At 48.4% G+C, this 56,067-nt stretch carries 55 protein-coding genes, 2 tRNA genes and 1 pseudogene; 39 read left to right on the forward strand and 19 right to left on the reverse strand.

The window, feature by feature from the left end; genetic code table 11:
• The first annotated feature begins 494 nt into the window (after positions 1-494).
• From DXT99_RS27410 to DXT99_RS23715, 11 genes are all read left to right on the forward strand, one after another.
• Entirely contained in the window at positions 495-1,406 is a 912-nt protein-coding gene (locus DXT99_RS27410; protein WP_220273439.1) for a hypothetical protein, read from the forward strand.
• A gap of 135 nt (positions 1,407-1,541) precedes the next feature.
• Positions 1,542-2,108, forward strand: coding sequence for a sensor histidine kinase (locus DXT99_RS27415; RefSeq protein ID WP_262511379.1), 567 nt, complete (start codon positions 1,542-1,544; stop codon positions 2,106-2,108).
• A 4-nt stretch (positions 2,109-2,112) separates the two neighbouring features.
• Positions 2,113-2,859 carry a LytR/AlgR family response regulator transcription factor gene (locus DXT99_RS23675; protein ID WP_115568079.1) on the forward strand — a complete coding sequence of 249 codons (747 nt, stop codon included), beginning with the start codon at positions 2,113-2,115 and terminating at the stop codon, positions 2,857-2,859.
• Positions 2,860-3,723: 864 nt separating this feature from the next.
• Complete coding sequence (locus DXT99_RS23680) at positions 3,724-5,094, forward strand: DUF4270 family protein (RefSeq protein ID WP_115568080.1); 1,371 nt, start codon at positions 3,724-3,726, stop codon at positions 5,092-5,094.
• 26 nt (positions 5,095-5,120) lie between these two features.
• A complete protein-coding gene (locus DXT99_RS23685; RefSeq protein ID WP_246000986.1) occupies positions 5,121-6,131 on the forward strand; it encodes a Kelch repeat-containing protein in 1,011 nt (336 codons plus the stop codon).
• A 291-nt stretch (positions 6,132-6,422) separates the two neighbouring features.
• Positions 6,423-7,511, forward strand: a complete 1,089-nt coding sequence (locus DXT99_RS23690) for a sensor histidine kinase (protein ID WP_115568081.1) — start codon at positions 6,423-6,425, stop codon at positions 7,509-7,511.
• The gene (locus DXT99_RS23695) at positions 7,508-8,269 is read left to right on the forward strand and encodes a LytR/AlgR family response regulator transcription factor (RefSeq protein WP_115568082.1); all 762 of its coding nucleotides are present in this window, start codon (positions 7,508-7,510) and stop codon (positions 8,267-8,269) included. The genes DXT99_RS23690 and DXT99_RS23695 overlap by 4 nt, the downstream gene beginning before the upstream one ends.
• A gap of 437 nt (positions 8,270-8,706) precedes the next feature.
• Entirely contained in the window at positions 8,707-11,472 is a 2,766-nt protein-coding gene (locus tag DXT99_RS23700; RefSeq protein ID WP_246000988.1) for an outer membrane beta-barrel protein, read from the forward strand.
• 32 nt (positions 11,473-11,504) lie between these two features.
• The gene (locus tag DXT99_RS23705) at positions 11,505-11,888 is read left to right on the forward strand and encodes a hypothetical protein (RefSeq protein WP_115568083.1); all 384 of its coding nucleotides are present in this window, start codon (positions 11,505-11,507) and stop codon (positions 11,886-11,888) included.
• A 110-nt stretch (positions 11,889-11,998) separates the two neighbouring features.
• The gene (locus tag DXT99_RS23710) at positions 11,999-12,190 is read left to right on the forward strand and encodes a hypothetical protein (protein ID WP_147294293.1); all 192 of its coding nucleotides are present in this window, start codon (positions 11,999-12,001) and stop codon (positions 12,188-12,190) included.
• A 597-nt stretch (positions 12,191-12,787) separates the two neighbouring features.
• Complete coding sequence (locus tag DXT99_RS23715) at positions 12,788-13,852, forward strand: sensor histidine kinase (protein WP_115568131.1); 1,065 nt, start codon at positions 12,788-12,790, stop codon at positions 13,850-13,852.
• Between the two features lie 770 nt (positions 13,853-14,622).
• On the opposite strand, the gene DXT99_RS23720 is transcribed toward DXT99_RS23715, so the two are convergent.
• Positions 14,623-14,694: transfer RNA gene (locus DXT99_RS23720), tRNA-Glu, on the reverse strand.
• 178 nt (positions 14,695-14,872) lie between these two features.
• Here DXT99_RS23720 and gap point away from each other — a divergent pair.
• The 4 genes from gap to DXT99_RS23740 all read left to right on the forward strand — a co-directional run bounded on the left by gap (position 14,873) and on the right by DXT99_RS23740 (position 18,365).
• Entirely contained in the window at positions 14,873-15,865 is a 993-nt protein-coding gene (gap, locus tag DXT99_RS23725) for a type I glyceraldehyde-3-phosphate dehydrogenase (RefSeq protein ID WP_115568085.1), read from the forward strand.
• A 185-nt stretch (positions 15,866-16,050) separates the two neighbouring features.
• Positions 16,051-16,902, forward strand: coding sequence for a universal stress protein (locus tag DXT99_RS23730; RefSeq protein WP_115568086.1), 852 nt, complete (start codon positions 16,051-16,053; stop codon positions 16,900-16,902).
• 222 nt (positions 16,903-17,124) lie between these two features.
• Complete coding sequence (locus tag DXT99_RS23735) at positions 17,125-18,021, forward strand: diacylglycerol/lipid kinase family protein (RefSeq protein WP_115568087.1); 897 nt, start codon at positions 17,125-17,127, stop codon at positions 18,019-18,021.
• Positions 18,018-18,365, forward strand: coding sequence for a translation initiation factor (locus tag DXT99_RS23740; RefSeq protein ID WP_115568088.1), 348 nt, complete (start codon positions 18,018-18,020; stop codon positions 18,363-18,365). The genes DXT99_RS23735 and DXT99_RS23740 overlap by 4 nt, the downstream gene beginning before the upstream one ends.
• 70 nt (positions 18,366-18,435) lie before the next feature.
• On the opposite strand, the gene kdsB is transcribed toward DXT99_RS23740, so the two are convergent.
• The 3 genes from kdsB to DXT99_RS23755 all read right to left on the reverse strand — a co-directional run bounded on the left by kdsB (position 18,436) and on the right by DXT99_RS23755 (position 21,026).
• Complete coding sequence (gene kdsB / locus DXT99_RS23745; RefSeq protein ID WP_115568089.1) at positions 18,436-19,170, reverse strand: 3-deoxy-manno-octulosonate cytidylyltransferase; 735 nt, start codon at positions 19,168-19,170, stop codon at positions 18,436-18,438.
• Between the two features lie 120 nt (positions 19,171-19,290).
• Complete coding sequence (locus tag DXT99_RS23750) at positions 19,291-19,638, reverse strand: hypothetical protein (protein ID WP_115568090.1); 348 nt, start codon at positions 19,636-19,638, stop codon at positions 19,291-19,293.
• A gap of 32 nt (positions 19,639-19,670) precedes the next feature.
• Positions 19,671-21,026: an NfeD family protein gene (locus tag DXT99_RS23755; protein WP_115568091.1), complete on the reverse strand. Its 1,356-nt coding sequence runs from the start codon at positions 21,024-21,026 to the stop codon at positions 19,671-19,673.
• Between the two features lie 95 nt (positions 21,027-21,121).
• Here DXT99_RS23755 and DXT99_RS23760 point away from each other — a divergent pair, with 95 nt between their 5' ends.
• Entirely contained in the window at positions 21,122-21,898 is a 777-nt protein-coding gene (locus tag DXT99_RS23760) for a DUF4905 domain-containing protein (protein WP_115568092.1), read from the forward strand.
• A gap of 14 nt (positions 21,899-21,912) precedes the next feature.
• On the forward strand, positions 21,913-22,884 hold the full coding sequence (locus DXT99_RS23765) for a DPBB and LysM peptidoglycan-binding domain-containing protein (RefSeq protein WP_115568093.1): 972 nt from the start codon (positions 21,913-21,915) through the stop codon (positions 22,882-22,884).
• A 221-nt stretch (positions 22,885-23,105) separates the two neighbouring features.
• Here DXT99_RS23765 and DXT99_RS23770 read toward each other — a convergent pair whose 3' ends face one another.
• The 7 genes from DXT99_RS23770 to DXT99_RS23800 all read right to left on the reverse strand — a co-directional run bounded on the left by DXT99_RS23770 (position 23,106) and on the right by DXT99_RS23800 (position 29,482).
• Complete coding sequence (locus DXT99_RS23770; RefSeq protein ID WP_115568094.1) at positions 23,106-23,612, reverse strand: DUF4168 domain-containing protein; 507 nt, start codon at positions 23,610-23,612, stop codon at positions 23,106-23,108.
• 412 nt (positions 23,613-24,024) lie between these two features.
• Positions 24,025-25,029, reverse strand: coding sequence for a beta-ketoacyl-ACP synthase III (locus DXT99_RS23775; protein ID WP_115568095.1), 1,005 nt, complete (start codon positions 25,027-25,029; stop codon positions 24,025-24,027).
• Between the two features lie 142 nt (positions 25,030-25,171).
• Positions 25,172-26,113 (reverse strand): phosphate acyltransferase PlsX, encoded by a 942-nt coding sequence (gene plsX, locus DXT99_RS23780; RefSeq protein ID WP_115568096.1) that lies wholly within the window; start codon positions 26,111-26,113, stop codon positions 25,172-25,174.
• Between the two features lie 50 nt (positions 26,114-26,163).
• Positions 26,164-26,361: a 50S ribosomal protein L32 gene (gene rpmF, locus DXT99_RS23785; protein ID WP_115568097.1), complete on the reverse strand. Its 198-nt coding sequence runs from the start codon at positions 26,359-26,361 to the stop codon at positions 26,164-26,166.
• A 50-nt stretch (positions 26,362-26,411) separates the two neighbouring features.
• Positions 26,412-26,957 carry a YceD family protein gene (locus tag DXT99_RS23790; protein WP_115568098.1) on the reverse strand — a complete coding sequence of 182 codons (546 nt, stop codon included), beginning with the start codon at positions 26,955-26,957 and terminating at the stop codon, positions 26,412-26,414.
• Positions 26,958-27,024: 67 nt separating this feature from the next.
• Positions 27,025-28,047 carry a 4-hydroxythreonine-4-phosphate dehydrogenase PdxA gene (gene pdxA, locus DXT99_RS23795; protein WP_115568099.1) on the reverse strand — a complete coding sequence of 341 codons (1,023 nt, stop codon included), beginning with the start codon at positions 28,045-28,047 and terminating at the stop codon, positions 27,025-27,027.
• 7 nt (positions 28,048-28,054) lie between these two features.
• Positions 28,055-29,482: a leucyl aminopeptidase family protein gene (locus tag DXT99_RS23800; RefSeq protein ID WP_115568100.1), complete on the reverse strand. Its 1,428-nt coding sequence runs from the start codon at positions 29,480-29,482 to the stop codon at positions 28,055-28,057.
• Between the two features lie 156 nt (positions 29,483-29,638).
• Between DXT99_RS23800 and rsmA the strand changes: the two genes are divergently transcribed.
• The 5 genes from rsmA to DXT99_RS23825 all read left to right on the forward strand — a co-directional run bounded on the left by rsmA (position 29,639) and on the right by DXT99_RS23825 (position 34,130).
• On the forward strand, positions 29,639-30,418 hold the full coding sequence (gene rsmA / locus DXT99_RS23805) for a 16S rRNA (adenine(1518)-N(6)/adenine(1519)-N(6))-dimethyltransferase RsmA (protein ID WP_115568101.1): 780 nt from the start codon (positions 29,639-29,641) through the stop codon (positions 30,416-30,418).
• Positions 30,419-30,422: 4 nt separating this feature from the next.
• Complete coding sequence (mgtE, locus tag DXT99_RS23810; protein ID WP_115568102.1) at positions 30,423-31,778, forward strand: magnesium transporter; 1,356 nt, start codon at positions 30,423-30,425, stop codon at positions 31,776-31,778.
• Positions 31,779-31,941: 163 nt separating this feature from the next.
• On the forward strand, positions 31,942-32,883 hold the full coding sequence (locus DXT99_RS23815; protein WP_115568103.1) for an NAD(P)-dependent oxidoreductase: 942 nt from the start codon (positions 31,942-31,944) through the stop codon (positions 32,881-32,883).
• 371 nt (positions 32,884-33,254) lie between these two features.
• Complete coding sequence (gene greA / locus DXT99_RS23820) at positions 33,255-33,728, forward strand: transcription elongation factor GreA (protein ID WP_115568104.1); 474 nt, start codon at positions 33,255-33,257, stop codon at positions 33,726-33,728.
• A gap of 3 nt (positions 33,729-33,731) precedes the next feature.
• Positions 33,732-34,130 carry an HIT family protein gene (locus tag DXT99_RS23825; protein ID WP_115568105.1) on the forward strand — a complete coding sequence of 133 codons (399 nt, stop codon included), beginning with the start codon at positions 33,732-33,734 and terminating at the stop codon, positions 34,128-34,130.
• Between the two features lie 233 nt (positions 34,131-34,363).
• Here DXT99_RS23825 and DXT99_RS23830 read toward each other — a convergent pair whose 3' ends face one another.
• From DXT99_RS23830 to ruvC, 4 genes are all read right to left on the reverse strand, one after another.
• Complete coding sequence (locus DXT99_RS23830; RefSeq protein ID WP_115568106.1) at positions 34,364-35,401, reverse strand: MlaD family protein; 1,038 nt, start codon at positions 35,399-35,401, stop codon at positions 34,364-34,366.
• On the reverse strand, positions 35,402-36,181 hold the full coding sequence (locus tag DXT99_RS23835; RefSeq protein WP_115568107.1) for an ABC transporter ATP-binding protein: 780 nt from the start codon (positions 36,179-36,181) through the stop codon (positions 35,402-35,404).
• A 3-nt stretch (positions 36,182-36,184) separates the two neighbouring features.
• Positions 36,185-37,003, reverse strand: coding sequence for an MlaE family ABC transporter permease (locus DXT99_RS23840; protein ID WP_115568108.1), 819 nt, complete (start codon positions 37,001-37,003; stop codon positions 36,185-36,187).
• A 688-nt stretch (positions 37,004-37,691) separates the two neighbouring features.
• Positions 37,692-38,264 carry a crossover junction endodeoxyribonuclease RuvC gene (ruvC, locus tag DXT99_RS23845; RefSeq protein ID WP_115568109.1) on the reverse strand — a complete coding sequence of 191 codons (573 nt, stop codon included), beginning with the start codon at positions 38,262-38,264 and terminating at the stop codon, positions 37,692-37,694.
• Between the two features lie 25 nt (positions 38,265-38,289).
• On the opposite strand from ruvC, the gene DXT99_RS23850 reads away from it, so the two are divergent.
• From DXT99_RS23850 to DXT99_RS23895, 10 genes are all read left to right on the forward strand, one after another.
• Positions 38,290-39,279, forward strand: a complete 990-nt coding sequence (locus DXT99_RS23850; protein ID WP_115568110.1) for a lysylphosphatidylglycerol synthase domain-containing protein — start codon at positions 38,290-38,292, stop codon at positions 39,277-39,279.
• Positions 39,276-40,409 carry a glycosyltransferase gene (locus DXT99_RS23855; protein WP_115568111.1) on the forward strand — a complete coding sequence of 378 codons (1,134 nt, stop codon included), beginning with the start codon at positions 39,276-39,278 and terminating at the stop codon, positions 40,407-40,409. Before DXT99_RS23850 ends, DXT99_RS23855 begins: the two co-directional genes overlap by 4 nt.
• Positions 40,406-40,663 carry a hypothetical protein gene (locus DXT99_RS23860; protein ID WP_115568112.1) on the forward strand — a complete coding sequence of 86 codons (258 nt, stop codon included), beginning with the start codon at positions 40,406-40,408 and terminating at the stop codon, positions 40,661-40,663. Before DXT99_RS23855 ends, DXT99_RS23860 begins: the two co-directional genes overlap by 4 nt.
• A gap of 272 nt (positions 40,664-40,935) precedes the next feature.
• A complete protein-coding gene (locus tag DXT99_RS23865) occupies positions 40,936-42,159 on the forward strand; it encodes a PP2C family protein-serine/threonine phosphatase (protein ID WP_115568113.1) in 1,224 nt (407 codons plus the stop codon).
• Positions 42,160-42,271: 112 nt separating this feature from the next.
• The gene (locus DXT99_RS23870; RefSeq protein WP_115568114.1) at positions 42,272-42,904 is read left to right on the forward strand and encodes a polysaccharide deacetylase family protein; all 633 of its coding nucleotides are present in this window, start codon (positions 42,272-42,274) and stop codon (positions 42,902-42,904) included.
• Entirely contained in the window at positions 42,901-43,992 is a 1,092-nt protein-coding gene (locus tag DXT99_RS23875) for a glycosyltransferase (RefSeq protein WP_115568115.1), read from the forward strand. The genes DXT99_RS23870 and DXT99_RS23875 overlap by 4 nt, the downstream gene beginning before the upstream one ends.
• 284 nt (positions 43,993-44,276) lie before the next feature.
• On the forward strand, positions 44,277-45,044 hold the full coding sequence (locus DXT99_RS23880; protein ID WP_115568116.1) for a TatD family hydrolase: 768 nt from the start codon (positions 44,277-44,279) through the stop codon (positions 45,042-45,044).
• Positions 45,045-45,046: 2 nt separating this feature from the next.
• A complete protein-coding gene (locus DXT99_RS23885) occupies positions 45,047-46,114 on the forward strand; it encodes an asparaginase (RefSeq protein ID WP_115568117.1) in 1,068 nt (355 codons plus the stop codon).
• 169 nt (positions 46,115-46,283) lie between these two features.
• Positions 46,284-46,371: transfer RNA gene (locus DXT99_RS23890), tRNA-Ser, on the forward strand.
• Between the two features lie 107 nt (positions 46,372-46,478).
• On the forward strand, positions 46,479-46,838 hold the full coding sequence (locus DXT99_RS23895) for a hypothetical protein (RefSeq protein WP_147294294.1): 360 nt from the start codon (positions 46,479-46,481) through the stop codon (positions 46,836-46,838).
• A gap of 11 nt (positions 46,839-46,849) precedes the next feature.
• Here the strand turns inward: DXT99_RS23895 and DXT99_RS23900 are convergent, their stop codons facing one another.
• Together DXT99_RS23900 and DXT99_RS26895 are read right to left on the reverse strand one after the other, a co-directional pair.
• Complete coding sequence (locus DXT99_RS23900; RefSeq protein WP_115568119.1) at positions 46,850-47,188, reverse strand: hypothetical protein; 339 nt, start codon at positions 47,186-47,188, stop codon at positions 46,850-46,852.
• A gap of 17 nt (positions 47,189-47,205) precedes the next feature.
• The gene (locus tag DXT99_RS26895; protein WP_147294295.1) at positions 47,206-47,481 is read right to left on the reverse strand and encodes a hypothetical protein; all 276 of its coding nucleotides are present in this window, start codon (positions 47,479-47,481) and stop codon (positions 47,206-47,208) included.
• Between the two features lie 145 nt (positions 47,482-47,626).
• Between DXT99_RS26895 and DXT99_RS28105 the strand changes: the two are divergent.
• From DXT99_RS28105 to DXT99_RS23930, 5 genes and pseudogenes are all read left to right on the forward strand, one after another.
• Positions 47,627-47,959, forward strand: a pseudogene (locus DXT99_RS28105) (transposase); the annotation flags it as partial.
• A gap of 356 nt (positions 47,960-48,315) precedes the next feature.
• Positions 48,316-49,452 (forward strand): nickel-binding protein, encoded by a 1,137-nt coding sequence (locus DXT99_RS23915; RefSeq protein ID WP_115568122.1) that lies wholly within the window; start codon positions 48,316-48,318, stop codon positions 49,450-49,452.
• Between the two features lie 216 nt (positions 49,453-49,668).
• The gene (locus DXT99_RS23920) at positions 49,669-50,043 is read left to right on the forward strand and encodes a cupin domain-containing protein (RefSeq protein ID WP_115568123.1); all 375 of its coding nucleotides are present in this window, start codon (positions 49,669-49,671) and stop codon (positions 50,041-50,043) included.
• 55 nt (positions 50,044-50,098) lie between these two features.
• Entirely contained in the window at positions 50,099-51,508 is a 1,410-nt protein-coding gene (locus DXT99_RS23925) for an FAD-binding oxidoreductase (RefSeq protein WP_115568124.1), read from the forward strand.
• 97 nt (positions 51,509-51,605) lie between these two features.
• A complete protein-coding gene (locus DXT99_RS23930) occupies positions 51,606-51,986 on the forward strand; it encodes a group I truncated hemoglobin (protein WP_181885240.1) in 381 nt (126 codons plus the stop codon).
• Positions 51,987-52,638: 652 nt separating this feature from the next.
• Here the strand turns inward: DXT99_RS23930 and DXT99_RS28040 are convergent.
• Together DXT99_RS28040 and DXT99_RS23940 are read right to left on the reverse strand one after the other, a co-directional pair.
• A complete protein-coding gene (locus DXT99_RS28040) occupies positions 52,639-52,869 on the reverse strand; it encodes a DUF1016 N-terminal domain-containing protein (RefSeq protein WP_115568125.1) in 231 nt (76 codons plus the stop codon).
• 142 nt (positions 52,870-53,011) lie between these two features.
• Positions 53,012-53,926 carry an alpha/beta hydrolase family protein gene (locus DXT99_RS23940; protein WP_220273440.1) on the reverse strand — a complete coding sequence of 305 codons (915 nt, stop codon included), beginning with the start codon at positions 53,924-53,926 and terminating at the stop codon, positions 53,012-53,014.
• A gap of 432 nt (positions 53,927-54,358) precedes the next feature.
• Between DXT99_RS23940 and DXT99_RS27425 the strand changes: the two genes are divergently transcribed.
• A complete protein-coding gene (locus DXT99_RS27425; protein ID WP_115568127.1) occupies positions 54,359-54,706 on the forward strand; it encodes an IS3 family transposase in 348 nt (115 codons plus the stop codon).
• A gap of 72 nt (positions 54,707-54,778) precedes the next feature.
• Complete coding sequence (locus tag DXT99_RS27430) at positions 54,779-55,480, forward strand: zinc ribbon domain-containing protein (RefSeq protein WP_262511380.1); 702 nt, start codon at positions 54,779-54,781, stop codon at positions 55,478-55,480.
• Positions 55,481-56,067: the final 587 nt, after the last annotated feature.

Genomic DNA, 56,067 nt, shown 5'->3' on the forward strand with positions numbered 1-56,067 from the left:
AATAAACTACTTAAGCAGGTGTTTGGTATCGTAAATTCAGGGGAGGTTTACTGTGCAAATAGTTGAATGTAACTGCTAAAAAACAGACGAAAACACTTGCTTTTTGACACAGTTCATAACCTAGCCTTATAGGCCACAAACAAGGAAGGTTCCTCATCTAGGGGAGCCTTACAGGTTTCATAACGCCTTATATGTTAAATATAAGACCTGGATGAACAAAGCTTAAAGCTGTTAGATTTGGAAATTTTTAGCTGTCCAAAAGTGCCCAAAGAAATTGTGTATTCAGTGAAAATGCTTTTTCGCCACGTTTGTTGGCCAGCATGAAAGCTGGCATCTGCTGTCGTTAACCACATTTATCCGTTATATACTATTTTTGCAATGTTTAAATACTGCACAAAACAATATATATACTATTTCAAACACTGCATTCCCTGTTTCATGGTTTTAGTTTGGCTATTATTGCCATAAGTTAGATGAAAATAAAACTTAACATTATGAAAAAGATAATCTTCATACTTCTCAGCTTCATTGTTGCGGTATCTACAGTAAATGCACAAAAAGGCATCGATTTTTCCAGAACGTACGCTGCTGGAGGAAAGCTACTCATGAGTGTGGATAGTGCAGCCAAAAACGTTTATTACAACACTATATTCCCCAACCAACCTCGCACCTCCTTTAATTATTTGCCTGAAGTCAACAATATAAGCATCCAAATTTATTTTAGAAAGAATGATAGTGTACAGCATTATCGCTACACAATTTTGGTGGATGACAAACCACTAGTGGTAAACAAGCCAATCAACAAAGCGCAACTAAAAGATGTTGATATAGATCCACACGAAGCATTCAGCTCTACAACACTTGGTATTTTCCCTATAAAAGGCAAAACTATCACAACACTAATTTACAGCATCGAAAAGCCTCTCGATATTGACAAATCTGTTTTTTACGGGAAGCCCATTCCGAGAGCGAAAATCAAAGGCTTTGCAAAGCGTTTTGCAGTTAAAAAGGGCGTTGACTACAGCTACATTACCGAACCAATAGTAAGAACAGACCTTACTTTCACTGAAAAAGACGACGAACTAACAATTGTATCGGACAAACCAGCTATAGACTATCTCTACTACACCTCCATAAGAGACAAGGAAACAAATAAAATAATTTTCGAATCCACTGCCTGGCAATATGGCGGCTACGTTGAAGAACATGAGTTTTTACCTTATATAAATATCGACAAAAACGTTTTTAAAAAGTCAGGAGATTATGAAATCATCATTCAGCCGTTGATTAAATGGACTGGATGCAGAGATTGCGATATGTTACCAAATGACATAGAAAAGTATATAACCAGACATACGCTCTCTATAACTTTAGATGAAGAAAACTACACCAAAAAAGAATTATGAATATATACGCTCATCGTCGCATTTTCTATTGGATTAGTCTTTCTTAATATTCATTACTTCACAAAAAAAAGAAACAAAAGAAAGCTAGCAGAAGAAGAGCAGCAAAAAAATACGGCAAAACTTCAACTTAACTCTATTCGTTCTCAATTAAACCCTCATTTTCTGTTCAATGCACTCTCTGGCATTCAAAATTTAATGAACAAAAACGAAATAGATAATGCCAATAAATACCTTTCTAAATTTGCCCGATTAACCCGTAACGTACTTGACGAGAAGGAACTGATTAGTTTGTCACAGGAAAAAACTTTACTGGACGATTACCTGCAAATGGAGCAATTGCGGTTCGGCTTTAAGTACGAAATTAATCACTCCGAAGACTTAGATTTAGAAAATATAGAAATACCAAGTATGCTGCTACAACCTTTTGTGGAAAATGCGGTGAAGCACGGCATATCGAAAAAAGCTACTGATGGAAAAATTAACATCACATTTATTAAGAAGGCAAATGATTTGGCATTAACCGTTACCGATAATGGAAACGGATTTGACACTGAAAAAAAGAACAATGGCTTGGGTTTGCTATTAAGTGAAAGCAGAGTAGCACTGTTAAACAGCATTTACAAAGAAAATCGCTTTACGCTGGCTATACAATCAGCCACTAACGGCACTAAAGTAAGCTTAACATTATCCGATTGGCTATAACATAATGAGGGCAATTTTAATAGATGACGAAATTTCCAACTTAGAAAACCTTCGGACTCTGCTGGAAAAGCACTGTCCGAAGGTAACTATAATGGCAACAGCGCAAAGTGTAAGTGCTGCGGTTGATGCTATTGAAAAGTATTTACCTGATTTAGTATTTCTGGATATTCAAATGGGCGAGCAGACAGGTTTTGATGTACTGAAACTCCTTCCAAGGCGTAATTTCGAGGTTATTTTTGTGACCGCTTACGATCAATATGGCATACAAGCTGTAAAGTTTGCCGCCTTAGATTATCTCTTAAAACCTATTGATATTGAAGAATTGATAAATGCGGTAAATAAAGCTGAATATAAACTGGCAACACAAATACAGACTTCTCAGCTCGATTTTCTACTGCAACAATTGAAAAAAACGGATACGCACGTTAGCACAATTGCCATACAAATGCAAAGCGAAACACGGTATGTTACTTTATCAGAAATTATACGTTGCGAAGCAGATAATACTTATACCTATTTCTTTTTGGCCAATAGCGAAAAAATATTGGTTTCTAAATCGCTTAAAGAATATGCAGATTTACTGCGCCCTAACGGATTTTTAAGAACTCATCAAAGTCATTTGGTAAATCCAAAATATGTAAAAAGCTGGTTAAAAGAAGATGGTGGTATCCTACTCCTAACATCTGGAGAAAAAATACCCGTCTCTAAACCCAACAAAGAAACAGTTAAACAAGCATTGCAACGGCAATAAGTAATAAAGGCTATTACGATAAATCAATTACGAGATAAAAACGAACTAAAGCGGCCCCGGCAAAGCTTTTAAGGTTTTGCACTACCTGAAAAAAAGCCAAACCGAAGACCGCTCTATGGTGAGTTTAACGTCTTTGAACGTAAAGGAGTTTTCATTTTACTTGAGGAGTTTGATGTGCTATGGAGGCAATATCATGCTCGGTACGACCTGAAAGGCAAGCCTCGTGTGTTTGAGAAATTCTCAGAACATGCTTCCATGAGCATGAAGGGCAGTGCAGACAAGCTCTTTTTTGTGCTCTTTTACCGATCCCCTCGCATAGGAGAGGTTAATGGCCATCCGCTTGAAGGAGGCGTCGAATACTCGTCTTTCTCTAATAGTCAAATTTAGTGCTTTTAGTAAATCTGCCTATCAAAAGCCTCCAGTCAAGTGTAGCAAGTTCATTTAACATGTGATCTCTTGACTATAACACGATCCGTATTTATCGTTTTGGTATCCATTCAGTCCGTGCTGCCGGAACGCTGTTTACTCCTGTACCTGCACCTGCTGGTACCACACATCACCAGGGACATCCTTTCTGATGAAGGGAGGCTCCTTCAGGCTTTATGTCTCAGTCCCAAAACTCATACAAAGGGAAGCCTTCTTTTTCGAACGTGTATTCCGTTCATTTCACCGCTCATTTTGTCCGCTTCAGTTACTTTTCCATTGATACCCCTCTTGCTATAGCCCACCTTTGCCTCAGGATTTGTGCTACGGTGCTACTCAAACGGGGCTTTTCGCCTGCTCAGGATATACTGTACATCAAAAGCAGAGAAGCTTCCTGCCCTGAAGGCAAGCCGGATCCTTTTGCTATAAATACCATTTTAGATGAAAAGAAAACTCCTGACCGCGTACAACAGGTCTTTTACATTTTGCCTGCTGCTGTCAGCATCAATACTGCTAACCTCCTGCGAAGATGCAAATGAGGTAGGGCTGGGCTTAGTGGAAGATAACCTCTCCGCCTACTTTACTGATACCGTTACCGTGGATGTATCGACGGTGTGGCTTGATTCTGTTGTAACATCCGGAACGGGTGCCCTGCTAGTGGGGCAGTATACCGATGCCCTGGTAGGTGAAACAACAGCCGACGCTTACTTTCAGGTGGGGCTGGGGGAGGCATGGTCTTTGGATGATGCGGCTGTCTTCGACTCCATCAGGCTTATTCTGCCTTACTCGGCCTATAGCTACGGAGATACCGCCCAGACTTTTACTCTGGAGGCTTACAGGCTGCAGGAAAACATCACGGCCCAAAGCCTCCCGCTTCAGGTAGGCTCGGAGGAAGCCAGCTCTTATTTCTACACGAGCAGCGGCTTATATAACACCAGTCACACGAAGGCAGAGGCGGCACCGCTCAGCAGTTATACTTTCAAGGCAAGGCCTACCAGTGGGGACAGCGTACTGGTGCCGCTGCCGGACGAGATGGGGCGGGAATGGCTGCGCTTAAAGCAACAGGCAGACCTGAAGCTGACAAGCGCCACCAATTTCCTGGATTATTTCAGGGGCATGAGGCTAAGTGCCTCCGGGGCAGTGCTTGGGTTTAATGCCACAGGTGCCGTTCTGAGGCTTTACTATTCCGTGCCTTCTGAAGAAAGTATCCTTCACTATTACCATGACTTCCCGGTCACGACCGGAACCACGCAGTACAACCAGCTCAGCACCGACTTCAGCTCATCTTACCTGAACGGTATAGCGCGGGGAGGGGCGGCGGTTGCAAGCACAGCAGCAGAAAACATGGCTTTTGCACAGTCAGGCACTGGCCTGATGATCAGGCTGGACTTTCCGTATCTGACGAACCTGCTGAACACAGTGGAACCGGCCCTCATCAGCTCGGCCGTGCTGGAAGTAAGTCCCATTGCCAACACCACCCAATACCCGTTTCCGCTGCCTGCCACCCTTGCGCTGTATGAGACTTATCAGGGCAACAAACCCATCTATCCGCTTTATAAGAACTACTCGATAGAGGCGGTGCAGGAGGCGTTCTATGCAGAAGGAAACGAATACGGCACCATGGGCAGGTACCAGTTTAATATCACGGAATACCTCATCAACAGGCTCAGCGGAAGCAACTACAGTGAAACGTTGATGCTGGCCGCCCCTGCCAGCGCCTTTACCCAAACAGTTAACCGGCTTGCGGTGGGAGGGCCAGGGCAAATTACACAAAGGGTCAAGCTTAAAATCTACTACACTAAAACCAAATAAAGTTTATCATATTACTTACTACACAAATGAAGAAAATGAATATCACCCTTCGATTTTTGCTTACACTGATCTTTGTGGGCTTCACGCTTGGCACCCTATCTTCCTGTGACAGTGACAGTGATGATGAGGCTGTGCTGGGAGATTGGGAGAAAAGGTCAGACTTTGCCGGCGTGGCGCGAAGCGCCGCTGTCGCCTTCACCATCGACGGCAAGGCCTATATGGGCACCGGCCACAGCGGCTCTGCCCGCCTGCAGGACTTCTGGCAGTACGACCCGGACCAGAATGCCTGGTTTAGGAAAGCGGACTTTCCTGGTGCGGCGCGCAGTGGCGCAGTGGGCTTTGCAGCAAACGGAATGGGCTACATTGGCACGGGCTACGATGGCACAAACAACCTGAAAGACTTCTGGCAGTACGATCCGGCGACAGACACCTGGACGCAGATAGCGGACTTCGCGGGCTCTGCCCGCTATGGTGCCGTGGCCATGTCAATTGACGAGAAAGGTTATGTGGGCGCTGGCTATGACGGCAACTACCTGAAGGACTTCTGGCAGTACGACCCGGCCTCCGGCACGTGGGTGGAAAAAGTGGGCCTCTCTGGTGCCAAGCGCGTAAATGGCTTTGCTTTTGTATTCAACGGGAAGGGCTACATCGGCGGTGGACGCAACAACGGGATTTTTGAGTCGGACCTGCTGGAGTATGACCCTGCTACGGGCAGCTGGCGAAACCTGAAGAACCTGAATGAGACGGCGCGTGAAGGGGAGGCGTATCCTTCTCCAAGAGCCTTTGCCACTGCCTTTGTTGTGAACGATAAGGCTTACCTGGTTTCCGGAACAAACGGCGCGGCGCTTTCTGATGTGTGGGAGTATGACGTGGCCAGCGACCTGTGGGTGCAGAAAGACCCCTTTGAGGGAAGTCCCCGGGAGGCGGCGGTTGGCTTCGCCATCGGGAACTACGGCTACATCGCCACCGGCGCCAGCGGGACCTACCGCTTCGACGACCTGTGGCGGTTTGACCCAACCCTTGACAGCGACTACTAAAGAACTAACCGGTTAAGGAGTTCCCTTTTGCCGGACGAACAGCATAATATTTGTTTACTTACAGCTTGGCCGCTGCATTTTGAGGAGCCTGGCCTTATGTTGCCAGGCTTTTCTTTTTCCTCATCTGAGGGAGAAGTTATCTCTGCTTCAGGTGCCTTTTTGCCTGCCTCGGACTGAAAGAAGCGGTGAAGTGGCCGACAGGATGTATCTTGCTTTTGCTTTTAGCAGGGGTTTATTTAAAATAGTATCAGCGCAGAGAAAGGCAATGCCCTCTTGTGGGTTCAAAGAAGCATGATGTATAAGCAGAAAAGTTATATAAAGGACCTGGTTATCGTAGCGGTTCTGACCTCTTTGTTCTTTGGGGTGTTCAGTGTCTTACCTTCGCTGATTCATTCTCACCTTTCCTTTGTGGCTCCGCCGCCGCCTCCCGGTCGTATGGGGCCGGGGCCAAGGCTAATGGGAGAGCGCCCGCCGGTGGACATTGCCTTCAGCGTGCTCATGGCAACGCTGATGATGCTTGTTCTTTGGGTGATGAACATCCTGCTTTACGACAGGTTCAGAAAGCTACCCTTAAAAGACCGGAAGAAAAGCATCATCCGCTACACTGCCAGCTTCCTGGGCATGTTTCTGCTTATCTCGCTTTACTTCCTGGTGCGGGGAAACTTTACCCCTGGCCCCAGGTACGGGAGAGCGCTTTTCTTTCCGCTCATCGCCGCCCTCACCAACAACATCATTGTGCTTGTTATCCTGGACCTAGTGGTGCTGCAGCGGAACAAGGCGCAGGTGGAGCTGGAGAACACGCAGCTGAAGATGAACAGCATCCAGGCCCAGCACCAGCACCTGAAGCACCAGCTGCAGCCGCACTTCCTGTTTAACTCCCTGAACACGCTCAAGACGCTAATCCGGAAGCAGCCGCAGGAGGCGGAGGATTACCTGCTGCGGCTCTCTGACTTCCTGCGGGCATCACTTTCGAATACCCGGGATACGGTGACACTGGGGGAGGAGCTGCGGCTGTGCGTGGATTACTTCGAGATGCAGAAAGTAAGGTTCAGGAATGCCTTCAGCTACAAAATAGACCTGCCTCCGAAGCTGAAGGAGACAGCCTATGTGCCGGTGTTTTCGCTGCAGCTGCTGGCGGAGAACGCCATCAAGCACAACGGGTTCACAGAAGAGGAACCACTCCGCATTCACTTCACCTATAATAAAAACGGACACCTGGTGGTGCGGAACAATAAAAAGCCAAAGCTGGTAAACGAGCCCTCGTCCGGCATCGGCCTCCGTAACCTGACCGAGCGGTATAAGGTGCTTTCCGGGGAGGGAATCACCATTGTGGACTCTGAGGAATTTTTCACCGTGCAACTGCCAATTTTAGACAAATGAAAGTAGTTATAATCGAGGATGAGCCGCTGACGGCAGAGGACCTGGCAGACACCCTGCTGCAGGTCGACAGCTCCATACAGATAGAGGCCGTGCTGCCCTCTGTGAAAAAGGCGGTGGCTTATTTTAAGGAAGGTGCTTTCCCGGATTTGATTTTCTCAGACATCCAGTTGGGTGACGGCCTGAGTTTTGAGATTTTCAAGGCGGTGCCTATTTCCGCACCAGTGGTGTTCTGCACGGCCTACAACGAGTATGCCCTGGATGCCTTCAACGCCAACGGGATAGACTATGTGCTGAAACCTTTCACGCGGGACTCGATTGAAAACACGCTGCACAAGTACAGGCAGTTGCAGAAAAGCCTCACCAAAACAGAGACGTCGTATGAAGGCCTTTTTGAGCTGCTGGAGCGGAGGCTCGCCCCAAAACGCAGCTCTATACTGGTGTACCAGCGCGACAAGATCATCCCGCTGCCGACGGCGGATATTGCCCTGTGCTACGTGGAAAACCAGCTGACGCGGGCAGTGTGCTTCGACCAGAAGAGTTTTGTGGTGAACCATACGCTGGATGAGCTGGAGAGCATGCTGGGGCCTGATTTCTTTCGAGCCAACAGGCAGCACCTGGTGCATAAGAAGGCGGTAAGGGAGGCCTCGCACTACTTCGGACGTAAACTGCACGTGGCCCTTACGGTCCCCTTTGAGGAGGACGTGATCGTGAGCAAGACCAAAAGCCCGGTGTTTCTCAGCTGGCTTGCAGGGCGATAGCACCCGCTTTTCTTGTAGAGTAATTGCCTTTCCGGGTTATGCAACGACATAAAGCCGGAAAGGCAATTTTGTTTAAGCAAGTGCCTGTCCGCCTCACCCTCGCCTTTGTCCGCCTCACTCTCATTTTCCTTTCCTTCCTTTCCATAATAAACCACCTTTGCTTACCAGAGAGGGAAAATCCTTCACCTTAAACGATAAGCATTGGGTTCTATGAAAGGCTTGAACTGTTATACCCCTGTTAGCGCTGACTTCCGTGCCAACTGCGGTCAGAAGACAGTAACCAACAGGTCACCCTAGGGCTCGTCATTTTCCATGACTTTATCCTTAGCGGGTTTCACATGGACAAAGGCTTCCTTTTTAATCTCACAAACGATATGAATAAGCTAAGAGTAGTTGCAAAATTGTTGTTGTTTTTTGTGCTTTTCCTTAGCCTTAATATGGCACAGGCACAAGGAACAATCAGTATCAACGGCACGGTGCAGAGCGCAAAAGACCACACGGCGCTGCCGGGTGCCAGCGTAACGCTGACCCGCGTCACGTTTGATGACAAAACCGGCACCGTGACCGAAACCAACGGCAATTTCCGGTTTGAGAGGGTAACGCCAGGCTACTACACGGTGGAGGTGAATTACCTGGGTTTTAAGCCGCTGGTGAAGGAGGTTACGGTACAGCAGAACTCCGTCAACCTTGGGACGCTGGAGCTGGAGGAAGCCGCTACCACCATACAGGAGGTGCAGGTAGTAGGGCGTGTGCCGCTGGGGGAGCAGAAGGGAGACACCACCAGCTATAATGCCGGTGCCTTTAAAACTAATCCTGATGCCAGCGCGGAAGACCTGGTGCAGAAGATGCCGGGCATCACCATCAGCAACGGCACCCTGCAGGCGCAGGGGCAGGACGTGAAGCAGGTGCTGGTAGACGGAAAGCGCTTCTTCGGGGACGACCCCAGCGCCGCATTGCGCAGCCTTCCAGCCGATGTCATCGCCAGCATTGAGATATTCGACAAGAAAAGCGACCAGGCCGAGCTCACCGGCGTGAGTGACGGCAACGAGGCCAAGACCATCAACATCGTCACAAAAGCAGACAAACGCAATGGCGTGTTCGGGAAAATGTCGGCGGGCTACGGCACCGACGACCGCTATATGCTGGGCGCCAGCCTGAACTTCTTCAACGGGGACAGGCGCATCACTGTGACAGGGCTTTCCAACAATATCAACATGCTGGACTTTTCGGTAGGGGAAACACCCGGCGGCGGCATGCGCGGCCGTCGCCCGCCATCTGGCGGAGGCACCACCACCGGCCTTATCTCCACCAACACCTTCGGGCTGAACTACAGCGATATGTGGGGAAGCAAAATAGAGGTGACCGGCAACTATAACTTTACAGAGCGGCAGATTCAAAACAACCAGTTCCGGCTGCAAAATTATATACTACCCGCCGACTCCGGGCAGGTGTATACTGAGAACTTAACGAGCGCCACCACAAACGCCAGCCATCTGTTCAACCTGCGCCTCGACTATAACATCAACGAAAACAACCGCCTGCTGCTTACGCCCAGCCTGAGCGTGCAGCACAACACCGCAGACAATGTGCTGAACGGCAACACCATCAACAACAACGGAGCGCTGAACGAGACGCAGAATGCCACCACCATTGATAACGCCAGCTATACCTTTAAAAACAACCTGTACTTCAGCCACAAGTTCGGCAGGCCGGGCCGTACGCTCGCTACCAGCCTGAACACCAGTATAAGCAATACCGAGGCAGAGAACTCTTTGCTCTCTAACTCAATCTTCTACAGAAACGACAGCACATCCGAGTACAGAAACCAATTTACCGCTCTCTCGAGGGAAGCTTATACTTGGTCAGGGGATGTGACCTATACCGAGCCGATGGGGGAGCGGGGGCAACTGCAACTGCAGTACGGCATCGGCAACCAGTGGCGAGACTCCGATAAGCAGACGCTGAACTATGCAGAAGAGACGCAGGCGTATACCTTGCTTGATACGACCCTGAGCAACAGGTTCGAAAGCCAGTACCTGACGCAGCGGTTCACGACCGGCTACCAGTACAGCACAGATAAGCTGCGGCTAAAGGTAGATGCGGCATACCAGGTGGCGGAACTGCAGAATGAGGGGCTCTTCCCGGAGACCTACAGCTTAAACAGGACCTTTGCCAATGTGCTGCCTTACGCCCGGGTAGATTATAAGTTCTCCAACACAAAGAGCTTGAACTTTAACTACACCACCAGCACCAACGCGCCAGCTGTAGAGCAACTGCAGCGTGTGATTGACAATGCCAATCCACTGCAGTTAACGCAGGGTAACCCGCTGCTTACACAGAGCTACCAGCACAGCTTCCGGGGTGGCTTCCGCAACTTCGATATGGTGACGAATCAGGTGTTCTTCGTCGGTTTCTTCGGCAACCTGGTGCAGGACTATATGGCCAGCAGCATTACAAGGGCGACAGGAGAGGCTCTGACACTGGAAGACGGTACCGTGCTGGAGGAGGGGCAGCAGCTTATCCGCCCTGTGAACCTGGACGGCTACGTGAACCTGCGCACCTTTGCGCATTACGGCCAGCCGCTCAACGTGCTGAGTTCTAACCTAGGGCTGCACGGCAGCATTGGCTATACCAGAACGCCCGGTCTGAACAACGGAGAATTGTCCTATGTCTCGTCACCCAACTTCGGCCTTGGCCTGACGCTTAGCAGCAACATCAGCCAGAACGTGGACTTTACGCTTTCCTCCAACTCAACCTATAATGTGGTCAGCAACTCGCTGCAGCCAGTCCTGAACAGTAACTACTTCAATCAGAACACCAGCCTGAAGTACAACTGGATTTTCTGGGAAGGGTTGGTGTACCGCACAGAACTGAACCACCAGTACAACGCTGGATTGTCTGAAAACCTGGACAACAGCTACCTGCTCTGGAACATGAGCATCAGCAAAAAACTCTTTAAGAACCAGCAGGGCGAAATCAGCCTGAGCGTGAACGACCTGCTGGAGCAGAATGTAAGTGTGCAGCGCAACCTGGCGAGCGCTTACGTGGAGGATGTGCAGTCGAGTGTGTTGCAGCGTTACTTCATGCTGACCTTCACTTATAACCTGCGCAACTTCAGCGGCAGCCAGGCACCCACGCAGGAACGAGACTTCCCGGGGCCGCTTCCGGGAGGAACGCCGACACCTTTCCCTCCACAAGGATAGTTTTTATTTCTAATCATTTAACAGTAACCCACATGAAAAGATTGATTTTAACGGCAGCCCTGATGCTGTCAATCTACGGAACCAGTACAGCACAGCAAGGGCCGGGCAACAGGCAAAATATGTCTGAAGAACAGCGTGTAGAGCAGCTCACGACAAACCTGAAACAGAACATAACCTTGTCAGACAGCCAGTGGGCTGAACTCAGTGCTATTTACACGGACTACTACAAGGAGATGAAGGCCATGCGGGAGCAAAGCACCGGCAGGCCCGACCGAAGCAAAATGAACACGCTGACGGAGAACAGGGATGCCAAGATACAGGCACTGGTAGGCGAAGAAAACCTGAAGAAGATTCAGGAAGCCGAGCGCACCATGCAGGGTGCCGGAATGCGTGGCGGTGCCAGGAGCAGGCAGTAGATGGAAGGCGGTATGAGGGGCAGGCATGCTGCTCCTCATACCTTCTATCAAACAGTTACAGGTAAGAAACAATCCACGGTTTTATGTCGAAGCATCAAATTAATAACAGAATGGATCCAACTCAGATTTTAGAAAGAGAACTTGGCAACAGGCAGAAGTTGCTGCGTCTTTTTGAGGCTTCAAAGATGAACAGGAAAGTGCCCGCCGCTTTATTGGCCGAAATTGCTGAAATTAAAATAACGCTCAAGTCTCTGCGGCAGCTACAGGCAAAGGCCATAAAGCGTAAGTATAAAGCTCTTTGAGCATATTGTTCAAATCTGGCGGACCTGCCAGTGAATGTTTGAATAGAGTAATAGAAACAAGAAGTAAAGCACATGGAACATCAACAGAATTTAGTAGTTGCACGAATAGCTTTTGTGCTGCTGACATTGGGGTTAATGCTCCTCAATACGTTAATTCTTACTAGCTAACTAGCTAAAAAAATTAACTCCCAATCCTGAGTGAGGGTCCCAGTAGCTTGGGGAGATAAACTGGTAGTTGTAGTATGGAATAAGCTGCCACACCAGGCGGCCATACCGGTACTGCACCTCTATGTTATGGAAGGTGTTAGGCCCTGGTGTAGAGCGGAACCGAGCCAGTTCTGTATGACCTGCAAGTGGTGTATTATTAAATCTTTCTTAACATGACAAAAAACAGAATAGACTGGCTCCTACGAAACACCGATGAGTTACCCATGGCAGCCGATGGTTAGATATATGCGTTGAACATTCTGCCCATGTAGTGAACTGTAGATGAAATAGCGGCAAGCGGTCGGTAAAATTGCCTGTTCGGCAGAAAAGAGAGGCATTCGTAGTAGACTAAATTGATGTTTGTCTTTATTCGATAACTTAACCATTGTAATGGCAAACACCTTCATTAATCGCCACGGGTACCTCCTGATTCAACTGCTGGTACTGCTTGGCTTGCTGCTGCTCCTGTGCCAGCCCTTAGCCTGGAATATTGAGCTACCCGTTCAATTCTGGGTAAAGCAGAGTTTCGTATTCGCCCTGTGGGTGGGGCTGTTTTACCTGAACATAAAGTTACTGGTGGCTCGACTGCTGCTCCGGAACCGGATGGGTTGGTTTGTACTCGCTATTTTGGGAGCCTCCGTGGTGGTTCTCTTCTTATTTTCAGCCATTGACTATTGGCTCAACCTGCCTGAACTGATGCACAGAACGTTCCCGGATAAAATAGAGGCGCAGTCAAATAATTTTTCATTCCGGCCACACCCTATTTTTTCTTTAACCACCCTTATGTTGTTAGGCATCAGCACCACCATCAGCGTGGTGCAGAAATGGCAAACAGATGAGGCAAGCAGACAGCGCCTGGAGAAGCAAAAAATTACTTCTGAATTGTCTTTTCTGAAGGCACAGATAAACCCGCATTTTTTCTTTAATACCCTGCACAGCATCTACGCCCTCACGATGATCAACATCGAAACTTCACGGGAGGCCCTTCATACTTTGTCACGGATGATGCGGTACGTGTTGTATGAGACACAATCCGGCACCACCCTGCTCAGCAAGGAGATTGAGTTTATGCAGGACTACATTAACCTGATGAAACTGCGGCTGACAGAAAAAGTAACGGTAACGTTTGATAAACCAAACCCTGTACGGGATATACCGGTTGCTCCAATGTTGTTCCTGCCTTATGTGGAGAATGCTTTTAAGCACGGCGTAAGTGCTTTGCTGCCCAGCAACATCCATATTGCCATACACCAGCAGGCGGAGGTAGTAGAGTTGGTTGTACACAACACGGTACACCATGAAAAGCGGGTAGTGCTGGAGGAGAGCAGCGGTATAGGGCTTGCCAACACGAGCAGACGGCTTGACCTGCTGTATCCGGGTCAATACACGTTGGCCGTTACAGAAAAGACTCCGGAAAATGAATACCGGGTACACTTAAAGCTGAATTTATCATGACACTGAAATGCATTGTTTTGAAAAGCAAAAGTAGGTAATGGCTGAGCGATACGCGGGCCATCCACTACCTGAAGTTTGCAGACCAGAACTGGATGCTAAGTGAAATGGCGCCAGTGCTTAAAAAGAGCCAGCTGGTCAGGTTTGCCCACCTTACCTTTAGGATTCTGCCATGGTGGTGCTCCATTTTAAATAAGAAAGTTCAAAGAATTTTATTTCTTATTCTATTTTTATAAAAACTCAACAGCTAAATAAAGTGAAAAAATGGCTACAGTCTGCGCAAGCATTTTTCTTCCTCTTTATGGGTTTACTGTTTAGCTTCAAGGACTGATTCAGCTTTACTTCAAGAGTCAAGTGAGTAGAGCTCATTCCTCATGAGTAAGTTACTCGGCTACGGCCCTATCTTTTCCCAAAAAACGTTGGAATGTTTAGATTGTTGAACCTGCAGCGGTACCTGCCCCTGCAGCCTGTAATGCGTCTTATTTTGCCGTCTCACAAATCAAACTAATGATTTGTTTTAGAGATGAGTAAGTGAGACGTTGTAGATATCATGAAAAGGGTGTTCATTGGCTAACTGATGAATTCACCTAAAGGCAAACAGTAGGGAAGGGCACAAAAGGAATAAGGTTAACAACCCAAGCTTTACCTCCTCCAAAAAAGTAATTATTTGTCTAATCGAGAGGTGGAAAATTTACAGGTGGCGGTTTTAGTGTCCGAATAGTGTCCGAAGCAAATGAAAAAAGGCCTCCAGCGTGAACTGGAGGCCTTTAGTGTAGCCCGTAGGGGAATCGAACCCCTGTTACTAGAATGAAAATCTAGCGTCCTAACCCCTAGACGAACGGGCCTTGTTGCTGTATTGCGGTGCAAAGATACGGGTATTTTCTTACTTGCAAAGCATCTGTTTTTATTTTTTTATTTTAAAACGTAAGCACCTTTAAATCAGTATAAAAAATAAATATTGGTTTTACAATATGGTATATTGTAACTTCGCATCATAAATAAAACTTAAAAGAACTAGTTATCATGTCTAAAATTAAAGTTGCAATTAACGGTTTTGGCCGTATCGGCAGACTTACATTTAGGGCGCTGCTTCAAAAGGAAAATGTAGAGGTGGTTGCCATCAACGACCTTACGAACACGAAGACGCTGGCGCACCTGCTGAAATATGATTCTGTACACGGTAGATTCGATGGAACCGTGGAGTCCTCTGAAACAGGTATTATAGTAAATGGCACAGAAATTCAGGTACTTGCTGAGCGTGAGCCTAAGAACCTGCCCTGGGGCAAGTTTGGTGTTGACGTTGTACTGGAGTCTACCGGCCGTTTCACGGATGATAAAAGCGCTAGTGCCCACCTGGAGGCTGGTGCCCGCAAAGTAGTAATTTCAGCTCCTGCGTCAGGAAACGTAAGAACGATTGTACTTGGTGTAAATGACGACGCGCTGACAGATGAGGACACCCTCATCTCTAACGCCTCTTGTACTACCAACTGCCTTGCGCCAATGGCGAAAGTGCTGGACGATACCTTCGGTATAGAGAAAGGCTATATCACTACGGTGCATGCCTACACTGCTGACCAGAACCTGCAGGATGCACCGCACAAAGATCTGCGCAGAGCACGTGCTGCTGCCCTTTCTATCGTGCCTACCTCTACAGGTGCTGCCAAGGCTGTAGGTCTTGTGTTGCCTCACCTGAAAGGAAAGCTGGATGGTGTAGCCATGCGCGTTCCAATTCCGGATGGCTCACTGACTGACTTAACCTGTGTGCTGAAAAGAGCTGCTACGAAAGAAGAAATCAACGCTGCTATGAAAAAAGCGGCTGAAGGTTCCATGAAAGGTATTCTAGAGTATACAGAGGATCCGATTGTTTCTGTGGATATCGTGGGTAACACCCACTCTTGTATATTCGATGCAGAGATGACCTCGGCTAACGAAACACTTGTAAAAGTAGTGGGATGGTACGATAACGAGGCCGGATACTCTAACCGCGCCGCTGACCTGATCATGCGTATCGGATAAAACACGATTCACATCCAGACACAAAGCCCACCCCGCAAAAGGTGGGCTTTTGTTTTGTTCCGCTGCTAACACAGCTGCTAAACTACTTCGAGGCGCAGGAGTATAAAGTGATAAATGTCATCTGTTATATTAAGAAATAGCTATACTTTTAGTCAGAAACTAAATCACCAAAAGCACTATCTGTTATGAAAAGAATTTTAGTACCCACCGATTTTTCAGAAGAGGCACACCATGCGTACGAAGTGGCCGTATCTATTGCCCGTAAAGCAGGGGCAGGTATCAAGCTGCTACACGTGGTGGAGGGAGTCACTTCTTATTCGCCGAGCTTCAGTGCCACAGGCGATGTCATCACTCCGAATAATATGCAACATGTGTATGTGTTGCAGCTGATGGAGGCCATGAAGGCGCAGATGAACCAGTTTATTGAATCAGTAGATCATGAAGGGGTAGGTATTGTGCAGGAAGTGGATGCAGACAGACCTATCAGTAAAATCAGGAGAACGATTAAGGAAGATGATGTGGATTTGGTGGTGATGGGTTCAAAAGGTTCCAGCGGATTTGAGGAGTTCCTGATAGGGTCTAACACGGAGAAAGTGGTGCGCACAGCAGATTGCCCTGTGTTAACGGTAAAACACCGGCATCCGAACTTTGATGTGCAAGAAATTGTGCTGGCCTCTGACTTTAAGCGGGAGGTGCGCCACGCCATGGAACGGTTCAAGGATTTTCAGGCGCTGTTCGGAGCCCGGCTGCACCTGGTGTACATAAACACACCTGGCGCTTTTGAGTCAAGTGGCAACCTCTATACAAAGCTGGACGACACGGCTAAAAAGTACGGCCTTCAGAACTACAGCGTGAATGTGTACAACGATGTAATAGAAGAAGATGGTATCCTGCACTTTGCGACCGACATACGTGCTGACCTCATCATGATGGCCACGCACGGCAGGACAGGCCTGGCGCACCTGCTTAGCGGTAGCATCGCCGAGGATCTGGTCAATCATACTACTATCCCGGTGCTTACTTTTCCTTTAAAGTAGGCAACAGGGCAGCGCTAGCAAGTTCTCACCGAAAGTCCCAAACCCGCTAAAGCAAAAAGTCTCCCTTAAGCACAAAGAGGGGAGACTTTTTGCTTTAGCAAGGCAAGAACAGTTTTGCTGAAGCAAATATTCGGAATTCATAATTCATCATTGCACGCAGTGCCGCCCTTTTTTATTCTTCTCCGGAAGAGGTATTTTTGTAGCAGCCCCAAAGCCGACAGCATGAGCAAAATTCCGGATATACGTTTTATCATTAACCCTACTTCTGGTACAAAAAGTAAGGTGGATGTGGCCGCGCGCATTAAGCTGCACCTCAACCACCAGAAATACAGCCACGAGATTGTTTATACTGCTTATGCGGGCCATGCCCCTGACCTTGCCAGGGAGGCAGCAGAACAGGGCTGCAGCATTGTTGTAGCGGTGGGCGGAGACGGCACCGTGAACGAAGTGGCACGGGGACTGCTGAATACCGATACAGCCATGGCCATTCTTCCGAAAGGGTCAGGAAACGGATTGGCACGCCACCTGCTGGTGCCGATGGACCTGGAAGGTGCCTTGCGTGTGCTGAATGAGGGCCATATCAGCTCTATTGACAGTGGCAGTATAAATGGCCACCCATTTGTAACCACAGCGGGCATTGGCTTCGACGCCTACATCAGCTCTGTTTTTGCCGGTAATAAGAAGCGGGGCTTACAGAGTTATGTGGAGCTGGTGCTGAAGGAGGTGCGCACGTATAAGCACCTGCCTGTGAAAGCAAGCATCAACGGAAGTGTGCTGGACACGGATTGTTATGTGATGGCTTTTGCCAATGCAGCGCAATATGGTAACAACGCGTACATAGCCCCGGAAGCTGATATACAGGATGGCCTGCTGGACGTGTGCCTTGTGCGCAGGCTGGATCTGATAAAGGCCCTGAACCTGAGCTACAGCATGCTCACAAACCAGCTGGCACACTCTGACAGTGCCGAATATTTTAAAACAAAACACGTACAGGTAGAAACAGAGGAGCCGATGATGTACCATGCGGATGGGGAATATATGGGCAAAACCGCTACATTCGATGTGCACATACAGCCCTTGTCGCTAAAAGTTGTAACGCCACAAATTAGCCAACGATGAAGGATAAAAATAAGAAAGGCCGCCAGGGAATAGTTTACTCTACTAACTCGGATTTTAACTACGACTACGAACAGGAGAATACAGCAGAAACGCTGCCTCCGCAGCAGCAGAACCTGAAGGTCATGCTGGATAAGAAGTTGCGGGGCGGCAAGCAGGTCACGTTGGTGGCCGGCTTTGTAGGAACTGATGAGGACCTGAAGGACCTGGGCAAAATGCTGAAAAGCAAATGCGGCGTAGGCGGCTCTGCCAAAGACGGTGAGATCCTTATCCAGGGCGACTTCCGCGATAAAGCTGTTCAGGTACTACAAGACGCAGGCTACAAAGTAAAAAAAGCAGGAGGCTGAATTAAGAATTATGAATTAATGTAACTCACTAATCTTCAATTCATAATTCTTAATTCAGCATTCATAATTCCTAAAAGTGCTGTTGCACTTTTAGGAGGTCTTCGGGAGTATCAATGCCGATGGTTTCAAAGGCGGTGAGGGCGGTGGTGATCCGGAAACCATGTTCCAGCCAGCGCAGTTGCTCCAGCGATTCAGCAAGTTCCAGGGCGGAAGGCGGTAGCTGCGTGATCTGCTCTAAGATATCAGCGCGGTAGCCATAGATGCCAATGTGCTTGTAGTACGTATGCTGTTGATGCCAGATGTCGTGGGGCACATTGCGGCAGTAGGGGATAGGCTGGCGGCTGAAGTATAGCGCTTCCCTGGCCTGGTTGATGACAACCTTGGGCGCGTTCACATTATGAAGTTCCTCCGGGGAGTCTATTTTTTTTACAAGCGTTGCCAGCTGTGTTTGTGGTTTTTGAAAACAGGAAGCGACAAGGTCTATCTGTTCCGGCTGGATAAAGGGTTCGTCTCCTTGTATGTTGATGATGTACTCGTAAGGGGCATCATGCAGTTGGTACGCTTCAAAGCAGCGGTCGGTGCCGCTCTGGTGATGGGCGGCCGTCATCACTGCCTTTCCGCCAAACCCTTCTACATGCTCCAATATACGTTGGTCATCTGTTGCCACCAGCACTTCTGCTAACCCAGATTTCTGTGCCTGCTCATACACCCGCTGTATCATAGTCTTGCCTTTGATGTCAGTCAGTGGTTTACCCGGAAAACGGGTACTGGCATAGCGTGCCGGAATGATGCCTAATACGTCCATTCTAGTTTCTTTTGTTGATTTCCTACTGCCTCAGCAGCTCTTCAAAGTTAAGGAAACACTTCGTTTTATAAGGATTTCTTATTGAGAAAAAGCCAGGTGAGGGGACATAAAAAGTGTAACTCAAATCTGCCGTATCGACACAACTCTGATGGCATCCATCACCCTGGGTTGAGGCAACATGCCGCACTGGCGGTCGATTTGTTCCTGCAGCCTTACATACTCAAGCTGTACCTGCGTGCTGTCGCTGCTTTTGAAATCGTCATCTATGGCCTCTTCATTGGCAGGCAAATATTTATCGCCGTCTATCACCACCTCAAAGCCACAGCCATCCGCAGCTATTTCACCTGTCCAGAGAAGCGTGGCTTGGGTTGTTTCGGTTTCCAGCCCGGGTTGGGGCTGCTGACATCCTGAAAGTAGCAGGGTGATAGCGGCAACAACACCAGCATAAGAGTTTAATCTGAATTTCATGTAGTAGGTCTTGAGTGGGGGGTGAGGGTAAACTAGCTGACTTTCTTTACCCGAAGCGAGAAGGTACTATGGTCGATCACTTGTACCGCTTCCCCTTTTTCAATGAAACCATCCCGGGCCTGGGCGTCATACAGGGTATCGTCTATCATTACACGCCCTGTGGGAGTCATGTGGGTATGGGCGAAGCCTGTTTTGCCCACCAAATGCACCGCAGAATTAGAAGAACGGTAGCCTTCGTTGCTGTGAAAGCTGTTTTTGAGCACCACCCGGTCCATGGCGGTGCTGCTGACAAGCCTGTTCCAGCTAAGCGCGATGAGCACGCCAGCGCCTATCATACCCAGCACCACAGAAATGAGGCTCTTCATCAGGTCTTCGGAGGGAACAAACGTGAAGTCGAAGTTATAGTTGTTCAGCATCATCAGCACCAGCGAACTTACGGTCAGCAGAATGCCACTGATGCCTGCCACGCCAAACCCTGGTATAACAAATACCTCCAGCATGATCAGGATAAGGCCTACCACGAACAACAGAATTTCCCAGTTTTCAGCTAAGCCGGTTAAGTAGTAGGGTACAAGGTAGAAGGTTCCCGCTATGATAGCGGCTATAAGAGGAAAGCCGATGCCGGGCGTCTGTAGCTCAAAATACAATCCGCCCACAATAACCAACAGCAGGATACCACTGACGAATGGGTTCAGGAAAAAAGAGATAATGGCATCAGCAGTACCGGGTTCATAATAGGTGACTTCTGCATCCTGCAGGTTCAACAGCGCCAGCACGCCTTCCACATCATTGGCCACACCATCGCAGAAACCAAACTTCACAGCCTCTGTTGTACTTAATGTGAGCACCTGCCCTGCAGAGAGGGTGCTGTCTACGCTGGCATCCACCATGGCTTCTGCCAGGCGTGGGTTGCGCCCATTGGCATCGGCTGTAGCGCGCATAATAGAACGCATATAGCTTTGGTATTTGCCCGGAGCAGCCTCTCCGTCGGCGCCTACCACGGTGGCAGCCCCAATGCTTGACCCTGGCGACATGTAAATACTGTCGCAGGCAATAGAAATCAGGGCACCCGCTGAAGCGGCATTGTTATCGATGAAAACATATACAGGTTTGGGATAATGTAGGATGCGTTCTCTGATTTCATCGGCATCCTGCAGTGCGCCGCCAAAAGTGTCCAGCACCAGCAGCACATGGTCAGCGCCTGCTTCTGTTGCTTCATTAAAAGCCACTTCGGTGTAGCGGTTGGTGCGCGGGTCTATCTCCGCCTTCACTTCCATCACAAAAACCTTCGGTTTGGTGGTTTGAGCAAAAGTAAATAGTGGAAGCAGCAAAAGGCAGAGTAGCAGATACATGCTTGTAAAATGCTTTTGCTTTGGATAGGTTTTCATAAATTAGGGCTGTTGATGTCTGATACTGGATATAAGATACTAAAAATTAACGGCATATTCTTCCACTACAGTTTAAATACGATTTTGACGCCGCAGTGTGGCGCATCCGCCTCGATACTGCTGCAAATAGGCTGGCACTGGAGGTGCGGGATGCCGACCTGTTGCTGGCCTCCTTCTATACCTTAGATGTTTCCGCTTATACCTTAATGCCGCTGCCTTTGCCTCAGGCCCAGAGCTGGTGGCAGGGGCTGGAGGACGCGCAGGGAGGCTTTCTGTTCCTGCATGGCTACGGCGACCGTAAACTGGGCCAGCACAAGGGTATCAGGGCTATTGCGGCGGCATCCGGTAAAGTAGCATGGGAGGTGCCGGAACTGGCTTTCTATGGATTTGTGCCGGACGGGGTATTCGCTTATCCTGCGGCTACGCCGGAGGCACCTTTCGATGTGCTTCAGCTGGACACCGGGCAACCAGTCAGAACAGGAGTTCCCCAGCAGCAGGCGGCAGATGAGGTGGTGCACTTCGGCCATACCCGCTTCCGGAATGCTGTTTTCCCGGTGCTTTACCTGGCAGGGGAGGCCTATTTCGATGAGGTGAAAAATTTTCTGTCGACCCAACTCCATACAGCGGTTGTGTCAGGGTTGGAATATGCGGAAACGGATACGGCGCTGGTGGTAAGCTACTATGAACGCGCAGTTGATAACACGCTGAAGAATTATGTTGCCGTGTTTGATTTAGATGGAAGCTTATTACTAAAAGAGCAGCTCGCTGACGGATTAAGTGGAATTGGTTCAGATACTTTTTTTATCTTTATGCACGATTTATACTTCATCCGGAATAAAACCAGTTTAGAAGTATATCGACTTTTAGCATAGTAATTTTTTTAGCCATGGTACGATCCTTTTTCATCACCCTCTTAGTAGCACCCGTGCTTTCTTTTTCTGCCAATGCCCTCGATGTGTCGGCTGTTCGCGACTCTATAGGAGTGGAGCGTAAAAATGGAAAGCTCTTTGTGCAGCACAAAGTAGAGCCGAAAGAAACCCTGTATGCCCTTTCCAGAAAGTACAGTGTGCCGGTTTCGCAGATAGTAGAGTCAAACCCAACGGTGGAGACGGCTATCCGGATCGGTGAAGTCGTTTTAATTCCACGTAAATCTTTCCCTTCTAATGCTGTGGCTTCGGCTGCCAAAGCGACGGCGGCTGCCCCTTCAGCGAGCAGCCGTACCTATACCGTAAGTGAGGCTGGTAATAAGCTACACACGGTAGAGCCGCGACAGACACTTTACTCTATTTCTAAAATGCATGGGGTGGCTGTGGAAGATATCAGGCGCTGGAACAATCTCCCTGATAACAGTATCAGCATTGGAGCAAAGTTGATTGTAGCGAAAGGCACTGCGCAGCCAACAAAGCAGCCGGTTTATATGCCTGAATCAGATGATGAGATGACGTCGGAACCAGCTGAGTCTGCCGCTGCTACACCTGCCACAACTGCAGCCGTAACAACAGCTTCTACAACACCTGAGCCTGCCCCAGTGACAACTACAGCCGTTGCAGAGGAGGAGGAAGAAGCTGAAGAGAGTGCCTCCGGAGTAAAGAAGATAATGGAAAGCGGTATGGCTGAGATGATTGACCCAAAGGCCGACACGAATAAGTACCTTGCCCTGCACAAGACGGCCCCTGTAGGCACGATTATGCAGGTGAAGAATGCTATGAACGGGCAGGTGGTGTATGTGCGCGTAATAGGAAAACTGCCAGACACAGGAGCCAATGACAAAGTGATTGTACGCATCTCTAAGAAGGCATACCAGAAGCTTGGCGCAATTGACTCAAAGTTCAGGGTGGATGTTTCTTACATGCCGTAGGCTCAGGTTTAAGAACAGGCAGATTGCAAAGAAAAGGGGCGGCACATTTATGTGTACCGCCCCTTTTCTTTGCAATTACAGGTAACTGCAGGTGCAAATTTAAAATGCTGCTGCCTTTGACGCAAAAGCAAAAGACCACCAAAACATTCGTTTTGGTGGTCTTTGTATATCAAAAGTGCTTGTCCAATGTCTTTTACTTACTCTGGGGCAAATAAAACATTTTACTGCATCTGTTCTGCTAACTCATTTACTTTAGCCTGAACAGCCGGATTCTGCTGGTATGCAAGCATGATTCGCTCAAACTTGTCTACTGTCAATCCTTCTTCTTCGATAGCTTGTTGCACTTCTTCCTGTACTTTAGGCTGCATTTCAACAATTTGCTGCGCCGCAGTATTAAAAGCAGCCATTTCTTCCGGCGTTGCCTCTATCTCTTCCAGTTTTTGTTGCTGATGAGCCTGAATCATTTCATTGAACTTATCAATACTCAAGTTTTCTTTCTCGATAACAGCCATCATTTCTTCCTGACTTTTCTGCTGAACTGTCATGGCCTTTGCACTCGCCTGAACAAAAGTTTTCAGTTCCTCGTCAGAGAAATCCTCTATTTGCTGTTGCTGATTTTGGGGTTGAGGAGTTGCTGTTCCCTGAGCGGATGCCGCAGATCCAAAACACATAGATGCCATTACAAATGCAGTTGCAATAGTCCCTTTCACTTTCTTCGTCAATTCCATAAGATTTAAGGATTGGGTTAAAAATAAATTTTAGCAGGAGATAAACATTACTCCCTACTCATTAAAATAGGTTAAAAACAAAATTTACGAAGCTTGAGTAAGTTTTGTTTATTTAACATGTCAGGCTCTAAGTGCCCAACTATGGTGCCAAAGTCTAATTATTGATGCATTTCTTCCTTTAAATCAGAACTGATATAAGGTTTTACTTATATGATAGGAATATCATAGGTTTTCAGACATGTAAAAAATATATTTAATTTTTCTTCCCGATACATGTGTCACCCTCTGTCATTTATTGGCAGGAAGTATGACAGCAAATTACTGAACCTATGAAGCTGTATTAGGAAGAACAACAATAAAAAAGGCGACTTCCTCTGAAGCCGCCTTTTTTAAATTTTTCACGAAGCTGTTTTTAATCCTGCTTTGTATCGTAGGCCCATTTTAGGAAGATGGAACCCCAGGTAAAGCCGCCACCGAAGGCTGCTAATATAATATTATCACCTTTCTTCATCTGGCTCTCATACTCCCACAGGCAAAGCGGAATAGTGCCGCTGGTGGTGTTGCCGTATTTATGGATGTTTAGCATCACTTTATCGTTGCTTAACCCCATACGGTTTGCAGTTGCCTCTATAATGCGCTTGTTAGCCTGGTGCGGTACCAGCCAGGCTACATCGTCGCCTGTCAGGTTATTGCGCTCCATCACTTCTGCAGCTACATCTGCCATGCCTTTTACAGCAAATTTAAATACCTGCTGTCCCTCCTGATAAGCGTAGTGCTCACGTGCCTCTAGTGTCTCCTTTGTGGCTGGTCTGCGGCTGCCGCCTGCCTTCATGTGCAGGTATGGGGCGCCTGTGCCATCTGACTTCAGCACCTGGTCCTGCACACCAAGGCCTTCTGTGTTCGGCTCCAGCATAACGCAGCCTCCTCCGTCACCGAAGATGATGCACGTTGATCTGTCGGTATAGTCCACGATGGAAGACATTTTATCAGCCCCCACAATGACTACCTTTTTATACTGGCCGGATTCCACAAACTTGGAACCTGTGGCAAGGGCAAAAAGAAAGCCCGAGCAAGCTGCCTGCAGATCGTAGCCAAAGGCATTTACTGCGCCCACTTCTGCGGTAATGATGTTGGCTGTTGCCGGGAACACCATATCCGGGGTAGTGGTGGCGCAGATGAGCATGTCAACTTCCTCTGGCCTGGTATTCGTTTTCCTGAGCAACTCTTTTACTGCTGGCACGGCGATTTTAGAGGTACCCATATTCTCACCTTTCAGAATCCGTCTTTCTTTGATGCCGGTGCGGGAGGTAATCCATTCATCGTTCGTCTCAACCAATGTCTCCAGCTCTTTGTTTGTGAGCACGTATTCAGGTACATAGCCACTCACGCCTGTTATGGCAGCAGTAATTTTACTCATTATTTTATTTTCCTTTGGTGATGATGATTTCGGGAGGCAATTTAACTAAAAAAAATTGGCATAAACTGTCAGTCTCTCAAAAAGAACTACTGAAACAGATTATGCCAGCTTTATGATGTTAATCACGCGTTGCGGAGTGATTCTAACTGCTAAAGTTTTTCTTAAAACGCTCTGAGAGTTTTGATGCAGCCATCTTCTGAGCCTGCAGCACCATGTTGCACACAGCCCTTGGGCTTGATACGCCGTGGCCTATCACCGCATTGCCGTTGATGCCCAGAATTGGACTGCCGCCCGCCGCTTCGTAGTTAAACTTCTCGAAGAAAGGGTCGGTCATGCCTTTTTCGTGCAGAATTTCGTAAAGCGACTCTGCCATTTTCAGGATGATGTTGCCTGTATAGCCGTCGCACACAATTACATCCGCCTTATCATTAAAAAGGTCACGCCCTTCAATGTTACCGATAAAGTTGATGTCTTTGTTCACCTTCAGGCGCTGGTGCGCAGCCTGCGTGTTTACGGTGCCTTTGCCTTCCTCTTCGCCCAGGTTCATAAGACCAACCTTGGGGTTCTGGATATCCAGCACGTATTTGGCGTAGATAGAGCCAAGCTCCCCAAACTGCTCCAGCACTTCCGGCTTACAGTCCGCGTTGGCTCCTACATCCAGCATCACGCCAAAGCCACCGCTCAGTTTAGGCACAAAGCTCGCAATAGATGGCCTCAACACACCCTCAGTCGCTTTAACGCTGAACATAGCCCCCACCAGCATAGCTCCGGTATTACCGGCACTGCAGAAAGCATCAGCCTTCTGGGCCTTTAACAGGCCATACCCTATAGCTATACTGGACTCAGGCTTCTGTGTAAGTGCTTTGGTCGGGTGTTCACCCATTTCAATTACCTGGGGAGCATGCATCACAGAGATGTTGCTGCCTGTGTAACCGTTTTCTTTGAGCAGTGAATGAATGATGTCTTCCTTCCCAATGAGTAGGATAACTTCATCATTCTTAAGCTCATGGGCAGCCATTACTGCACCCTTCACAATAGCCTCAGGTGCAAAATCGCCGCCCATGGCGTCTAAAGCGATTCTCATTTACGGGGGTGTTTTGGATTATACAGAACTAAAACTGAAGCAGTTTAAACTTACTGCGCGTTCGCTGTATAATTTTTGATTGCCAGTTTGCCTTTGTGGTACAGGTCGCCTTCTACCACGTATGCGTGGTGGTACAGGTGAGGAGTATCAGTAGTTGGGCAAAGAGCAATGGCTTTCTCAGAGAGCTTGTAATGAGTTCTTCTCTTATCTCTTCTGGTCTTCGAAATCTTACGTTTAGGATGTGCCATTTTTTCTTAATATTAATTTACTTGTGTTTATTTTATACTTCTGAAAATTACTAATTCAAGTTCCGGAGGGCGTCCCAACGCGGATCTACATCCTCGTCGTCGTCATCGTCCTCATCATCGCTTTCTGCCGCGTTGCGGGAGGAGTAAATCAGGATATCCTGATCATCGTCGTCCTCATCCGTTTCCTCCACAAAGCGGGGGTGCAGCTTCTTCATCGGCACGGCCAGCCCAATGTAATCATACAGGTGCTGTGCTATGTTGATGGCCTGCGTGTTAGGTGTTATCTGCCACAAATCATCATCAAGTTCGACGTTTTCATCGCCGTATTTGATGCGGAACTTGCTCTGCACATCAATCGGATAATCAAATTCATCCAGACTTCTGTCGCAGGTAAGGCGCACATGTCCTTTAATATCCATATGGAAAGTCAGCATAGACTCTGTCTTATCCAACTCTACATGGGCTATTAAGTTGCCGCCAAGAATGATGTCTTTCCCGAAAAGATCGAAAAAGGAATCATCCAGCTCAAACTCATACAAGTGTTGCTTGTTGCTGAGTTTGGCGATGCCGATTTCATAGTCTCTTAGCTTCTTCACACTCGACTGTTTATTGCAAGACGCAAAATTAGAACATTATTCTGACAAATAAAATATTCTGTCCCATTTATACTGTTGGCATTGCTGCCTCCTGGCGCTTCCTAACGATGTCGTAGGCCAGAAACAGTGCTTCACGGAATGAGGTTTCACTGGCCTTATGCTTTGCCGCAATATCATAAGCAGTACCATGATCCGGAGAGGTGCGCACAATAGGAAGGCCTGCTGTATAATTCACCCCGCTCTCAAAGGCCAGTGTCTTAAACGGAATAAGCCCCTGGTCGTGGTACATGGACAGCACGGCATCTACCTGCTGGTACTGGCGCATCCCAAAGAAGCCATCGGCAGGATAGGGGCCGAACACCAGGTGCCCGCGATCCTTCATGTGCAGCACCGCCGGGCGTATGATTTCTACTTCCTCACGCCCCAACAAGCCCTGCTCACCCGCATGTGGGTTGAGTCCCAGCAAGGCTATACGCGGCTTCTGAATACCAAAGTCCTTCTGCAGTGAATCAAGCAGGATGGTCATCTTACGGATAAGCAGCTCTTCCGTTAACTTCGAGGACACTTCCTTTACAGGTATATGGCCGGTAACAGTAGCCACCCGCAGGCCTTCGCTTACAAGCAGCATCAGGCTCTCCGGAGCATCGAAGTATGAAGTCAGGAACTCAGTATGCCCCGGGAAGCGGAAGTCTTCTGACTGTATGTTGTCTTTATTAATAGGAGCAGTTACAAGTCCGTCCAGCAACCCGGCTTTCAGGTCCTTGCAGGCTGCCAGCAGCGAGTCTAGAGAGGCCTTACCAGATGCTGGTGTCGGGTTGCCGGAGTTTACCTCCAGTTCATCTTCCCAGCAGGAAATAACGTTTACCTTGCGTGGCACCAGCGCCTGCGCCGAGTCCACTACCTGAAACTGGAAGTGCTCCTCCCGCAGGGCTTGCTTTACCTGTTTCAACAGGTCAGCAGAAGCGTAAATAACCGGGGTGCAAAAATTGAGTATGCGCTGATCAGCAAGTGTTTTTACAACCACCTCCGGCCCGATGCCGTTGGTGTCGCCGATGCTGATGCCGAGTTTTACTTTAAATTTATTATCCATCTTAAGATTACAGTGCGCTAAGGAAATTGTAAACAAGCCGGACACCTGATCCGGTGGCCAGTTTGCCGCGGTAGGAGTCTTCGCTGTGCAGGTAGGCAGTGCCGGCAATATCGAAATGCACCCACGGATAGCTGGTAAATGCCTCCAGGAACTTGCCAGCCGTGATGTGGCCTGCGTCCGCACCGCCCAGGTTCTTCAGGTCTGCAATATCAGATTCCAGTTGCTTTTTATACTCGTCCCACAGCGGGAACTCTACCGTGCGCTCGTGTACGTTGTCACCTGCTTTCTTCAGAGCGGCCATTACCTCGTCGCCTGCCGTGCCCATTACTACTAATCCTTCTTTGCCTACGGCACGCATGGCAGAACCTGTGAGGGTAGCAAAGTCAATCACCAGCTCCGGGTCATATTTCTTGGCGAAGCTCAGCGCATCGGCCAGAATCAGGCGGCCTTCTGCGTCTGTATTCAGCACTTCCACCGTCATGCCGTTGTGCATCGTGATCACATCGCCCGGTGCCACGGCGTTGCCGCCAGGGCGGTTGTCGGTGGCCGGTATCAGGCAAACCAGGTGGATAGGCAGCTTGTTTTTGGCCACAGCGTAAAGGATGCCTGTTACGGCGGCAGCGCCGGCCATGTCAGACTTCATGTAATCCATGGAGTTAGGCGTTGGCTTCAGGCTTAAGCCGCCCGTATCATATACCACGCCTTTGCCTACCAGCACGTAAGGCTTTGTGTTTTTCGCGTTCTCCGGCTTGTATTCCAGTATATTAAAAGTAGCAGGCTCCTCGCTTCCCTGGTTCACGGCGATTAGCCCACCCATCTTCAGCGACTGTATCTTAATAAGGTCCAGCACCTGCGTTTCAAATCCTGCCTCCTGACCTAAAGCCTCCAGCTGTTCGCTTAACTGGGTGGCCGTCTGGTGGCTGTGTGGCTCATTTACCAGGTCGCGCACCTTATACACTGCCTCCAGCACGTTTGCCAGTTCCTGCACCGCCTGCTCATTTAGTTTTTCGTCTGCCACCGTGATGGTTTGCAGGGAGCTGGGCTTGGCATCTTTTGTTTTGTGCTTCTGAAACTGGTAATTGCTCAGGTACAGGCCCTCTGCCAGGTACAGACTGGCTTCAGATGCTGTTTTATCAAGCAGCGTGATCTGCTTTGCTTTATCGGTCTTCAGTTGCTTTAGCAAACTGTGGCCTGCCTGGCGAAGTGCTTCTTTTTTAGCGGCTTCTGTTTTACCCTCAGGTGCCACTACTACATAAACGCGGTGCGAGTAACGGTTCAGCGAAATTAGTTTTGCTTCCTGCTGCACCTGCTCCTGTACGTACTGCTGCTCTTCCGGCTGCAGCTCGGACAAAGTTGCTACCTGGTCGGCTGCTGCAATTAGAGCCAGATCGGTATTATTACTTAAGCTTGTGTCGTATTTAAGTTGTGTTGGCATCTGTCGTTTGTATCTTTGAGGCTGCAATATAGTAAGTATAATACGTAATGCGAAAAGCTGCTGCCGTTGTGGCAATAGTAGCTGACGCACAAAAAAGTATAACGCGTTTTAGCTGAAAAGTATATTTTTGAGCTGAAACTCCTAAAAAAGCACCACGTGAGCAAAGTAAGTCCGAAGAAGCACCTGGGCCAGCATTTCCTGGTAGACCAGAACATTGCAACAAAGATTGTGGAGCAGCTCACACTGCACCACGGTGTGAAAGATGTGCTGGAAATAGGGCCGGGCATGGGCGTGCTCACGCAGTATCTCCTGCAGCACCCGGAGTACCGCACCACGGTGCTGGACATCGACCGCGAGTCTATTGCCTACCTGCAGGTGCATTTTCCTGTTTTGGGAGACCGCATTATCTCTGCTGACTTTCTGAAAACGGACCTGAGCAGCCTGTTCCCGGGCAAGTTCGCCATCATTGGGAATTTCCCTTATAACATCTCGAGCCAGATTTTTTTTAAAGTGCTGGAGCACCATAATGTAGTGCCGGAGGTGGTTTGCATGCTTCAGAAGGAGGTGGCGGAGCGGCTGGCCTCGCCTCCGGGGTCTAAGGCTTACGGTATCTTAAGTGTGCTGCTGCAGGCCTATTATACGATTGACTACAAATTCACCGTGAGCGAGCACGTGTTCCATCCACCGCCAAAAGTGAAATCGGCTGTTATCAGCCTGGTGCGAAATAAGGTGGAAAAACTGGATTGCAACGAGCAGCTGTTTAAGCAGGTGGTGAAGCTGGGCTTCGGAACGCGCCGCAAAACGTTGCGCAACTCACTTCGTAGTTTCAACCTGCCGGCAGAAGTTACCACACAGCCTGTTTTTGACAAGCGGGCGGAGCAACTGTCGGTGCAGGATTTTGTGGCGCTAACCCAACTAATAGAGGAGAATATTTAAGAGCATGCAGCAGGTAGAGATAACACGGGAGTACATTGAGGAAGTGGAGGAAGCCATCGAACGGAAGGACAGTGCATTTGTCCTGAGTACAATGGCCGAGATGCACCCGGCCGATATCACGACGGTGCTCTATGAACTGGATACGAACGAGTCGAAGTACGTGATGGACCTGCTGCCTCCGGAAGTGGGAGCGGAAATCCTCAGTGATCTCGATTATGACATCCGGACGGACTTCCTGGGCTACTTTACCAGCGAAGAGATTGCCCGCTATATCAACCTGATGGATTCCGACGATGCCGTGGATATCCTGAACGAGCAGTCGGTACAGACGCGCGAGGAGGTGATTGCCCTGCTAGACAATGAGGAGAAGGCCGAGCACATCCTGGACCTGCTGCACTACGAAGAAGACTGCGCCGGTGGTTTGATGGGAAAGGAGCTTATTAAGGTAAACCTGAACTGGCGCGTGCGGCATTGTATAGAGGAGATTCGCCGGCAGGCTGAAAACGTGGAGCGCATCTATACGGTGTATGTCACAGACAAACGGGACATTCTGGTGGGGCGCGTAAGCGTGAAGAAACTGCTGCTCTCCCGCGACGACACGCCTGTGAAAGACATCTATAACCCCGATGTGATTTCAATAGAGTCGTTTCGTGATGAAAACGAAGTGGTAAACGTGATGCAACGTTATGACCTGGAGGCCATCCCCGTAGTGAATATACAGGGCCGGCTATTAGGCCGTATCACCATTGACGACGTGGTAGACGTGATGCAGGAGCAGGCAGAACTGAGCCGGCAGCTGATGACGGGTATTACGGAGAATGTGGAGGAGGACGACAGTGTATTCCGTATTTCCCGCTCGCGTTTGCCGTGGCTGGTAATAGGAATGGTGGGCGGTTTGTTGGCAGCGCAGTTCATGGGTGTGTTTGAGGCTGATATTGCCATGCTGCCTGCCCTGGCCCTTTTTGTGCCGCTTATTACGGCAACGGGCGGTAACGTGGGCATACAGTCTTCGTCCATCATCATACAGACCCTTTCGTCTAATGTGGTGATATTTGAAAATTTTGCGCAGCGTATTCTAAAGCTAGTGCTGGTGGCGCTACTGAATGCCTTAATCATTTCTGCACTGGTTTTTGCCTTTTCGTACCTGTTCCGGCACGAGCTGAAGCTATCCATTGTCGTGTCTGTGGCATTGTTCTCTGTTGTGATACTGGCCTCATTGATGGGCACCATTACGCCTATGATCCTGGATAAATTCGGCATCAACCCCGCTGTGGCGGCAGGTCCCTTTATCACCACCGCCAACGACCTGTTGGGGCTGGCTATTTACTTTGGGATAGCACATCTGCTGTATGAAATGTAGAATGCTCTTTATTCTGGTGTAAAGTTTAACCTGGGCGCAGAGAACTGAAATCTGTTCAAGCGGCCATAACCTTGAACTGCTGATTGTCACATGAGGCAAATTGATTATTAATATCTTCCCAACTACAACATAAATTACCCAAAACTACAAATCCCTGTACTGTATGGCGTCACCTTCTACGCATATCCTGATTATCGACGAGATGCACCCCAGTATCTTTCCGCTGCTGGAAGGCATCGGAGCCGAGGCTGATTACAGGCCGGACATAAAGGCTGCTGACGTGCGGGAGGCTCTTGCCACCTTTGACGGGTTAATCGTGCGGAGCAAGATGCGCATTACAGCGGATACTTTGGAATTGGCTAATCAGCTGAAGTTTGTTGCAAGGGCAGGGGCGGGCGTCGACAATATTGATGCGCAGGCGCTGCAGGAGCGGGGTATTGCGCTGCTTGGGGCGAACGAGGGAAACCGGCAGGCGGTAGGAGAGTTCACCCTTGGGCTACTACTGTCGCTGCTGCGCAATATCACCCGCAGCGACAAGCAGGTGCGGGAGAAAGTGTGGCTGCGGGAAGAAAACCGGGGGGAGGAGCTTAGCGGTAAAACGGTAGGCATTATCGGGTATGGCAACATGGGGCAGAGCTTCGCCAAGGTGTTGAGCGGTTTTGGCTGCCGTATACTGGCCTATGATCGCTTTGCGCCCGAAAAAGTTTGTGCACCTGCAGTTTATGCCTCCTTAGAGGAAATACAAGCTGAAGCTGATGTCGTGAGCCTGCACATTCCTTACATACCGGAGAACCTCAGTTTAGCGAATGATGCGTTCTTCCGTGGCTTCCGCAAGCCTGTCTGGTTTCTGAATACCTCCCGTGGCGATGTAGTGGATCAGGAGGCACTGGTGCAGCACCTTACATCCGGGAAAGTAAAAGGGGCTGCCCTCGATGTGCTGGAAAACGAAAAGCTGCTAAACCTCACCCCAGCCCAGCAGGAAAACTTCAATTACCTTGTGTCTGCCGAAAACGTTATACTCACACCGCACATTGCGGGCTGGACGCATGAATCTTATATAAAAATTAACGAGGTGCTGGTTGAAAAAATCCGGCAGGTATTGTAGAGCAGGTGTTGTAGTTTTGTTAAATGGCTAAATTGTTAGATGGTTGTAAGTTTTTCACTCTTCTTTAAAGAAGGTTTAACAATCTAACAAAACAGCCATTTTACAACTAAATTAACAATCAACAATTAAAAGTCCTCTTGCTACTTGTGTTCCTAATTTTGTATATTTGCTAAACAGGAAGCCCCTGGGAGTTGCCCATGGCTTTATTGTCGGATAAATTGAAAGCGTATGCCATACGTTGGCGGCTGCATATAACGCATATGCCTGCTGCCTCGCTGATGAATTAAATAAACTATATATTTGGCAAAAAGAACGGTTATGCAGGCCATAACCGTTCTTTTTGCTTTTGTGTTTTAAACGTAAGAACGAATATGAGCAAGATTTCCTATTACACAGCAGAAGGTTTGCAGAAACTGAAAGACGAACTAGCTGAGCTCAAAACAAAAGGCCGTGCCTCGGTGGCACGCCAGTTAGCTGAAGCGCGCGACAAGGGTGACTTGAGCGAGAACGCTGAATACGATGCAGCGAAAGATGCACAAGGCCACCTGGAACTGAAGATTTCCAAGATGGAGGAAATTGTGGGGAACGCCCGCCTTATCGATGAGTCGAACCTTGACATGAGCAAGGCGCTGATCCTGTCGAAGGTAAAACTCAAAAACCTGAAGAACAATATGGTAGTAGACTATACTTTGGTGGCGGAGGAAGAGGCTAACCTGGCAGCAGGCAAAATTTCTGTTAAGTCACCGATTGGCAAAGGCCTGTTAGGTAAGTCAGTGGGTGATGTAGCCGAGATTACAGTGCCAGCAGGTAAAATTGAGTTTGAGATTTTAGAAATAAGCCGGTAAACCATGGAGACTTCGATATTTACAAAGATTGTGAACGGCGAGATTCCTGCTTACAAAATAGCAGAAGATGATCGCTACCTCGCCTTTTTAGATGTGTTCCCGACCACAAAAGGCCACACGCTGGTAATACCGAAGCAACAGATTGACTACCTCTTTGACCTGGACGACGAACTGTACCTGGGCCTGATGGCCTTTGCTAAAAAAGTAGCAGCTGCTGTTGAAGAAGCAGTTCCCTGCAAACGGATAGGCGTGGCGGTGGTAGGCCTGGAAGTGCCGCACGCGCATGTGCACCTGATTCCGATGAATAGTATGCAGGACATGAACTTTGCCAATAAGCAGAAGTTCAGCAAAGAGGAGTTTGAGGAGACAGCGGAGAAAATAAAAGCTGCCTATAAAGGGTAATAAATGACTAAAGTAGAAGGTCAAAAGGTATTTGGCATCTACTAACAAAAAAGAGAAGGGCTTAGAACAGGATTTAAACTCCAGTTTAAGCCCTTCTCTTTTTACTGTATATTTCCCTACTGTGAACCCACTCCTGCCCCTCCCAAGAGGGGAATTCTACCTGAGTAAAAATCCCCTCTTGGGAGGGGCAGGGGTGGGTTTTACACCACAGTGGAAGTCATCGCCATCTATCTTTACTGCTCCTGCGGCTGCTGGATTTGTTGCTGCTCTAACTGCTGCTGTTCCTGCAACTCCTCCTGTTGTCTCGCTTCATCTCTTGCTCTTCTTCTGAAGAAACCTCTGAACAGGATGTTGCTTTGGAGGGCCTCCATGTTCTCGTCGAATTTCTCTGTGCTAGTCTCGAGGTTCTGCATCGTGCTCTTCAGGTTGCGGGCAAAATCCTCATCGCTCAGCAGTACACCCACCGCGTTGCTCTCATTGTTCAGCCTGTTGCTGGTTTCCCGGAGGTTCTCTGCCAAAGCTGCTGCGGAGGTGGTCGCTTCTTCCAGTTGGGCCATAGACCTTCTTATCTGAGCGTAAACAGCTGTGTCTGTCAACACCTCATCTGCCAGGCCACCAGGCGTGTTCAGCTTAGAGGTAAACTGGGTTAGCTCCCGCGATGCGCCCGCCGCGTTACGGGAAGTCTGCTGCAGGTTGTTTACCATGGCTTCAAAATCCTCTGCCATGGTAGAGTCTGTTAATAGCTTACCAATGGTGCCTTCACCCTGTACTATCCTGGAAGTTAACTGCTTTAGATCACCCGTTATTTCTACCAGGTTCTCGTTGTTTCGCTGTAGCGTCTCCATCAGGTCATCTGTGTTCAGCGGGTTTACGGCTGCAATTCTGTCCCCATCTTCTACGGGAGGCGCTTCCTGGGTGCCGCCTTCCAGCACGACGTTTTTATTTCCGATAAAGCTCTCAGAGCTGATTCTGGCTATGGCGTTTTTGCGGATGTATTGCTGTGTGTTTTCTTCCACGCTGATGGTCACCAGCACCTGCGATTCGCCAAACAACTGAATGCTTCTGACGGTGCCTATCTTCACTCCTGAAAACCAGACGTTGTTCCCGGTTCTCAGGCCACCTACGTCATCGAAAACGGCATTCAGTGATATTGTGCTGATAAAGCGCTTTTGCTGGCCAGCCAGTGTAAAAATTGCGGCCACCAGGATCACGATACCCAGAAACACGAAAATGCCTACTATTACGCCTCGTTTATTGTCTGCAGTGCTCATTTATTCTGAAAAGTTGTAATTGTAAAATGCTTGAACTCGCTCGTCGTCCGTAGCGAAAACTTCTTCAAAAGTGCCTTCCCGCTTAAACTCTCCATCCAGCAGCATCACCAGGCGGTCACCTACTGCCCGGGCGCAGGTAAGGTCATGCGTAATAATAATAGAGGAGGTGTTAAACCGCCGCTGCACTTCATTTATAAGGTTGTTAATCTCAATACACGTAATGGGGTCCAGACCTGCCGTCGGCTCATCATACAGCATAATGTCAGGGCGCAGGATGAGGGTGCGTGCGATACCGATGCGCTTGCGCTGCCCGCCGGAAAGCTCTGAGGGCATCTGGTTAATGGCATTCCTTAGTCCCACCGCTTCCAGTACTACATCTATAAGTTTATCCCGTTCGGCCTGCGTCATGTCTTTGGCATGCCGTACCAGGGGGAATTCCAGGTTCTCCTTCACTGTCATACTGTCGTAAAGGGCACTGTTCTGAAAAGAGAAGCCGATTTTAAGCCGCAGCTTGTCCATTTCTTTGGGAGTAATGCAGCAGACGTCCTCCCCCAGGACGTTCACTTCCCCGGCATCTGCCGTTAATAAACCTGAAATAATCTTAATAAGTACGGATTTGCCTGTTCCTGAACGGCCCAGCACAACCAGGTTCTCGCCTTTGTAAAGGTCCATGTCTACTCCCCTCAAGATTACATTATCATCAAACGCTTTTTTTAGCCCCCTGATAAAGATAACCTTCTGGCTTCTGTCGATATTCGGATTTAGTTCTTTCTCTGTCATGGTTTACATTCCCCGAATAGCGTTTATTACCTGCATTACTAAAAGCTCTTCGATAAAGAGCAGGAACATGGCCGTCACCACAGAGGTGTTCGCTGCCTTTCCTACGCCTTCTGTCCCTTTAGAAGAATAAAACCCTTTGTAGCAGCCAACCATACCTATCGTATACCCGAACAACACTGATTTTACAGATGCAGCAATAATATCCAGGAAAGTGATGGCGTCAAATACCTGATTGAAGAAAGTGACTATCGTTGTCTGCTCAACCTGGTGCACATTCAGGTAACCACCCAGCAAGGAGACCAGCGTGGTATACATGGTGAGCGCCGGAATCATGAAAGTGGTGGCCAGCACCCGGCTAACTACCAAAAACTTAAAGGGATTAGTAGCCGACACCTCCATGGCATCTATCTGTTCGGTCACGCGCATGGAGCCCAATTCCGCTCCAATGCTGGATCCCACCCTGCCGGCAGCGATAATGGCCGTTACCAACGGCCCGATGGCCCTTATGATCGCAACCGAAATGAGCGCCGGCAACAGAGACGTGGCTCCGAAATCCTGTAGCGACGGCCTTGACTGGTTGGTGAATACAATACCGATGATGAAACCAGTGATTGAGATCAGCGGCAGCGAACGGACTCCTACCTCATAACACTGCTTAATGATTTCCTTGAATTCATAAGGAGGGAAAAAAACCTCCTTGAAAAATCGGACATTGAAAGCAAAAACCCGGTGGATTTCCAGGAAAATGCGGTCTACTCTTCTGGAAATTAAGTGGCTGCGCGTTCGGGTGCTATTTTCTGTCTTATTATTGCTTTGATCCATTTAGCTGTCTTGTGAAAACCGGTTTTATCAGATTTTACTGAAACCAGTCAATAGGTATACTCTTCCAAAAGACTTACCTCCACATACGACGCGAGCGAAGGGCAGGGTTTGAAAGATACCGGCTGATTATGAAATAGCGTAAAAGTAATAGAAATTTATCTATGGCTGAAATGATAGCGGGAAAAGCCGACAATGTAATTCAAAAGTTTTGTTTCTACCAAACCTAACGTATGCATTGCCTTGATGTTACCTGCATGGTGCGGTATAAACCAGTTTTTCAAGAAAGGGCGCTAGCTTATTGTTTATAGCTGATGAACCGTAAAGTTTGGGTGTTGGTTGGCTACAGCAAATTATAGCTGTCACACAGACCAATGGCCAATAGATGTACCCTCGGTTTGCCAGATTTGGAAGCATGGAAGGGTAGGAGCTGTATTGAACAGGTGATTTCAAATGTGACGGTACGCCAGAGTCCCAGCGGGACGACCTGTTGATAGAAAAAATGAGTCTCACTGTTCTTTAGCTCCAGCGGAGCGGCCTGTTGGGGATATGTTTACAGGCCGCTCCGCTGGAGCTAAGGGTGGTTTCTGGCCATCGGGCTATTAACAGGTCGTCCCGCCGGGACTTAAAACAAACTATAAACTGGTGTTGCGTAACCTCAGTTTATAATATAAAAGTTGTTTTTTGTGAACTATTTGCCAGCCAGCCGCTCCGGGTTATCTGTCAGGAAGGCCTTCCAGGACTTGCCACCCTGCTTGGCGTTGTTCCCTTTCTGGTAGTGGTGGCATAAAGCCACACCCAGGGCATCGGTTGCGTCGAGGAGCTTTGGGGCATCCTGTATCTTGAGGATCTGCATCAGCATACTGGCCACCTGCTCTTTTGAGGCGTTACCGTTGCCCGTAATAGACTGCTTTATTTTTTTTGGGGCGTACTCCACATATGGGATGTCGCGGGAGAGGGCAGCGGCAATGGCAACGCCCTGTGCCCGACCCAACTTCAGCATACTTTGTACGTTTGTGCCATAGAAAGGCGACTCAATAGCCAGCTCGTCGGGGAGGTACTCGTCGATGAGCTGTATCATGCGGTCAAAAATTTTCTTTAACTTGATGGCGTGATTACTATAGCTCTTCAGGTGGATAACACCGTACTGTACCACCTGCACCTTGGAACCTGTCACCTCAATAAGGGCATAGCCCATTACTTGTGTGCCGGGGTCAATGCCAAGAATAAACTTGTTAGGGGGTAGTGCGGAAGAGTAAGCCATAGGTCTGCAAAATTAAAACATTATCTTGAACATCAATCGCAATAAAAAATTCCTTTTGCTCATAGGTAAGGCGCTGGTCGTGCTGCTGACGTTCTACCTGCTCTATTATACCGTCTTCACTGCTCCGGACGCCTTCCTGACATGGGGCAGCATCCTGCGGAATGCATGGCAGAGCCCGCTTCGCTTTATAGTAGTGCTTTCGGCTGTTCTGATACCATTAAACTGGGGGTTTGAGGCCAGAAAGTGGCAGCTGCTGGGGCAGAAAATCGAGCGGATGTCTTTCCTGCGGGCTTACCGCGCTGTGATGGTGGGGCTCACCCTGGGCTTCATTACTCCGAATCGCCTCGGCGACTATGCCGGGCGTGTGCTGGAGCTAAAGAGCCAGGAGCGCTTAGGAGCAATCGGCGCCATCTTTATAGGCAGGTTTTGCCAGTTAGTAGCTACGATTCTGGCGGGTTCGCTAGGTCTGGTGTACTTCATCTTTCACTTTTACTGGATGAAGTATCCCGCTGTTTCCTTGAGTGTTATGTTCCTGTTGATGGGGCTGAATGTAGCTGTGATGCTCCTGTTGTACAATGCAAGTGCCATGGTGGCTGTAGTGGCATCTATCAGGCCATTGCAGAAGTTTGTGAGATATATTGAGGTGATGTCAGACTACAGTACGCCGGAAATGACGCGGGTGCTGCTGCTTTCGCTGGGCCGCTATTTCGTGTTCCTGCTACAGTTTGTTCTCCTGCTGGTGCTGTTCGGGGTGCACCTGAGCCCGCTGGAATATATCAGCGGCGTGTCCGGCACCTTCTTCCTCAAATCTGTGGTGCCCTCCGTTAGCCTGCTTTCTGACCTGGGGGTGCGGGAGCTGTCAGCCATGTACCTGTTTGGGTTATTGGGGCAGGTGCGCCTGCAGGTGCTTAGTGCCAGCCTTAGCCTCTGGCTGCTGAACATAGCGGTGCCAAGTGCGGTAGGGCTGGTGTTCGTGCTGCGCCTCCGGTTAACGAAGAAGGGAGTGGCGGCATGATTTGGTTGCTCGCTGTTGCCTTGCTGTCTTACGCCTGGATTATCCTGCGCCGCTGGGATGCCTGGCAGGACTTGCCGGTCTCTGATGCTCCTGTCGGCTATATCCCGGATGTCAGGCTCTCTGTTATCATACCTGTCCGAAACGAGGCGAAGAACATCCTGCTGCTGTTGCAGGACCTGGAGGCCCAGCAGTATCCGAAAGAGCTGCTGGAGGTGCTGGTTGTGGACGACCATTCAGAGGATAATACAGTTGAACTTATAAATGAATACAAAGCAGGTTCCACAATGAGTATCAGGCTGCTGCAGCTTAAGGATTACCCTGCCATGCAACTGAAGAAAGCCGGGGTGCAGAAAGGGGTGGAGCTGGCACAGGGAGAGCTGCTGGTGCTGACCGACGGCGACTGCCGGGTGGGCCCGGAGTGGCTGCGGCAGTATGCTTACGTGTACCGGATGCAGCAACCTTACTTCATCAGCGGACCTGTAAGCTTCCACCAAACCCATTCAGTATTCGAGAAGATGCAGCTGGTGGAGTTCTCCAGCCTTATCGGGATAGGCGGGGCCTCTATTGGCGTGGGAGAGCCCAACATGTGCAACGGGGCCAACCTGGCCTACCGCAAGGATATATTCGATAGTGTGGCGGGCTTTGCCGGCAACGAAGGCATCGCCAGCGGCGACGATGAATTCCTGCTGCATAAGGTGCATGAGCAGTATCCGGGTAGAGTAGCCTTTCTGAAGAATCATAAAGCAATAGTATATACATCAGCATGCAAAACACTGATTTCCTTTGTATATCAGCGGGTGAGGTGGGCCAGTAAATGGAAGTCGTATCAAAGCCTGCCGGTGCAGTTGATTGCCGTAGTCGTGTTTCTGGTCAACTTCCTGCTGTTCCTGACTATCCCCCTCGTTATAACCGGCAGCCTCTCCTTATGGGTTTTTATAGGGGCATACGTTGCCAAATTTGCAGTTGATTTCTTATTTTTAAAACGCGTACTCGGCTTCTTAGGAAAACGAAGGTACCTGTGGTACATGCTGCCGCTGCAGCTGGTGTACGTGCCCTACGTGGTATTTACCGGTACCTGTGGCTTGCTGGGCCGCTACCGCTGGAAAGGAAGAATAATCCATAACTCATGAGTGATAACGAATTCGACGTACTGGACGAACTGTATTTTGTAGTGTCTTTCCCTGATCTCAGAAGCACCCTCTCCCTTACTGACGAGGAGCTTTGCGCGGCGCTGGAGTCGCTCATCAGGCAGGGCTATGTCAAGATACTTTACCCTGATCAGGATACAGAGCATGAATATAATGCGGCAAGCTTCGGGCAGCATTGCCAGGATTACTATTTTCTGGCGACCAAGGCAGGTCTGGTTATGCACAACTCTATTTAAAGCTCAATTCCTGGCACAGGCAAGGCTGATGAACCCAGTACTTCTTGTACAAGTTCTGGCCATGGAGGAGCATTTTCAAGGCCTCAGGCGCTCAGTTGCAGTTAAAATTGGATCTGTTTGAACGAAGCAGGAAGGTTTTTACCCGTTTGATGCCGGGGCTAATCTTTTTTTAGTAGTTTTACCGGGTATATACATCAGTAGAATGGTTGTGGCTTAGAGCAATTTAAGCTGTGGCCTCCGCGATACGTATGATTCAAAAATCACGAGTTCAAATGCCTGATATCACTACACCGAATACACAGCAGGAACTGAATCTGAAGAAATTGGAGCTTTCGGCTCTTCTTGAAATCACGCAGGCTATTAACGATAACCTGCCGGAGCCGGCGCTGTACAAGATCTATCGGTTTACGCTGCTGGCACAGCTACAGATCAGCCGCCTGGTGCTCTTTGTACACGATGAGAGCTGGGAGTGTAAGGTGTGCTTCGGTACCGAGCAGGATTTCACCAAACAGCAGCTTCCGGATGCCATCCAGAATATCAGAGAGATAACAAAGACGGCTAAGCTGCATGTAGATAAGAAGTGGCGCACCTTTGACATCGTGATTCCGATTGTGCACAACGGCAAAGTGCTGGCCTTTGTGATGATAGGGAAAATTCAGCCTTACTACCATAATCTGGGTGCCCTTGGCTTTGTGCAGACGGTGAGTAACATTATGCTGGTGGCCATCGAGAACCACAAGATGGCGCGGCAACGGCTGGCGCAGGAGTCTATCCGGAGGGAGATTGAGATTGCCCGGGAGGTACAGACGATGCTGTTCCCGAAGTCGCTGCCGAACGATACCGACGTAGCCATACATGCCAGTTATATACCCCATTCTTCTATCGGGGGCGATTACTACGATTATATTGAAATAGATCAGGACCAGTTCCTGTTTTGCGTGGCCGATGTGTCGGGGAAAGGGGTGCCTGCCTCCCTGCTGATGTCGAACTTCCAGGCTGGTCTGCGGACCATACTCCGGCAGACCTCGGATTTGAATACGGTGGTGGCAGAGCTCAACAACCTGATTTACCGCAACGCGATTGCCGAAAAGTTCATCACCACTTTTCTAGCGCTTTACAACCGGCAGACCCGCGAGCTTACCTATGTGAATGCCGGCCACAACTCACCCATTCTGCTGTACGAGAACAACTCACACCTGCTCCTGAACGAGGGCTGTACGATGCTGGGTGTATTCGATGTGCTGCCGTTTATGTCAGTAGCCAAGGTAACGGTGCCTAAAAATGCGGTACTGCTCTGCTATACTGACGGCCTGACGGAGGTTTTTGATGAGGACGAGGCGGAATTTGGTATTGAGGGCACTATTGAATTTCTGAAGCGGAACCGCTTCTTGAGCTCTAAAATGATGCACCTGCAACTGCTCCGCGAAATAAACCTCTACAACGAAGAGGTCAGCTTCAACGACGACATCACGCTGCTCTCCTGCCGGTTTAAGTAAATGACATTGTTAAATTGCTGGATTGTTTAATTGTTGGTTCAGCATGTTTGGGCAGAAATTACCTCTTGTCTATGAATAACAATTAAACAATCAAACCATCAACAATTAAAACTTGATCCGCCTTTACAAAACGCCTTTTCTGCTGAAGAAACTGATGCCCCGCTACACCTGGCATCGGGCAGGGCAGGAGAAAAGGCTTTTCCTGACGTTTGATGATGGGCCAATTCCAGAGGTAACGCCCTGGGTGCTGGAGCAATTGGCAAAATACGGGGCAAAGGCCACGTTCTTTTGCGTGGGCGAAAACCTGGTAAAGTACCCGGAGATAGCGCAGCAGGCGCTGGCGCAGGGGCACCTGCTGGCCAACCATACCCAGCACCACCTGAAAGGCTGGAGAACACCCTGCAAGGCATACCTGCAGGACACAGCGCAGTGCCAGGAGGTGTTGGAACAGCTGCAGCCTGGGCAGCGCACAAAATACTTCCGGCCTCCTTACGGGCGCATCTCCAAAACGCAGGCAGCAGCCCTCCGGTATGAGTATGAGATTGTTTTGTGGGATATGCTTACCAACGACTATGACGCCACCCTCTCCCCGGAAAAATGCCTGAAGATGGCGATTAAGTATACCCAAAGCGGCAGCATCATCGTATTTCACGACAGCCTGAAAGCAAAACGTAATATGATGTATGCCCTGCCGCGCTTCCTGGAGCACTTCTCCCGGCTAGGTTATACCTTCGACACTTTATGATTGTATCTGTAGCCTACTTTATACTTTATTTTTTACTTTTCCTGGGGCTGCTGATCCTGCTGGTTTTCAACAGGAAACGCTATGCCCTGCAGCAGTCGCACCAGCCACGCATCAGCATCCTGATTGCCGCCCGAAATGAAGAACATACCATTCTGCGCTGCCTGCAGGCTATAGCCGCGCTCGATTACCCTGACGGGAAAATAGAAGTGCTCATCGGAGACGATGCCTCCTCAGATGGTACGCGTGCCGTGGTAGAGGCATTTATACAGGGCAAGCCCGGCTACCGCTGCATCTCCATCAGGCAAAACACCGGAACCACCAAAGGAAAAGCGAATGTGCTGGCACAACTGGCAAAGCACGCCACCTCCGACTTTTTCTTTTATACTGATGCCGACATTGCCGTGCCGCCGCAATGGGTGCGGGGAATGCTGTCGGAGATGAAGGAGGATGTTGGTGTGGTGACGGGCATTACCTCTATTGCGGGAGATAGCTTCTGGGCCAGGTTGCAGGCCATGGACTGGCTGTATGCATTGGGGCTGATGCAGGTGGTTTCGGATCTGAAGCTGCCTGTATCCACAATGGGTAACAACATGCTGTTGCGCCGGCAGGCCTACGAGGGAGTGGGAGGGTTCGAAGGAATTGGCTTTTCTATTACCGAGGACATTGCCATTTTCAATGCCATTATAAAGAAAGGCTGGACCTTCCGGAACATTTACGATAAAAGTGTTTTAGCTCTTTCGACACCTGCTGTTCGCTTTACAGATTACCTGCACCAACGCAAGCGCTGGATGCGGGGCTCTATGCACCTGCCACTCTATATGGCCATCATCTTTATTCTGCATTCCGCTTATTATCCGGTGTTGCTGCCGTTTTTTGCTTATACTTCGGTGGGGGTGGCATTGGCTATCTTCGTGTTTAAGCTGTCACTGCAAAGCCTGTATGTGCACATCTGCCTGCAGCGGCTGGGCCAGTCGGCGCCCTGGTGGTTTTACATTGCCTTTGAAATTTATCTCGTTGTCACGTCCGTTATCCTCATTTTTTACTTTTTTCTGCCGCTTTCCATCTCCTGGAAAGGGAGGAAGTATTAAGAGTTAGAGAGTTTAGGAGTTAGAGAGTTAAAGAGGTAGCGGTATTAAACTCTAAAGGCTCTATTTAAACAACGAGCAGCTCTATTTCTATTGGAGAAATCAAATATTTTTCTTGATTCCTGAAGAACGAGTTTCAATATACTTTGAGGGAAAAGGAATCAAAACATAGCATTTTTCAGGTAGGTACATTAAATTGAAACTTTGTTCAACCGGCTACTTGCGCGCCTCATTCGTAGGTATGACATTTGCCCTTGAAGATTGCAGTATTTAAAATGACTCGCCCAATGAATTTAATTGACTCGCACGCACACATCTACTCAGAGAAGTTTGACGAAGACAGAGCAGATGCTATGGCGAGGGCACAGGAGGAGGGGGTAAGCCGAATCTATATGCCCAATATCGACCATACCTCCATTGATACCATGTTGGAGGCAGAGGCGAAGTACCCGCAACTTTGCATTCCGATGATGGGGTTGCATCCTACCTCTGTTGACAATGACTTTGAGCGGGAACTGTACCTGGTAGAGGAGTGGCTGGAGAAACGAAAGTTTGCGGCGGTGGGTGAATGCGGTATAGACCTGTACTGGGACAAAACTTTTCTGTCGCAGCAACAGGAGGCGCTGAAAGTGCAGGTGGCGCTGGCAAAAAAACACCAATTGCCGATCGTGCTGCATACCCGCGACTCCTTTAATGAGACATTCGAGATCATAGAAGCTGCGCAGGATGGTACGCTCCGCGGGATTTTCCATTGCTTTTCAGGCACTGCGGAGGAGGCAGAAAAGGTAAGGAAGCTGGGGTTTCTGATGGGTATTGGTGGGGTGGCTACCTTCAAAAACGGTGGCCTGGACAAGGTGCTTCCGCACGTATCGCTGGATAACCTTGTGCTGGAAACAGACTGCCCTTATTTAGCGCCCACTCCGCACCGTGGGAAACGCAATGAGCCTGTTTATCTGCCTTTAATAGCCAAACGTGTTGCCGAACTGATGCAGCAGCCAGTAGCGGTGGTCGCTGAGAAAACAACAGCCAATGCGTTGAACCTGTTTAAGCTATAGCCATGAATATCGTAAGAGTGAACATAGGCACCTCCGCGCCACAGGATCCGGAAGCTTCCATCATGATCATCTATACCGGCGGAACCATCGGTATGGTGTTCGATGAGGAGCACAAGCACCTCGTGCCCTTCAACTTCAGCCAGATATTGCAGAAAGTGCCAGAGCTGAGGCAGTTTAATTACCTGCTGTCGGTGGTAAGCATAGAGCCTGCCATTGATTCGTCTAATGTGAACCTTGGCGACTGGATGATGATGGCCCGCCTGGTGGAGGAGAACTATAATGACTTCGACGGCTTTGTGATTCTGCACGGTACTGACACCATGGCTTATAGTGCCTCCGCCCTGAGCTATATGCTGGAGAACTTACAGAAGCCAGTCATCTTTACTGGGGCGCAGGTTCCGATTGGCCGGGTGCGCACAGATGCCAGGGAGAACCTGATATCTGCCCTTCAGATTGCCGCTACCAAGAACGATGGGGGAGGAGTAGTGCCGGAGGTATGCATATATTTCCACAACCTGCTGTTGCGGGGCAATAGGGCTAAAAAAGTGGAGAGCACCCAGTTCAGCGCCTTTAAATCGGAAAACCACCCGATTCTCGCCAAGGCAGGCGTGAACATAGACTATTACGGGACAGCCATTCGCCCGCATACAAAAAAACCTTTTAAAGCACACTATAACTTAGATTACCGTGTGGCTATTCTAAAGCTTTTCCCGGGAATAACGCCGCAGGTGGTTAAAAGTATTCTGACTACACCAGAGTTGCGGGGGGTGGTGATGGAGACTTTTGGTGCCGGTAATGCGCCAACCTCATCCTGGCTGCTGGATTTGCTGCGGGAGGCAATCGGGCGGGGCCTTCTGATCATGAATGTGTCGCAGTGCGATGAAGGACGCGTAGACCAGGGTCACTATGAAACCAGCAGGTATCTATTAGAAATGGGCGTGATTGGGGGAGCCGACATTACTACGGAGGCTGCTATCACAAAAATGATGTTTGTACTCGGGCAGGATCTGTCTCCCGCCAAAACCATCGACTTACTTACGCAGGACCTGCGGGGCGAAATAACACTCTGAGAGCCGGTTTCAATTTATCTTTTTGAACTTCAAATGCACGCTTATAGAACCTAAAGCGCTCACTTTCACTATCAAAAACAATTTTTAAACATACGCAAATAAAAATAGGTACTACATTCCATTTGCAAAGTTGCCGGCAAATGCCGTATCTTTGCATTACCAAAAGAATAGAGAGGTGTCCGAGTGGTTGAAGGAGCACGCCTGGAAAGTGTGTATACCTCAAAAGGGTATCGCGGGTTCGAATCCCGCTCTCTCTGCATAGCAAAAGTCTCAAATAGCTGATTTTAAGCAATTTGAGACTTTTTATTTTAGGTTTAGTCAAAAATTTAAATAGTTGTAGTCAAAGCCACTTTTCATCCTCCGTATGAATTTTAGCTTCTACCTTGGCGGTTATGGACGTGATAACAGCTATTGTTTAATATTGAACAACGGTACATTAACCATTTCTGAGTATCAAGGCATACCCATTCCAGGACATGACAAAGTGCTTGCCGTTGACGATATCATAGATTGGCAACTGTTGTTGGAATTCCTAAAAGCCTGCAACTGGAAGAGAAGATATGACAGCAATATACTCGATGGTACGCAGTGGGAGTTGACAGTAAGCGGAAAGGGTATCAGTGTCAGATCATATGGCTCTAATGCCTATCCAGAGAACTTCGATATGTTTCTGATGCTGCTCAACAAGGTAACAGGTGTTGTGGGTGTTCGAATATCCATATGATGCTGGTTCGGCTAATCCCACATACCCATGAATTCGGATCCTAATGTTTCCCGCTTGCACCTTGGGCAAAGCCATTGCTCTTTTTCTGGAAGGTAATCATCGGTAGCCAGCCCCAACTCTTTTTCAATTTCGCTTTCTTCTACATCTTCTTTGTAAAATTTTACCTTCTTGCGACACTGCGGGCATTTGGAGAAGCTCTTGCTCATGTCCCTGCCAACGATGATTCCGCAGTCGCCACAGTAGGCTGGCTCAATCCTAATGCCGTTCTCAAAGTATCGGAAACCGATGCCTTGGTAGATTTCGCCTGATTCCAATCCGCACTGGCACACAGCTTTTATGATGTTACCCATATGTTCTTCCTCTGAATTTAATCCAGCACCATTACCAGCGTTGAACCATATCTTGGATGGGCTTCCTCATATCCCAAACTAACCTTAATATACACATGCGTGAGGCAATCGTTTCTGTGTCGCAGGGAGGGCACATCGTAGTCGATCAAAAACTGTAATGCTATCTTCCTTCCTGTTTCATTACCGTAGGCACAGCACTCAGCATAGTTTTCCTTCTCACACTTTACACGTTTATGACCTACTATACCTAACTCGGCTGATTCCCTGGCAAAGCACTTGGCGTTCTGGGACATGTAAGAGTCTGTGTAAAACGGTTCCAGTGGCTGTATGCTGTTCAGCTCTTTTACAAGTGAGTTTCTGTAAGAAAACCATTTACCCTTTTCATTTCTTGCTATAAATATATCTTTGGGTAGAGCCTTGCCAGGTTTAGGTACAGGAGAGTTGCTGTTCCACTCTGACAGAGGGATGCAGTATGCCTGCCAGGAGTTCCGGAATGAGTTGGAAGACAAATCGGTGCGGCAGAGTATAAGCAGGAAGGGGAACTGTTGGGACAATGCCGTGGCAGAGAGCTTCTTCAAAACCATGAAAGCCGAGATGGTCTACCACGAGTCTTTCCTGACAGTGGAAGAAGCCAGGATGGCAGTGGTCGTCTATATTGAAGTATATGGAAGTCTTCTACAACAGGGAGAGGAGCCATTCAACGCTAGGCTATCTTACCCCCTGCCAGTATGGAGAACGGATCCTACAAAAGAAAATGGCTGTCTAACATAAAGCCTCTGGTAAACTGTTGCAATTCCAGGTACACCTTTCCGAAAATATTGGAGTACGCTTGTCTCATGATAGAATCCTGTACTAAAAAACTACAAATAACTATAGCAAAACAAGTTAGGCAGCCATACCAAATTTTGCAGAATGCCTCCCGCTGTGGCCCGCATTTAGATCGGCAGGTAACCGCTGTAGAGAGGCAAAAGCCTTGCTATTTATGTGTTTCTGGGCCACTTTAGGCTTCTGAAATAAAGACCAGCGGCAATTGCCATAAACCTAACGCCTTCTTCTTCAATATTTTATAGGTGTTATAATTTCCTCCTTTGATTAAATTTTTTTATATTTAATCAAAGGAACCGCTTATGCCAATATACATGGACAGGCATGATTTTTCTGGAGTCACTGCAAAAGATGTTGCAGCGGCTCATCAGGAGGACCTGAAAATTCAGGAAAAGTATGGGTGCCGCGGACTGACCTATTGGTTCGACGAAGAAAGGCAAATGGCTTTCTGCTTGGTTGAGGGTCCAGACAAAGAATCAGTCAGGAAAATGCACGACGAAGCCCATGGCCTGGTTCCTTTTGAAATTATAGAGGTTGAAAGCCATATCGTGAAAGCTTTTCTGGGTAGAATTGAGGACCCGCAGTCTTCAGAAACTGCAACCGATTCAGCGTTGTTTGCTTTTGATGATCCGGCTTTTCGGACTATCATGGCGACGGCGTTAAGTGATGCTGCTTTGTTGCCTTCCAAAATCGGACAGGACGAAGCGCAAAGGCTTTTCTGCCTGCAAAATGAAATCATCAGGAATGCTTTGCTGAAATATGATGGAAAAGAAGTCCGGCATACCGGGCATGGCTTTCTGGCTTCCTTTATGTCTGCTTCCAAAGCCGTGCTGTGTGCCGTCGAAATACAGGAAACCCTCCGCAAACATAACAGCAATACAGCAACCGAAAAGCTGGAGGTGGAAATTGGCTTAAGTGCCGGTACCCCCGTAAATGGCAGCAGCGACTTATTCGGGCAGGCGATTCAGTTGGCAAACAGGCTATGTAAGGTACCTGGTGCAGGTCATGTAGTGGCTTCTGCTACGGTGCGGGACCTTTTTAGACAGGAGGAAGAAGGTAGTTTTAACCAGGGTCATCTGGTCAGAACGCTGAATCTGCCGGAGGAGCGGTTCTTAAACCAGTTGTATGATATTACCGAAACAGCCTGGAACGAAACCGGATTTACCATTCCTGATTTTGCAAAAGCCTTTGGGTTAAGCAAATCACAATTCTACAGAAAAACAGTTTCTTTGTTGGGGTATTCTCCCAATGATTTTGTGAAAGAGTACAGGTTAACGAAAGCAGTAGAAATTATCGAAAGCCAGGAAAGCAGCATTTCCGAAGTTGCTTACCACTCAGGCTTTACCAGCCCTTCCTATTTCTCCAAGTGTTTCCAGAAAAGATTTAATATTCTTCCTTCCATTTACGCTACTGCAGTGGCTGCCTCCGGTCAGGTTTAAATTTCTGTCTTTCCCCATCAACTTGCTTCAAATTTGCTAGCCTTTGAATCAAATGTGGCAGAGGGGCTCTGCGTTTCATCCTATCTTTGATAATATAAAAACATGCTGGTGATAATTCTCTGTTTGTTGGCTAATCCTGCTTTTTGATAAGGATTTTTATCATTTGGAGAAGAATAAAAGGCATGTGCGATGTCAAATTCTTAAAACATATCAATTATGCAAAAATCACTAAACCAACTCCCTGTTACACTTGAAGTGCCGGGAGCAAAAATTACGAGCGAAGCTTTTGGGGATATAACGGTCGCTTTTACAAGCTTAAGTAAAGGTACCGATCTTGCCCCACTTTTGGAAGGCCTTCCCCATGACCACTGTCAATGTCCGCATTGGGGATACGTGATGAAAGGAAAAATTCGGATCCGCTACCAGGATGGAACGGAGGAAGTAACCGAGGGTGGGAATCTCTACTACTGGCCAGCCGGACATACGGGAGTGGTGGAAGAAGACGTGGAGTTTATAGAGTTCAGCCCAAAACATGAAATGGAACATGTGTTACAGCATGTAAAGGCTAAATTAGAACAAGCAGCACATTAACCGCTGCTTTTCATAGATAAATCATTTTTCACTACAACCCTAAACGAATCTATTTATGGCTACTGCAACAACAAAATCTGCCTCCGTTAAAAGTTTAGGAGGTGAAATTCTTCGTACGTTCAAATCTGACTTCCGGGGGGAGCTTCTTCAACCAGGAGACAAGAATTATAATGAAGCCCGGAAGGTGTATAATGCCATGATTGACAAACAGCCAGGGTTGATTGCCTATTGTAGTGAGGTGGCAGATGTGGTAAAGGCCGTGCGCTTTGCCGGAGCTTATAATCTGGATGTGGCCGTGCGGGCTGGTGGCCACAATGGCGCCGGCTTGGGGATGTGTGAAGATGGCCTTTGCATCGACCTTTCCAAAATGAAGCTAATCAGGGTAAACCAGGAGGCAAATACTGTTTTGGTGGAGGGAGGCTGCACGTGGGGAGAAGTAGATCAGGCTACCCATGCTTATGGCCTTGCTATGCCCAGTGGCATCATTTCTACCACGGGGGTAGGTGGATTGACATTGGGCGGAGGACATGGCCATCTGAGTCGTAAATACGGACTCACAATCGACAATCTTCTGGAAGCGGAAATAGTGCTGGCCACAGGTGAAGTGGTAACCGCCAATGAACAGGAGCACCAGGATCTCTTTTGGGCTGTTCGCGGAGGAGGCGGCAACTTTGGAGTAGTTACCTCTTTCCTTTTTCGCCTGCATCCGGTGAGCACAGTCTATGCCGGCCCTATGTTTTGGGAGTTGGGAAGTGCACCTGAGATTCTCAAGTGGTACCGGGAGTTTCTCCCTGCAGCCCCGGAGGAGCTGAATGGTTTCTTTGCTTTTATGGCCGTGCCTCCGGCCCCCTCCTTTCCTGAACATTTGCACTTACAGAAAGTCTGCGGAATTGTGTGGTGCCACTGTGGCAAATCTGATCAGGCCGAAGAAACCCTGAGCCAGGTCCGGGAAAAGTTTCCGCCCATTTTTGAGCATGTGGGAGCGATGCCTTATCCTGCCTTACAAAGCGCCTTCGATGCTTTGTATCCAAAAGGCCACAATTGGTACTGGCGTGGGGATTTTGTAAAAGAAATACCTGATGAGGCCATTGAACAACACGTGAAGTTTGCCAACGAATTGCCTACTATGCAATCCACCATGCACCTTTATCCTGTCGACGGCGCTGTGAACCGGGTAGGCAAGGAGGATACTGCTTTTAGCTTCCGGGAAGCCAATTGGTCGCAGGTGATAGTAGGGGTAGATCCGGATGCGAAAAACAATGAGCGCATTACACAGTGGGCAAAGGATTACTGGAAAGCCATCCATCCTTACTCTCTTGGCGGCGCCTATGTAAATTTTATGATGGAGGAAGGGCAGGAGCGGGTAAAAGCCACCTACCGGGATAACTATGACCGCCTGTTAAAGGTCAAACAGAAATATGACCCGTCAAACTTTTTTCACCTCAATCAGAACATAAAAGCTTAACGCTGATACTATTGAATTTCCTGAAAAAGAAGTTACTTCTGCAGGTATTGCCAATTTGTAAAATCATTCATGTTATCAATAACATAAAAAGCGAACTATGGAAACTGTAAAAGAACCACAAACAATTACTTTATACGAGCGGCTTGGTGGCGCGGAAGGGATTGCTTCGATTGCAAATGATTCTGTGGACCAGCACCTGAAAAACCCGGTAGTAAGTACCCGCTATAAGTATTCTGACATAGCCAAAGTAAAAAGCATGGCTTTTGAATTTATGGCCATGGGCACAGGGGGACCTCAAACCTATACCGGCAGAAATATGCTTGACACCCACCGGGGGATGAACATAAGTGAGCAGGAATTTATGGAGGTAGTCGACGATATATTAGTTGCCCTTGACATGAATCACATTGACCAAAAGGAAAAAGATGAGGTGCTGGCCATCCTGTACTCTTTGCGAAAAGAAATTGTGCGGGTTTAGTGTAAGCTTTCCCGGTTCTTAGAGCATGTTTAAATTTTGTTTTTGGATGCGAAAATTGTCCATGAAGGGTTCTGGCGAAACGGTTTTGGAGCTTCATAGCAGCGCTATGGAGCGAGAAAACTGTGAAGGAAGGTTCCTTTATGGGCAGTTTGCAGCGCAAAGGATGAATTTTAAACATGCTCTTAGGCCATCGTGAAGTTGGTTTTTTAAGTTACAGTTTCATCGAGTAATTCCACCGGTGTTCGGAACTTCAGTGCCTGATGAGTGCGATGGTGGTTATGATTGTAATAGCAGACAACAGATGCCTTTATCATAAATACAATAAGCCCAAAAGCAACATAATTTCCATTGTTTTGGCTATACTCGATAATACTACATTACAACATGCCTTATGATCTCAGAGAATGAAGTTGGGCTCGTCTCCTTTCGGAATGAATGGCAGAAGGCCTTGCAGCCTATTCCTTTTCCCGTAAAATACCAGAACCCGTACCTCCTCCGGGAATGGATCTTACTCGGTCCTGCAGGGTACGTGAGCCCCATTTCTCCAGCCTGCACATCGCGATATAAAATTGCGCTTTAACTCATCGTCCAGGTAAATGATCGTCTTGATGTGCATCTAGGTTAATTGTCTCCGCACTACGGAGACAATCTGCTAATCTTTGTAAATACTGGTAAAGCGGATACAGTGCAGTAACTGCTTCTGGCTCCACCCGGTACCGTATTCCAGTGTTAATTGTTGGGCATGTGTAGTTACTATTTGCTTGCCATACTCAACCCGGCTATTTCTTAGTATTCTATCGTTAACGCGTTTACCAACCAGCCAGTAAAGCGGAGTAATTTCGGCATTGACTATAGTAGCCACTTTCACCCGCTGGTTTTGCACTTATAAAAGGAAATTACTTGCTGCTAATGAGAAGAAGGCCTGAAGGGATACAATTCCAGAATCATTTGCTTCACCTGGTGCCAAATAGTTGAGTTTGACCACGCCTCACATCATAGAATTTGAGAGAGCCCGGTTCTTTACTTTAAAGCATGTTCTTTTTCTCAACTCTCCAAATTGGGTTCTTTGATAGCCCTGCAGGTTCACCTGTAAATAGCCTGCCTGCCGCGCTGTCGCCCTTCAGCTGCCATTGGTACCAGGCGGTGGCAACCTTAGCAAATTCACCACCATGCGGCTGACTGTAAGTGCCGGCATGCCCCACATCCATATTAGCCATGAAAACCGGGACATGATTAATTTGTTCGTAATCGTCCATGCCATTGGCATAGGCTATGTCCTTTTCGCCTCCAAGCATATACAGGGTTGGCGTATGAATTTTCTTGAGGTTTTCTTTAGTTAAGTTGGGCATGGCGCTCCTGCCGTTTCCCGGGGTGCTAAAAATACCACTGTTAGCAACCACCACGGTGCTTACACGTGAGTCGGAGGCCACTTCGAGCGTTTGCAGACCACCGCAGGACATGCCGCTTACTGCTATTTTGGTTACATCAATTTTATTGTAATAAGGGCTTTTCCTGTCTTTATTCTGAGCAACCGCCCAGTCAATGGCATCTAGAAGCTGGGAAGATGTTGATTTCCCGGTTCCTTTTTCTCCTTCCTGTGGCATGGGGCCGATAGCGACCACTAAAAAACCATAAGATGAAACCTCAGACAGAAAATTTACATGTTCCCAGGGAGAATTGGCACAAGCGCCATTACCCCAGGCAATGATGGGCAGTTTGTTTTTTTTACCAAAAGCGCTCAGGTCTTTCGGGCGGAAAACGGTATGCGTGGGCAATGTACTTTCGGTGAGCATGATGGCGCTATATGGACCGGTTCCGCCGTCTTCCACCACTCTTGACGCAGTTTGAGCGGAGGTAGATGGCCGCTGTGCATAGCTTGGATTGAAAACGCTTAGCAAAGACAAGGACAGGAAAGCAGAGAGTAGTATTTTAGTCACCATATGGAATTTGTTTTTGTATTTACTGTTAATGCACGCCATGTCATCTTGACCTAAATTTCGATTGTTTGGACGAGTGATCTCTATCAACCGCTAGTTATGGCAATCGCCAGCCTCTTGGAAAGGCTCCCGCTGTGTTTGCACTTCTAAAAGGGAAAAATATGGTTGTCCAATAGTATAAGCTTAAAGATAGACAATTTTAGGATATTCTGCTTCACCTGGTGCGAGGCTGCTGATGACGCCCAAGGTGAACTTGCTATATTTGACTGGAGGCTTTTGACAGGCAGATTTACTAAAAGCACTAAATTTGACTATCATGGGAAGACGAGTATTTGACGCCTCTTTCAAGCGGATGGCTATTGACCTCTCTTATGCCAGAGGTTCGGTAAAAGAGGTAGCCGACGAGCTGGGCATAGACCCTGGCCGGCTGAGCAAATGGCGGAAGCGACCAACATGGCGGCCTGGCAGATGGCGGTGGGAAACAGGCCCCTATTCCACTCCCTTTTGTTCCACTCTGACCGGGGCGTGCAGTACGCCTGCAGCGCTTTCAGAGAGCAGCTGGAAGGAATGCCGGTGGTGCAGAGTATGAGTCGCAAGGGTAACTGCTGGGACAATGCGGTAGCTGAGAGTTTCTTCAAGACGATGAAAACAGAAATGGTGTACCACCACAAGTTTACCACCATGGCAGAGGCAAAGCTGGCCGTATTCGAGTACATCGAAGGATGGTATAACAGGAAAAGGAAACATTCGGCACTAGGTTATCTGACGCCATGCCAATCTTAAAGCTTGATGTGCATCCAGACTGTGGCTGCCTGAAAAAGTCTCCAGTAAAACATTGCAATTCCAAAGCTGCCGCTGCGCCACCGCATCAGGTGCGGCGAGTGCCAAAAGCCGCTGACAGGCTACGAGATGAAGAAGGGCATCCACTACTACAAGTGCAACACCAAAGGCTGCTGCCTCAACCTGAACGCAGAGAAAAGGCACGGGCTCTACCAGGATTTGCTGGAGGACTACCAGATAGACCCTGTCCTCCTGCCGCAGGTGCAGCAGATGATGGAGGAGGTGTTCGGGCGCCTATCGCAGGATAATGAGCAGGAGGAGAAGCGGCTGAAGGGGCAGCTGACGGAGCTTAAGAAAAAGCAGGAGACGCTGGAGCGGCGCTACGTCTACGGGGAGATAGACAGGGAGATATTCTCTAAGTTCAGCGCGGAGCTGAAGGCACAGGTGCGGGAGATAGAGGCAAACCTGGAGAAAGTGGCAGTGCCTTTATCGAACCAGAAATCGATGCTGGAAAAAGGGCTGAAAATGATGCTAAACCTCTCATCCTCACGGGAGAAGGCGGACGCTGGGAAGCGCAGGAGGCTGCAGGCGTTGGTGTTTCCAGAAGGGGTAGCCTATGACCGTGAAAAAGGGGCTTATCGAACCACCAGGGCCAACAGCTTTTTCGGCCTTGCCGCAGGGATTTCGCAGAAAATGGAGGAAAAAGAGAAGGGGAAAAGCGGTAGTGAAACAGACTTTTCCCCTTTGGTAGCCCGTAGGGGAATCGAACTATCATGACCTAATCAGTAGTAAAGGTAGATGTCTCTGACTATAGTTATTATTTGGTTGATTTTCTGTGCTTTAAGACGTAATTTTGCTTTGAGAAATCCTGTCGATTTAGCGAGGGTTCAAATTCGGATACCCAAGCCTTTTATTAGGGTTAAAGTGTTGAATATAAATGGTTTACGATGAGTGGAAAAATCCCGCTCTCTCTGCGACCTCACTTAAAAAGTGCCTCAGCGTAGTGCTGAGGCACTTTTTCTTTTTTCTCCTTAAACCCTGCTTAAACATTTAGTTTTTCTCCATCCTTAGGGGTACAGTACTGTTCTGTATTTCTTCCATTATATAAAATGGTGAGTCTGCTATACGCGTTCCTGATTGGTTCTTGCAGGAAAGCTTAACGTGACGCCTAGGGTAATTGCGCAACAGGCTGTTGGGTAGCTATAAGGCCTAAATAAGTAGAAAAAACTGCTTAATTAATTCCCCTACTTTACATCCTATGTTTGTTCTCAGTGTTTTAGCTACTCTTTTTTCCCTTTTGTTGATCAGAGAAAATAATATCTAAAACAGATAAAGCAAGTACCTAAGCTGTAGACAAGAAAACT

This window comes from Pontibacter diazotrophicus, from assembly GCF_003367245.1.
GTDB classification, from domain to species: Bacteria; Bacteroidota; Bacteroidia; order Cytophagales; family Hymenobacteraceae; genus Pontibacter; species Pontibacter diazotrophicus.

Bases quoted from the DNA above. Each gene is read 5' to 3' on its own strand.
- DXT99_RS23750 (WP_115568090.1), bottom strand. From the start codon at position 19,638: ATGAAATTCAGATTAAACTCTTATGCTGGTGTTGTTGCCGCTATCACC.
- DXT99_RS23735 (WP_115568087.1), top strand. From the start codon at position 17,125: ATGAGCAAAATTCCGGATATACGTTTTATCATTAACCCTACTTCTGGT.
- DXT99_RS23685 (WP_246000986.1), top strand. From the start codon at position 5,121: ATGAAGAAAATGAATATCACCCTTCGATTTTTGCTTACACTGATCTTT.
- DXT99_RS23710 (WP_147294293.1), top strand. From the start codon at position 11,999: ATGGATCCAACTCAGATTTTAGAAAGAGAACTTGGCAACAGGCAGAAG.
- DXT99_RS23855 (WP_115568111.1), top strand. From the start codon at position 39,276: ATGATTTGGTTGCTCGCTGTTGCCTTGCTGTCTTACGCCTGGATTATC.
- DXT99_RS23815 (WP_115568103.1), top strand. From the start codon at position 31,942: ATGGCGTCACCTTCTACGCATATCCTGATTATCGACGAGATGCACCCC.
- ruvC (WP_115568109.1), bottom strand. From the start codon at position 38,264: ATGGCTTACTCTTCCGCACTACCCCCTAACAAGTTTATTCTTGGCATT.
- DXT99_RS23920 (WP_115568123.1), top strand. From the start codon at position 49,669: ATGCAAAAATCACTAAACCAACTCCCTGTTACACTTGAAGTGCCGGGA.
- DXT99_RS23915 (WP_115568122.1), top strand. From the start codon at position 48,316: ATGCCAATATACATGGACAGGCATGATTTTTCTGGAGTCACTGCAAAA.
- mgtE (WP_115568102.1), top strand. From the start codon at position 30,423: ATGCAGCAGGTAGAGATAACACGGGAGTACATTGAGGAAGTGGAGGAA.
- DXT99_RS23705 (WP_115568083.1), top strand. From the start codon at position 11,505: ATGAAAAGATTGATTTTAACGGCAGCCCTGATGCTGTCAATCTACGGA.
- DXT99_RS23840 (WP_115568108.1), bottom strand. From the start codon at position 37,003: ATGGATCAAAGCAATAATAAGACAGAAAATAGCACCCGAACGCGCAGC.
- DXT99_RS23675 (WP_115568079.1), top strand. From the start codon at position 2,113: ATGAGGGCAATTTTAATAGATGACGAAATTTCCAACTTAGAAAACCTT.
- DXT99_RS27410 (WP_220273439.1), top strand. From the start codon at position 495: ATGAAAAAGATAATCTTCATACTTCTCAGCTTCATTGTTGCGGTATCT.
- DXT99_RS23770 (WP_115568094.1), bottom strand. From the start codon at position 23,612: ATGGAATTGACGAAGAAAGTGAAAGGGACTATTGCAACTGCATTTGTA.
- DXT99_RS23865 (WP_115568113.1), top strand. From the start codon at position 40,936: ATGCCTGATATCACTACACCGAATACACAGCAGGAACTGAATCTGAAG.
- DXT99_RS26895 (WP_147294295.1), bottom strand. From the start codon at position 47,481: ATGTCCCAGAACGCCAAGTGCTTTGCCAGGGAATCAGCCGAGTTAGGT.
- DXT99_RS23825 (WP_115568105.1), top strand. From the start codon at position 33,732: ATGGAGACTTCGATATTTACAAAGATTGTGAACGGCGAGATTCCTGCT.
- DXT99_RS23885 (WP_115568117.1), top strand. From the start codon at position 45,047: ATGAATATCGTAAGAGTGAACATAGGCACCTCCGCGCCACAGGATCCG.
- DXT99_RS23835 (WP_115568107.1), bottom strand. From the start codon at position 36,181: ATGACAGAGAAAGAACTAAATCCGAATATCGACAGAAGCCAGAAGGTT.
- DXT99_RS23690 (WP_115568081.1), top strand. From the start codon at position 6,423: ATGATGTATAAGCAGAAAAGTTATATAAAGGACCTGGTTATCGTAGCG.
- DXT99_RS23925 (WP_115568124.1), top strand. From the start codon at position 50,099: ATGGCTACTGCAACAACAAAATCTGCCTCCGTTAAAAGTTTAGGAGGT.
- DXT99_RS23830 (WP_115568106.1), bottom strand. From the start codon at position 35,401: ATGAGCACTGCAGACAATAAACGAGGCGTAATAGTAGGCATTTTCGTG.
- DXT99_RS23775 (WP_115568095.1), bottom strand. From the start codon at position 25,029: ATGAGTAAAATTACTGCTGCCATAACAGGCGTGAGTGGCTATGTACCT.
- DXT99_RS23800 (WP_115568100.1), bottom strand. From the start codon at position 29,482: ATGCCAACACAACTTAAATACGACACAAGCTTAAGTAATAATACCGAT.
- DXT99_RS23700 (WP_246000988.1), top strand. From the start codon at position 8,707: ATGGCACAGGCACAAGGAACAATCAGTATCAACGGCACGGTGCAGAGC.
- DXT99_RS23900 (WP_115568119.1), bottom strand. From the start codon at position 47,188: ATGGGTAACATCATAAAAGCTGTGTGCCAGTGCGGATTGGAATCAGGC.
- DXT99_RS23755 (WP_115568091.1), bottom strand. From the start codon at position 21,026: ATGAAAACCTATCCAAAGCAAAAGCATTTTACAAGCATGTATCTGCTA.
- DXT99_RS23695 (WP_115568082.1), top strand. From the start codon at position 7,508: ATGAAAGTAGTTATAATCGAGGATGAGCCGCTGACGGCAGAGGACCTG.
- DXT99_RS23715 (WP_115568131.1), top strand. From the start codon at position 12,788: ATGGCAAACACCTTCATTAATCGCCACGGGTACCTCCTGATTCAACTG.
- plsX (WP_115568096.1), bottom strand. From the start codon at position 26,113: ATGAGAATCGCTTTAGACGCCATGGGCGGCGATTTTGCACCTGAGGCT.
- DXT99_RS23895 (WP_147294294.1), top strand. From the start codon at position 46,479: ATGAATTTTAGCTTCTACCTTGGCGGTTATGGACGTGATAACAGCTAT.
- DXT99_RS23680 (WP_115568080.1), top strand. From the start codon at position 3,724: ATGAAAAGAAAACTCCTGACCGCGTACAACAGGTCTTTTACATTTTGC.
- pdxA (WP_115568099.1), bottom strand. From the start codon at position 28,047: ATGGATAATAAATTTAAAGTAAAACTCGGCATCAGCATCGGCGACACC.
- DXT99_RS23730 (WP_115568086.1), top strand. From the start codon at position 16,051: ATGAAAAGAATTTTAGTACCCACCGATTTTTCAGAAGAGGCACACCAT.
- gap (WP_115568085.1), top strand. From the start codon at position 14,873: ATGTCTAAAATTAAAGTTGCAATTAACGGTTTTGGCCGTATCGGCAGA.
- DXT99_RS23930 (WP_181885240.1), top strand. From the start codon at position 51,606: ATGGAAACTGTAAAAGAACCACAAACAATTACTTTATACGAGCGGCTT.
- greA (WP_115568104.1), top strand. From the start codon at position 33,255: ATGAGCAAGATTTCCTATTACACAGCAGAAGGTTTGCAGAAACTGAAA.
- DXT99_RS27425 (WP_115568127.1), top strand. From the start codon at position 54,359: ATGGCGGAAGCGACCAACATGGCGGCCTGGCAGATGGCGGTGGGAAAC.
- kdsB (WP_115568089.1), bottom strand. From the start codon at position 19,170: ATGGACGTATTAGGCATCATTCCGGCACGCTATGCCAGTACCCGTTTT.
- DXT99_RS23740 (WP_115568088.1), top strand. From the start codon at position 18,018: ATGAAGGATAAAAATAAGAAAGGCCGCCAGGGAATAGTTTACTCTACT.
- DXT99_RS23875 (WP_115568115.1), top strand. From the start codon at position 42,901: ATGATTGTATCTGTAGCCTACTTTATACTTTATTTTTTACTTTTCCTG.
- DXT99_RS23940 (WP_220273440.1), bottom strand. From the start codon at position 53,926: ATGGTGACTAAAATACTACTCTCTGCTTTCCTGTCCTTGTCTTTGCTA.
- rpmF (WP_115568097.1), bottom strand. From the start codon at position 26,361: ATGGCACATCCTAAACGTAAGATTTCGAAGACCAGAAGAGATAAGAGA.
- DXT99_RS23765 (WP_115568093.1), top strand. From the start codon at position 21,913: ATGGTACGATCCTTTTTCATCACCCTCTTAGTAGCACCCGTGCTTTCT.
- DXT99_RS23860 (WP_115568112.1), top strand. From the start codon at position 40,406: ATGAGTGATAACGAATTCGACGTACTGGACGAACTGTATTTTGTAGTG.
- DXT99_RS23880 (WP_115568116.1), top strand. From the start codon at position 44,277: ATGAATTTAATTGACTCGCACGCACACATCTACTCAGAGAAGTTTGAC.